Annotated in this window: 31 protein-coding genes; 13 read left to right on the top strand and 18 right to left on the bottom strand. The window is 57.7% G+C overall.

Features of this window, described 5'->3' with window-relative positions:
• Positions 1-284 precede the first annotated feature (284 nt).
• Positions 285-1,055 (top strand): hypothetical protein, encoded by a 771-nt coding sequence (locus AB1772_07910; GenBank protein MEW5796274.1) that lies wholly within the window; start codon positions 285-287, stop codon positions 1,053-1,055.
• A 440-nt stretch (positions 1,056-1,495) separates the two neighbouring features.
• On the opposite strand, the gene pyrF is transcribed toward AB1772_07910, so the two are convergent.
• The 7 genes from pyrF to rsgA form a co-directional block, all read right to left on the bottom strand.
• Positions 1,496-2,503: an orotidine-5'-phosphate decarboxylase gene (gene pyrF, locus AB1772_07905; protein ID MEW5796273.1), complete on the bottom strand. Its 1,008-nt coding sequence runs from the start codon at positions 2,501-2,503 to the stop codon at positions 1,496-1,498.
• Positions 2,503-3,420, bottom strand: coding sequence for a dihydroorotate dehydrogenase (locus tag AB1772_07900; GenBank protein ID MEW5796272.1), 918 nt, complete (start codon positions 3,418-3,420; stop codon positions 2,503-2,505). The genes pyrF and AB1772_07900 overlap by 1 nt, the downstream gene beginning before the upstream one ends.
• Positions 3,417-4,211 (bottom strand): dihydroorotate dehydrogenase electron transfer subunit, encoded by a 795-nt coding sequence (locus AB1772_07895; GenBank protein MEW5796271.1) that lies wholly within the window; start codon positions 4,209-4,211, stop codon positions 3,417-3,419. Before AB1772_07895 ends, AB1772_07900 begins: the two co-directional genes overlap by 4 nt.
• Positions 4,208-6,361: a tetratricopeptide repeat protein gene (locus AB1772_07890; GenBank protein MEW5796270.1), complete on the bottom strand. Its 2,154-nt coding sequence runs from the start codon at positions 6,359-6,361 to the stop codon at positions 4,208-4,210. The genes AB1772_07895 and AB1772_07890 overlap by 4 nt, the downstream gene beginning before the upstream one ends.
• 76 nt (positions 6,362-6,437) lie before the next feature.
• On the bottom strand, positions 6,438-7,190 hold the full coding sequence (locus tag AB1772_07885; GenBank protein MEW5796269.1) for an NAD-dependent deacylase: 753 nt from the start codon (positions 7,188-7,190) through the stop codon (positions 6,438-6,440).
• Positions 7,191-7,261: 71 nt separating this feature from the next.
• Positions 7,262-9,430, bottom strand: coding sequence for an alpha-amylase/4-alpha-glucanotransferase domain-containing protein (locus tag AB1772_07880; GenBank protein ID MEW5796268.1), 2,169 nt, complete (start codon positions 9,428-9,430; stop codon positions 7,262-7,264).
• Positions 9,431-9,536: 106 nt separating this feature from the next.
• Positions 9,537-10,442 carry a ribosome small subunit-dependent GTPase A gene (gene rsgA / locus AB1772_07875; protein ID MEW5796267.1) on the bottom strand — a complete coding sequence of 302 codons (906 nt, stop codon included), beginning with the start codon at positions 10,440-10,442 and terminating at the stop codon, positions 9,537-9,539.
• A gap of 278 nt (positions 10,443-10,720) precedes the next feature.
• Here rsgA and secA point away from each other — a divergent pair, with 278 nt between their 5' ends.
• A complete protein-coding gene (gene secA / locus AB1772_07870; protein ID MEW5796266.1) occupies positions 10,721-13,705 on the top strand; it encodes a preprotein translocase subunit SecA in 2,985 nt (994 codons plus the stop codon).
• A 109-nt stretch (positions 13,706-13,814) separates the two neighbouring features.
• Here the strand turns inward: secA and AB1772_07865 are convergent, their stop codons facing one another.
• The 3 genes from AB1772_07865 to AB1772_07855 form a co-directional block, all read right to left on the bottom strand.
• The gene (locus tag AB1772_07865) at positions 13,815-14,453 is read right to left on the bottom strand and encodes a hypothetical protein (GenBank protein MEW5796265.1); all 639 of its coding nucleotides are present in this window, start codon (positions 14,451-14,453) and stop codon (positions 13,815-13,817) included.
• Between the two features lie 356 nt (positions 14,454-14,809).
• Complete coding sequence (locus AB1772_07860) at positions 14,810-15,853, bottom strand: alpha/beta hydrolase (GenBank protein MEW5796264.1); 1,044 nt, start codon at positions 15,851-15,853, stop codon at positions 14,810-14,812.
• Between the two features lie 420 nt (positions 15,854-16,273).
• A complete protein-coding gene (locus tag AB1772_07855; GenBank protein MEW5796263.1) occupies positions 16,274-18,928 on the bottom strand; it encodes a patatin-like phospholipase family protein in 2,655 nt (884 codons plus the stop codon).
• Between the two features lie 33 nt (positions 18,929-18,961).
• On the opposite strand from AB1772_07855, the gene AB1772_07850 reads away from it, so the two are divergent.
• The 3 genes from AB1772_07850 to sppA are packed head-to-tail and all read left to right on the top strand — an operon-like array spanning position 18,962 to position 23,233.
• Complete coding sequence (locus tag AB1772_07850) at positions 18,962-19,759, top strand: RNA methyltransferase (protein ID MEW5796262.1); 798 nt, start codon at positions 18,962-18,964, stop codon at positions 19,757-19,759.
• A 2-nt stretch (positions 19,760-19,761) separates the two neighbouring features.
• On the top strand, positions 19,762-20,814 hold the full coding sequence (locus AB1772_07845) for a hypothetical protein (GenBank protein ID MEW5796261.1): 1,053 nt from the start codon (positions 19,762-19,764) through the stop codon (positions 20,812-20,814).
• Between the two features lies 1 nt (position 20,815).
• Positions 20,816-23,233: a signal peptide peptidase SppA gene (gene sppA / locus AB1772_07840; protein MEW5796260.1), complete on the top strand. Its 2,418-nt coding sequence runs from the start codon at positions 20,816-20,818 to the stop codon at positions 23,231-23,233.
• Between the two features lie 58 nt (positions 23,234-23,291).
• Here sppA and AB1772_07835 read toward each other — a convergent pair whose 3' ends face one another.
• The 4 genes from AB1772_07835 to AB1772_07820 form a co-directional block, all read right to left on the bottom strand.
• Positions 23,292-24,932: a hypothetical protein gene (locus AB1772_07835; GenBank protein MEW5796259.1), complete on the bottom strand. Its 1,641-nt coding sequence runs from the start codon at positions 24,930-24,932 to the stop codon at positions 23,292-23,294.
• 14 nt (positions 24,933-24,946) lie between these two features.
• Complete coding sequence (locus AB1772_07830; protein MEW5796258.1) at positions 24,947-25,768, bottom strand: prepilin-type N-terminal cleavage/methylation domain-containing protein; 822 nt, start codon at positions 25,766-25,768, stop codon at positions 24,947-24,949.
• 8 nt (positions 25,769-25,776) lie between these two features.
• The gene (locus AB1772_07825) at positions 25,777-26,148 is read right to left on the bottom strand and encodes a hypothetical protein (GenBank protein MEW5796257.1); all 372 of its coding nucleotides are present in this window, start codon (positions 26,146-26,148) and stop codon (positions 25,777-25,779) included.
• 282 nt (positions 26,149-26,430) lie between these two features.
• Positions 26,431-26,847 carry a DUF433 domain-containing protein gene (locus AB1772_07820; protein ID MEW5796256.1) on the bottom strand — a complete coding sequence of 139 codons (417 nt, stop codon included), beginning with the start codon at positions 26,845-26,847 and terminating at the stop codon, positions 26,431-26,433.
• Positions 26,848-26,990: 143 nt separating this feature from the next.
• On the opposite strand from AB1772_07820, the gene AB1772_07815 reads away from it, so the two are divergent.
• The 6 genes from AB1772_07815 to AB1772_07790 all read left to right on the top strand — a co-directional run bounded on the left by AB1772_07815 (position 26,991) and on the right by AB1772_07790 (position 35,614).
• The gene (locus tag AB1772_07815) at positions 26,991-27,836 is read left to right on the top strand and encodes a deoxyribonuclease IV (protein ID MEW5796255.1); all 846 of its coding nucleotides are present in this window, start codon (positions 26,991-26,993) and stop codon (positions 27,834-27,836) included.
• Positions 27,837-27,874: 38 nt separating this feature from the next.
• A complete protein-coding gene (locus tag AB1772_07810; GenBank protein MEW5796254.1) occupies positions 27,875-29,083 on the top strand; it encodes a geranylgeranyl reductase family protein in 1,209 nt (402 codons plus the stop codon).
• A 201-nt stretch (positions 29,084-29,284) separates the two neighbouring features.
• Positions 29,285-30,337, top strand: a complete 1,053-nt coding sequence (locus AB1772_07805; protein ID MEW5796253.1) for a DUF933 domain-containing protein — start codon at positions 29,285-29,287, stop codon at positions 30,335-30,337.
• A 162-nt stretch (positions 30,338-30,499) separates the two neighbouring features.
• The gene (lon, locus tag AB1772_07800; GenBank protein ID MEW5796252.1) at positions 30,500-32,866 is read left to right on the top strand and encodes an endopeptidase La; all 2,367 of its coding nucleotides are present in this window, start codon (positions 30,500-30,502) and stop codon (positions 32,864-32,866) included.
• Between the two features lie 34 nt (positions 32,867-32,900).
• Positions 32,901-34,448 (top strand): NAD(P)H-hydrate dehydratase, encoded by a 1,548-nt coding sequence (locus tag AB1772_07795; protein ID MEW5796251.1) that lies wholly within the window; start codon positions 32,901-32,903, stop codon positions 34,446-34,448.
• A gap of 314 nt (positions 34,449-34,762) precedes the next feature.
• Positions 34,763-35,614: an SWIM zinc finger family protein gene (locus AB1772_07790; protein MEW5796250.1), complete on the top strand. Its 852-nt coding sequence runs from the start codon at positions 34,763-34,765 to the stop codon at positions 35,612-35,614.
• Positions 35,615-35,624: 10 nt separating this feature from the next.
• Here AB1772_07790 and AB1772_07785 read toward each other — a convergent pair whose 3' ends face one another.
• Together AB1772_07785 and AB1772_07780 are read right to left on the bottom strand one after the other, a co-directional pair.
• Positions 35,625-36,005 (bottom strand): CoA-binding protein, encoded by a 381-nt coding sequence (locus tag AB1772_07785; GenBank protein MEW5796249.1) that lies wholly within the window; start codon positions 36,003-36,005, stop codon positions 35,625-35,627.
• 138 nt (positions 36,006-36,143) lie between these two features.
• Positions 36,144-36,896, bottom strand: coding sequence for an FAD-binding oxidoreductase (locus AB1772_07780; protein ID MEW5796248.1), 753 nt, complete (start codon positions 36,894-36,896; stop codon positions 36,144-36,146).
• Positions 36,897-37,063: 167 nt separating this feature from the next.
• On the opposite strand from AB1772_07780, the gene AB1772_07775 reads away from it, so the two are divergent.
• Complete coding sequence (locus AB1772_07775; GenBank protein ID MEW5796247.1) at positions 37,064-37,459, top strand: hypothetical protein; 396 nt, start codon at positions 37,064-37,066, stop codon at positions 37,457-37,459.
• 296 nt (positions 37,460-37,755) lie between these two features.
• On the opposite strand, the gene groL is transcribed toward AB1772_07775, so the two are convergent.
• Entirely contained in the window at positions 37,756-39,384 is a 1,629-nt protein-coding gene (gene groL, locus AB1772_07770) for a chaperonin GroEL (GenBank protein MEW5796246.1), read from the bottom strand.
• Positions 39,385-39,407: 23 nt separating this feature from the next.
• A complete protein-coding gene (locus AB1772_07765; GenBank protein MEW5796245.1) occupies positions 39,408-39,701 on the bottom strand; it encodes a co-chaperone GroES in 294 nt (97 codons plus the stop codon).
• A 460-nt stretch (positions 39,702-40,161) separates the two neighbouring features.
• On the opposite strand from AB1772_07765, the gene AB1772_07760 reads away from it, so the two are divergent.
• The gene (locus tag AB1772_07760; GenBank protein MEW5796244.1) at positions 40,162-42,720 is read left to right on the top strand and encodes a M6 family metalloprotease domain-containing protein; all 2,559 of its coding nucleotides are present in this window, start codon (positions 40,162-40,164) and stop codon (positions 42,718-42,720) included.
• Positions 42,721-42,973: the final 253 nt, after the last annotated feature.

The raw sequence follows: 42,973 nt of genomic DNA, 5'->3' as shown, positions 1-42,973 counted from the left end.
TGGCGGTGGTCGAGTTACAATTGCTATTGTGGTCGAGACGATGTAGCTTTGCGGATAGACAAGATTGAGCTATGAGGGATCTGCCCGTGAATGGAACGACCCACAGCAAGCTGTGGGCTACCTTGCTTCTTGGGGAATATGGAGCTGTTGTCGAGGAGAGGGTGGATGAGCATGGCCAATGGTTTATGACAATTGAGAGCCGCGACTCACTGGAGGTTGGCGATCTGGTTCCACTGCTGTAGAGTTGTTAGCAACTCGATCTGTGATTGGAAACGGAGGTTAGCATGTTTCAGGTTTTTGCTGAAAGACCTGCGCTTGGCGCATTCCTTGCTAGTTTGCTGGTCTTGGCGACATTGGAGGCGGCCGAGACCCCACGTAGCGTGGTGATCGAGAACCAGGAGCAGGCGTTAAACAGGGCACTTAAGTACGCAGGATTTGCGAATTCCAAGGGTTTTGTTCGTCCCTCTGCAGCGTCTTGCGTTACTGAAACCGCCTTTGCTGATTCCACGACACCGTTTCTGTCTGATAGTATCGCCGGTCCAAAGCGGTGGATCGTCACATTCGATAGCGTGTTCTTGGACTTTGGCGGATGGAGTTCAGAAACCGTTTCAAATCAGATCAGAAAGACTTACAACTTTGTTCTCGATCCGCCGACCGGCCGCTTACTGAAAGTGTACTCAACCTATGAAGGACCTGACTCAGCATTGCTTCCAGAACCGCCAACCGATTCCTCCACGGTCCGCCTCAGTAGGAATGAACGTCACGTATCTCTAGTGGAGTCGGTACCTTTTGTTAGTTTCTATCAAGCTCTCGACGCAGCAGTGCCAACGAACCCACTTCAAGCAAAAGAAATCCAAGCCTGGCTTGTTATGTTCTCCCACCACGGTGCGCAGCCAGTACCATGCTGGATTATTCTGGCCAGAGGGACAATTCCCTTCCCAAAACCCTCGGCACCATCGTTGAGCCCAGCAACTCAGGAGTCGAGATTGTCTAGCACGAGCATACGGTGTATTATAAACGCGACTAGCGGTAAGTGGCTCTTCTGCGAAGGATGAGATTGTTCCTGGGGCGCAGCGTAAGCTTCCCTGTCATCTGAACAATTCATATGTAGAGCCTTTGACGATTTGTTGTTGGCGGCTTCTTCTCCGTCCCAGCGACTCTAACGACCAGTATATTCGCCTTGTTACTCCACCTTACCACCGCCATTCACCAAAAACTGTATCTTCCCGTGCCCGAAATTTTCTAACAATTTTCTAACCGCGAACTACGCTGAACTTCAAGATACTTCACCGAACTTCACGATACTACACGATAGTTAACCTTCGAAATGCCACTCAATTACAGCCAATTTGTTGAAAATCAAAGAGTTAACGTTTTCCGCAGCCGGAGAATCCCTGCCTCTCCGCCAGAATGGGGTGACTTCGATTATCGATGAGTATTGGCAGATTCTGAACCCGCCCTCCGGCATGGGTGGTGGGGGCATCGGACGCCAGGGCTACGATTGGTTCGTAATCTCAGTTGGCCCACTCTTAGGTGAGGTATTGCCAGAATCTTCGCCCACCCCAGGCGGTGGGGCACCGGACGCTCTCTCCCCTGTGTCCTTCTGATTGTTGGGTGCGGACTGCGGATTGTTCGAAACGGTCTGCTGACTGTTCGACACCACCGGCTGGCCCTTCGGCTCGGCGGGTTTGTCACCGTAGCGGAGACGAGTGACCGCGGCGTTCAGTTTCGCTATTTCCTGGCGGGCTCGCTGATCGAAATCAGTTGCGTTCGACGCGTACAGCACCGAGCGGGAGACGTTCACCACGGCCGGTTTGAGGAAATTATCGGTGCCGGCGATTATCGAATCATCCAACGATCCCCCCTGTGCGCCGACTCCCGGAATCAACAGCGGCATGTCCCCGGCGATTTCGCGAATCTCGCGGAGCTGATCAAGGTGAGTTGCACCTACTACCAGGCCGCAATTGTTGTCCTTGTTCCAGAATCTGACTCGTTCGGCCACGACTTTGTAGAGCGCGCGGCCTTCAACCTCCAGCATCTGGAAATCACGAGCGCCTGCGTTCGAGGTTAAACAGAGCACGAACACGCCCTTGTCCTTGCGTTCCATGAACGGGCGCATCGAGTCGTAGCCCATATACGGGTTGACCGTCACCCAGTCGGCCCTGAACCTGTCATAGAGCGCCGACGCGTACTGGGCGGCGGTGTTGCCGATATCGTTGCGCTTGCCGTCGAGAATGATCGGGATACGCTCCGGTATTCGCTGTACGAGCAGGTTCAGAAGCGACCAGCCGTCGGCGCCGAGCGCCTCGTAAAACGCGAGATTCGGTTTGTAAGCGCAGACCTGGTCGGCGGTGGCCTCGACAATGCGCCTCGCGAATTCGAACATCCCCCGCGTGCTGTTGCCGAAATCCTGCGGCATCTTTTTGGGATCGAGGTCCAGCCCCAGACAGATAAAGGAGCGATTGGCCTGCTGGGCTTTCTGCAGTTTCTCCAAAGCGAACATCAGTATTTCCTTACCTTGCCGATCAATTCTGTGACCGAGTGCAGCTTCTTCTCGCGAAGATAGGCGGTCAGATCTTTGGCGATTCGCACGGGGGCATCGGGCTGCACGAACAGCGCGGTCCCGATCTGCACCGCGGTCGCACCGACCAGCATAAACTCGACAACGTCGTCGGCCGTAGTGATACCGCCAATTCCAATAAGCGGGAGCCTGGTGCAGTTGTATACTCTGTCGACCATGGCCAGCGCCACCGGTTTGATCGCCGGCCCGGAGAGTCCGCCTCGATTGTAAGTCAAGCGTGGTCGCCAGGTATTGACATCGATAGATGTCCCTGTCAGGGTGTTGATCAGCGAGATCGCATCCGCACCGCCGGCTTCGGCCGCCCTGGCCACGATGCCAACATCGGTTACGTTGGGGGTCATCTTGGCGATGATTGGCCGCTTGAATACCTTACGTACGTCGGCGACGATCTTCTCGGTCTGCAGTGGATCAGTGCCGATCTCGATACCGCCCTCGTCGACATTCGGACAGGAGACGTTAAGCTCGACCATATCGACTCTCGGGCAGTCGTTCAGACGGCGGCAGACTTCAATATACTCCGACGCTGATGAACCGGCGACATTCACGATCACCCTGGTCTTCTGCTTTTCCAGAAACGGCAGCTTGTCGGTAATGAACGCATCAATCCCGACATTAGCCAGGCCGATTGCGTTGAGCATACCGGAAGCTGTCTCGGCGGTGCGCGGCGGTGGATGTCCCAGCCTCGGCTTGAGCGTGATCGACTTGGTGACCAGTGCGCCCAAACGGGAGAGCGGAAAGACCTCGGCGAGTTCTTCGCCGTATCCGCAGCAACCAGATGCGGTCATGAGCGGGTTGGCAAATTCCATCCCGGCGATTGTGACGCGCAGGTCGGGCTTCACAGCAGCACCTCCCCGATTTGGAACACCGGCCCTTCCTTGCAGACGCGGGCGTGGCCTCCGGCGCGGAGCGGCACCACACAGCCCAGGCAGACTCCGAATCCGCACGGCATCGGCGCTTCGAGCGACACCTCTCCCGGTATTCCGAGCTTTCGGGCGAGGTCATCGGCCGCCTTCAGCATGCCGTCAGGTCCACAGGCGTACATGCGAGGACGCTTGACGGGATGGCCGTCCAGATACTTCTCCACCGCTTCGGTCACGAGCCCTTTTGAGCCGAAACTGCCGTCATCGGTCACGGGGTGGAAGCGTACTCCAAGTTGGCGGATCCGCTGCCGCTCCACTACCTCGCCCGATGTACGGCCGCCGTAAAAGAATTCGATTGTTTCCGGATCCCGCCCTCTTGCCACCAGCCGACTGGCCAAGTAAAACAGCGGCGGGAAACCGACCCCGCCCGCCACGAAAAGGCAGGTTTCGTTTTGCCGGGGTGGCGTAAACGGAACCCCGAGCGGGCCGAGCACGTCGACAACGTCCCCCTTGTGGTAGCCGGACAAAATCCGCGTACCCCGGCCGAAAACTTTGAAAATGATCTCGATTTGACCCGAGCCGGTGTCTACCGCGGCGATTGACATCGCCCGGCGAAAGTATATCTCTGAATCGGGCAGCCCGAGATGGACAAATTGTCCGGGGCGGCACTCGTTGATCCGACTCCAGGGACCCAGTTTGAGGGAGTGATAATTAGGGGAAAGGTGACGAACCCGGCTTACAGGTACGCGCTCAGAGGAGTACTTGCTCATCTGAGATATTCCGGTTTTGTCACGACGTACATATATACAAACCAGTAACCTTCTTCGGTTCGTTTATCGGTCTGGCCGGCGTCAACCACCCGGTTGGATACCTCCATGGCGTCGAAAGTCATGGAACCCACCGTTTCACGGGCCCGCTTGTCGATCTCCTCGATACCGGAGGGGATCTTCAGGTTATAATCCACAACTTTCCCGGAAAAATCAATCAGCAACTGGAAATAGAGTTTCCAGTCGTTTTGGGTGCCCGTGGAGAATTCGGGCGGGAACTCAAAGGGAATCTGGGTTTCAATGGGTTGCAGTCTCAGGTCTACCAGGGTATCCCCCTTGGGAGTGCGGTAGAGCGCAATCATCGGGTCGATATAGCCCACCGCCGTATCCGGCGGCCGCTCGATATCGTCCCGTGTATCCCCGTGCCGGATGGAATCTTTCTCCAAGTCGGTGAGTTGCTCCTCCTGCGTGCTCGTCGGCTGGCCGACAGGCTGCACTGCCCCCCCTATCATCCGGGAGGCCGTCCGGGACCACTCGCTGTCGGGGAAAGAGTCGATAAACTCCTTGTAGGCGTAGTAGATCGACGAATCCCCCGGCGCTTCGTAATTGTCTCTGAGCCAGATCAGGGCAAAGCGAGCCGGAAGGTAGTGGTCCGATTCGGGGAAGTTGTCCACTACGTACTGATAGTAAGTGCGGGCCGAGTCAATCTCTTCGCCGTTAATGAGAAAGTCCTCAGCCCTGTCGATGTAGAGGGCCGCGTAACCGGAGTCCGCTTCGGTCCCCTCAAGTCCCAGCGCCTCCAATGCCTCGGGTACGAAATCGGAGTGGGGATATTTCTGAAGTACGGTCTGCAGCATGCTGTCGGCCGCCTGGTTGTCCCCGGTATGCTCGCGGATCATCTGGGAGAGCATGATAATCGCCTGGGGCGTATGGTATGAGGTCTCAATCGAGTCAACCAGGTAGTGCATTTCGGCTATGGCCGAATCGGGCTTGTTCAATTTCGACCAGTACAGTTCCGCGAGGAGAAGCTGCGTATTGGCGGCCGTTTCGATCGCCGCCGGGGTGGCGGTAGAATCCAGATGGGTGCGGGCGAAGGTCTTCAGTTTACCGATGTCGGACGACCGCACAATGGCGTCGCTCCGCACCGGCGAGGTTTTGTCGATCTCGACTGACTTGTCATAATACTCCTGAGCTTTGCTAAGCTGGTCGTAGTCTATCTGGTAGATCAGCCCGAGCCGATAGGCGGCAATCGCCTGCCAGCTTTTCTTCTCACTGGTGGACATTACATCTTCATATAGAGCTTCAGCCTGGGCCAGGTCGCCGTCGTACTCGTACCCCTCCGCCATGGTCAATTTCAGTATGCCGAGCGAATCAAAATAGAGCTCATCTTTGGCGAGTTGATTGAGATAGGCCAGTCCGGCGTCTATTCGCTGGAGTCGTATGGAGCATAGGCCGGCCTGGTAGAGCGCGTGGTACTTTTCGCCCTTGTCAGGCTTCATCCCCAACACCTGCAGATACCCACTCAAGGCGTCTTGAAATTGGAAGGCCTCAAAGTAGCCGTCGGCAATAAACATCTGCGCGTTGCGCGCAGCGGCCCCATCACCCAGCGAGTCTCGAAGCGCGACAAAATACCGCCGGGCATCCGAGTATTCCTTCTCCTTGTGATGATGCTCGCCGAGCGCCCGCGCGGCCTCGGCTTTGTATTCCTTGTCGTAGCCGGAATCAAACACCGCCGCGAACGCCGCCAGGGCGTCATCCATATCGCCTAGTGCGAGCTTGGACTTTGCCAGGTAGATCGTGGCATCCCTGGTATACTTGGAGTTCGGGTAGTTCGCCAACAGCTCGCGGAAACGACGCTCGGCTTTGGCGTACTGGGCCGTGTGGTAGTAAGACACTCCAAGAACGTAGATGGCGTCATCATAGTATTTCGAGTTGGGGTGGTTCTCGGCTACTTTGAGCGCTTTCTCGATGGCCTTCTGGTACTCGTTTCTCCCGGCTCCCTCACGCTTGCTTTCCTTGCGGGCCTTTTCCGCCGAATTGAAGGCCTTCTTCGCATTGAAGAACGTATTGAAGTAGACACTGCAACCTGAGGTAAGGACAACAAGCGCTATTACCCCCATAATCAGCAGGACGAATCTTGTCGTGTACCTCATAGTATAGAGCCGAACGCGCCGGGCCCTGCTTCTTCTACAGTCATGGAACGGGTACGTTCACGGTTTGCCATTGCAGTCATTTCATCGTCCCCGGCAGCCTTGCCGCCATGAGCCTGGTAACCAGTTCCGGCAGCAGTTCTCCTGATTTGGCCTGGAAGCTAAAATCAGCATATTCGCTCAAGGGGGTACGTTCGGGATTGACCTCGATTAGGGCGGCTCCATGCCGCTTACCCACAAGCGGCAGTGATGCCGCCGGGTGGACTATTGCCGATGTTCCCACGGCAAAGAAGACCTCGACCTGCTCTGCCTTGCGGAAGGCTTCCTCGATTACCTGCTGCGGCAGCATTTCCCCGAACCAGACCACGTCGGGGCGAATCTTGCCGCCGCACTGGGGACACGTTGGGATAGCGGCGGGGTCAATGTCCGTTTCGGCGCCGAACTGGCGACTACAATCGGCGCATTTGTTTCGATAGATGTTGCCGTGCAATTCAAGAATGCGGGTGGACCCGGCCAGCCGGTGGAGGTTATCGACGTTTTGAGTGATCACGGTGAAATCGTCGAAACACGCCTCCAGATCCCGTAGGGCATAATGACCGGGGTTGGGCCGGGCATCGGCAATGAGGCGGCGACGCCAGTTGTACCACTCCCAGACGATCCCCGGATTGGCCAGGAAGGCGTCCATAGTGGCCAGCTCCTCGGGGCGAAACTTCTTCCAGAGTCCTTCCTGAGCACGAAAAGTAGGTACGCCGGACTCCGCCGAGATGCCGGCGCCGGTCAATACGGCCGCGCTGGAACAGTTCGCGACGACCTTGATTACTTGATCGAGCATCGCCTCGCAAGATATTGCCGCTCGGGTCAAAAGCAAAGATCAATTGCGTGGCGGGTGGGTTATCGGGCTACTCATCCCGGCAGCGCTGCGGTGGCATAAGCAGATGGCAGGACGCGGCTCATCTCGCCCGCGCGGACAGAAAAGCTCAGCCGAATTGGGGCAGCGCTGAGGCGAAGGGCGAACCTGTGAACTGTAGTTGTCCCCTGGTAAACCTTCTCGAAACCGCCCTCAGACAGAGACACCGTGAATATCGGCAGGCGCCAGAGTTCCGACGGTTGGTCCGAGGTCACCGCCACCGCGATTGACCGATATTCATCCACTAGGGCGATTGACTGCGCGGACGGCGAAGCACCGACCGAATCGAGGAAACCCTCGACCGGGCGACGGCCGTCGACCACGACAAACCGATCCTCCGCGTGTCCTGCCTGGAAGTTGAAGTTGTTTTCAACCCCGAAGGATACCCCCAGACCCGCCGAATGCGGGGCTGTTAATTCGTATGAAACCTCGAAGGCCTCGGAGTCCGCACGAAAACGCAATTGTTTGATCACTGTAACGGCAAACTCGCCATCGGTCCGGCGAACAAACCCGTCGCGGCGCATAGACACACTCAGGCTATGCTCATCGACACGCCAGGTGTACGGCTCGAGGATAAAATCCCCCTCCTCACCGAACCGCCCGGTTCGGAAGCGGGCCAGATCGGTATCGGCAGCGAAGAAATGGTCGACAAAACAGCGTTTGAGATACCAATCGTCGACCAGGTAGTTTTTCAGTCCCTCTTCTTTCGCGAGCACCAAGTCATGAATCGATGCCTGCCCGGCGGCCTTATTCGGGTGGACAGCTCTGTCAAGCCTGAGGTGATACCCTTCGCGCCGCCGGGTCAGCGTATCGGTCAGGTTAAAACCGTGGGCGTTTAGACATAACTCAATCAACATGCCGCCGCGACGCGGTTTGATTATAGCGCCGAGAGATCGACTCTCAAACAGAATCTCATCGTGGCCATCGCGATCGTAGTCTTCAACCGTCAGCGTAGCTGCCGACGGCGACTGTTCCTGCAACGCAGCTGTCGCTTTGACCATATGACTATACACGCCTTGTCTGATATGCGGCAGGTACAAGCCGCCGAATACGCCGTGCCAGTAGGGGCAGTTACACTGCGATGCGTACAAGTGTTCGCGAATGGCCGACAAATCGGCATGACTGGGATGCGGTTGCTTTTCGAGCGCGGCGAGACGATCCGAAATGCGCAGCATCTTTTTGTGCATCAGGTTTGATTCCTCGTACTTAGCCAGGAACCCCCGCCAGTGGCCGCCGCGAACAAACCGGCCGAACTGCTCCTTCTTGCCGCAGCTCTTGAGCCACTGCTCGAAATGCTCATAGTCAACAAACGCCACCGGCGGCAAAGCCCAGTGGAGCATTTCTTCGTAGGATGCGGTCGGCAAATACGCCCGACCGGCCGGCCCGGTTGACGCCGCCTCGCCCAGCGGAACAACCTCAAGCCAGTCCGATTCGCGTGCGAGCGCTTCGAAAAACCGCCTCAGCCAGCCGTCGCGATAACAATGCTCATAGGTCTTGGGCCAGACCCCGAACTTCTCGCCGTCATCGGCATATACAGCCATCCCCGATTGATCCAACGAGGCCCTGGAACGAAGATCGGACATTACCTCTTCTACATCTCCAAAGGGGATCAGGTAACGCAGGCGTTTTTGAATTGGCAACAGGGTGACGGCGCGGCCTTCATCCTCGGTGAGGAACGGCCCGGTCAGTTGGGCCTGTTCGAAACCGGCGTATATGAAGTGCGTATCGTCGACAGGAAGATAGCGAATCCCCGCCTCGGCGAGGAGTTTCGGTAGGTGCGGCTCCCAGATTCGCTCGGTCAGCCAGAGTCCGTCGGGGTTGCAGCCAAAATGCGAGCCCAGGTAGTCGGTGAGCTTTCTGATCTGGCCAAGCGCGTCACGCTGGGGGATCGACGTGAGTATCGGTTCGTAGAAGCCGCCAGTCATCAATTCGATCTGGCCGCGATCGACGAGTCTACCGATCTGCTGAAAGTATTCGGAGTGCACCGCCTTCTGCCAATCCCAGAGGATGCCCGACTGATGCAGCGATAGCCTAATCGCGGGAAACTCGCTCAGCAACTGGACAAAGGGCGAGTAGGCTTTTTGATGGGCCTCTTCGAATATGGCGGTAAAGTTTCCGACCGGCTGGTGGTTATGTATGCCAAAGGCGAGTTTGAATCTGGCCATGCTCTGAATTCTCCGGTTTCAGTTAGTCACAACCGCCGGACTGACTCCGGGGTTTCCTGTTGTGTCAATTATCGGCAGATGGCGCCGCAGCCTGACCTGCCGTCGGCTACAAACTCTCTTTTATGATGAGGTAGTTGTCGTAGCGGAAACGCGCGATCTCGCCGGTTTCCACCGCGGTCTTCACCGCACATCCCGGCTCATGCGAATGTGAGCAGGGGTTGAAGCGGCACTGGCCCAGATACTTTTCAAAGTCGGGGTAGAAATCGGCCAGGTCATCCGCGGTTAGCTCCCATAGACCCATCACTTTGAGACCGGGCGAGTCAACGGCGAAGCCGCCGGTCGGTAGCTCATAAAGCTCGATCGTGCTAGTGGTGTGTCTGCCGCGATCAGAATAATCGGAGACTTCTCGCGTGCGAATGTCCACTCCCGGAATCAACCGGTTTAAGAGCGCGGACTTGCCCACACCCGAATGCCCGGTAAATAGAGTGCGATGATTAGCCAGCGCTGGTATAAGTGTGTCCAGACCGGCACCTGTGAGAGCGGACACCACGAACACGGGATAACCAATCGCGCGATAACCCCGCAAGATGCTCTCGAAATCCGGCTCGGCGCCGAGATCGATCTTATTGAAGATGATCAGCGGATCCAGGCGACCGTATTGTGCCGCTACCAGGCACCTATCCACCAACCCGGTTCGGAGAACCGGCGAGCGCACCGATGCCACCACCGCCAGTTGGTCGAGGTTGGCAGCAATGACCTGCTGTATAGTGGAGCTTCGTTTCAGCGGCCTGACGAAGACCGTGCGGCGGGGCAGGACTTGATCTATCGCGCCGGTGCCTTCAAGTGCGCGGGTAAACAGCACGTCGTCGCCGACCGCAACCGGGGTCGTCTGCTCGGCATCCTTCTTGACTTTCTGCCTGACCTCGCACTGCCAGCGAGAGTGATCCTCGGCCAGAACCTCAAACCGCTTACCTCGGCTGGATACCACCACACCACGTACAGAATCTGACATGGGGAGAAAATAACCAATACTAACTGGGGAAACAACTTGTTGGAGTGTGTTGATTGTATGGTGCGCGGCGGGCCAGTTAAGCCCGTCTCACAAGCGAGGTGTGTTGCGTCGGGTCCTAGTCCGGACCCGCTCGCCACGGCGGACCCTCGTCTGCAGCCTTGCAGCACTGTGGCAAATGTCGGGACCACGAGGGCCCCGACCTACTATTGTCGCACCAATTGCCTTGACTGCGTTGTTTTCGTATTCTTCCCTGACCGGTATAAGAAAACGGGTGACTAATGAAAAACCTGCTGACCAAGATTTTCGGCACCAAGCACGATCGCGAGGTCAAACGCCTCACCCCCACCGCGCTTGAAGTAAACGAGCACTTCGCCCAGCTCGCGGACCTCTCCGAGGAACAGCTCCGGTCGAAAACCGATGAGTTCCGCAAGCGCCTTGCTGACGGCGAACCGCTCGATGCGCTTTTGCCCGAGGCATTTGCGGTGGTCAAAGAGGCCTGTCGTCGTCATGTCGGGCAGACCTGGAGTGTGGCCGGTATTTCCACCGAATGGAACATGGTCCATTTCGACTGCCAGTTGCTGGGCGGTGTCGTCCTGCACGAGGGCAAGATCGCCGAGATGGCCACCGGCGAGGGGAAAACGCTGGTCGCCACACTGGCGACCTATCTGAACGCCCTGACCGGAAGGGGCGTGCACGTCGTCACCGTCAACGACTACCTCGCCCTGCGCGACAGCGAGTGGATGGGCCAGATCTACAAGTATCTCGGCCTGACGGTCGGTGTCATCCAGAACCAGATGACCAACGCCGAGCGCCGCCAGATGTACCAGTGCGATATAACCTTCGGAACCGCCAACGAGTTCGGTTTCGACTACCTCCGCGACAACATGGCCCAGCGCGCCGAAGACCGGGTACATCGCGGCTACAATTACGCCATCATCGACGAGGTCGATTCAATTCTGATCGACGAGGCCCGCACGCCGCTGATTATCTCCGGTATTGTCGAGGCCTCCACGGTACATGACCGCTACCGCGAGATGAAACCGACCGTCTCGGAGCTCGCCCGCAAGCAACTGGCGCTGATCAACGAGATGATGACTAAGGCCGAGCAGTTGGCGGAATCCGGCAAGGCCGATGACGAATTCGAGCTGGGGACACTGCTCCTGACGGTCGGTCGCGGCTCGCCGAAGAATAAACGGCTTCTCAAGCTCCTCAAAGAAACCGGCATGCAGAAGCTCAAGACCGAGGTGGAATCGTCGTACATGCGCGAGAAAAAGCTGCATGAAATCGACGACCGCCTCTATTACTACATGGACGAGCGCGAACACGCCATAGTCATCACCGATCTCGGCACCGCCCAGCTTCCCCGCGCCGAGCAGCTTCTGTTCGAGATTCCCGACCTGTCGACCATGCTCTCGGAAATAGATGGGGACATGTCGTTATCGGAGGAAGAGCGCAAGAAGAAGACCGACGAGGCGTACCGACTTCACGCCGAGCGCTCGGAGAAAGTTCACGCCATCAATCAACTACTCCGTGCCTACACCCTATATGAGAAAGATGTCGAGTATGTGATTCAGGAAGGGCGGGTGATGATTGTCGACGAATTCACCGGCCGCATTCTCCCCGGCCGGCGCTACTCCGACGGTCTGCACCAGGCGATAGAGGCCAAAGAAGGCGTTAAGATCGAAGCCGAGAGCCAGACGCTCGCTACCATCACCCTCCAAAACTATTTCCGCATGTACGAAAAGCTGGCCGGCATGACCGGCACCGCCGAGACTGAAGCGGGTGAGTTCTGGGACATTTACAAACTCGACGTTGTCGTTATCCCGACCAACCTGCCGGTCATCCGCGAGGACCTCGACGACGAGATCTACCGCACGCGACGCGAGAAGTACAATGCCATTATCGATGAGATTGTCGAGAAGCACAACCAGGGCCGTCCGGTGCTGGTGGGGACGGTCTCGGTCGAGGTATCGGAAACGCTTTCCCGCATGCTCAAGCGCACCGGAATCGACCACAACGTGCTCAACGCCAAACAGCACCAGCGCGAGGCGGAGATTGTCGCCTATGCCGGCCAGCCGGGCGCGGTGACTATCGCCACCAACATGGCCGGGCGCGGCACTGATATCAAGCTCGGACCGGGTGTAGTCGACAAAGGCGGGCTGCACATTGTCGGCACGGAGAGGCATGAATCACGGCGTATTGACCGTCAGTTGCGCGGCCGCGCCGGACGCCAGGGCGACCCCGGATCATCGAAGTTCTTCCTCTCGCTCGAAGATGACCTGATGCGCCTCTTCGGCGGCGACCGCCTCGGCTCGATCATGGACCGTCTCGGCGTGCAGGAAGGTGAGGTCATCAAGCACCCGATGGTCACCCGGGCTATCGAACGAGCGCAGAAAAAAGTCGAGGCGCAGAACTTCGCTATCCGCAAGCATACGCTTGAGTACGACGACGTTATGAATGTCCAGCGCAAGTGGATCTACGAGCGCCGTCTCGCCGCTCTGGAGCGGCCGTCGATCAAGGACGAAGTGGTGGAGCTGATTGACACTGTGCTCGATGACCTGATCGAACCGCATTGCCCCGAAAAAGAATATCCTGAGAACTGGAATTTAGCGGGGTTGCGCGAGGAACTTCGCAACGTCTACCTGTTCGACCTTCGCCTAAAGGATGAGGAGATACCGGCGCTTACCCGCGAGTCGCTGCGCGAGAAGATTCATAGCGCGGTAACTGCGTTCTACAGGCAAAAAGAAGCGGCCTACGGCGAAGACATCATGCGCCAGTTGGAGCGGTATGCGGTGCTGTCCACAATCGACCGCCACTGGCGGGATCATCTCTCCGAGATCGAGGAACTTCGTGCCGGTATCGGCCTTCGGGCGTATCACGGCCAGATCGGTAAGCCGATTGATATTTACAAGCGCGAGGCGTTTGGCATGTTCGAGAAGATGATCGGCGCAATTGATCGCGAGATCGTCAATTTGGTCTACAAACTGCAAGTGCGAATCCCCGAGCAGGCGCGTGCGCCGCAAAGGCAGCCGCATCTGGTGGCGTCGCACCAGGAATCGACCAACCTGGGGTATCGCGGCTCGGCGGTCGCAGCTCCTGCCGGTCCGACCGGCGCGGGTGAATCAAATCCGATGGCAGCGGCCTCACAGGCAGGTACCCGCGCTGCGACTGTGCGCCGCGAGATGCCCAAGGTCAGCCCGAACGCCCCGTGTCCGTGCGGCTCCGGCAAGAAGTACAAGAAGTGCCACGGCACGAGGGGGTAGGCCAATGCAACGACCGACAGCAAGCTGTGGTGGACGGTAGTCGCGGTGAGAACAGCCACAAGTGCTTAACGTGTACGAAGCGCTGAATGCCGCCTTCGCTGTCTAAACATCAGTCTGTACGCCCCGGAGGGTTTATTAGATGCATTGGAATCGTAGCGATCTCGAGTCGCTTTGTCAGAGATGACAACGTGATCCTTCCCGCAACATATTCATCGAACACCGCCTGAGCATGTGGTCTCAGGTCTACTATGCTCATTCGCGGGTAGATATATGATTTGAGATCAACCAAGGTGTCCTTAACGAACTCGCCGAATCTGATAAGTTCTTCCTGGGTCGGAGGCTCCCTGTATGCATGAAGATAGTCTCCGAGCTTTCCGTGTGTCTTCTCAAGCCAACTAGTGTCTGGACACTTCATCCTTTCACAGCTCCCATTTACTTCAAGGAGGGCATTGAGAAAGTCCATTCTCTTCTTGAAATCGGGACTCTCATTGTTGACGCGCTTCAAGATGTCCTTTGGTTTGTAGAGCTTAAGCTCAGACTTGCTCAGCTTCCTGCGTCGATAGGTAAGTAATGCCAAGTACTCGAAACATAAGCGCTCAATGCACAGGCGAAGTTCCAGTGCTGCATAGAAAAAGGAACGTACGCCTGCATGGGCGTTCACTATTTGTTCACAGTAACTCCAATGCCCCGTCGCGGTTGCATCATATCCAGAGATGACCCTGATAATCCGCGGTTCTTCATGTGACATTGTATCATTCCTGTCTTGTTTTAGTCCCGGTAATACTTGGCATGGAGAGTCTGATTGACACCTGTATCCCTTTCCGTTTGACCTAGTCGTTGCTAAATATACAATTTTCCCACTGATCAGCAATTCCGATTTCGCTGAACATGTGTCAATACAACCGGCTGCTGTGGGTCGGGTGGCCCACCTTCCAGGTGGGTTTCTATTGAAGTAGCCTTGGAAAGTAGCATTGAATTCACGTCATAAGAGCCATCACCCATGTCCCCGGATCAATCTGATACCTATGTCCCCGGTTTGTACCAAACAGGAAACACACCCAGAGGGTGGGCCACCTATCAGCACTGGTCTGAGCAACAGATCGTTCAATCGAGTACATTGACGAATGCTTCGATCAAGCTGTCATATGTAGACGGCTGATCGTACCAGAGGCAAACACGCGAATTCGGTACCGTCACCATCTGAAACTTACCGCCGGTCACCACAGGCAGTTCCCAGCTTTTGTGACAATATCCTTCGAGGTATTTGCTCCCCGATTCTTCCGCCGCACCCTCCAGTCCCGGCCTTATCAAGAGAGTCGGAACAGCAAGACTGTCCAGACTTAGTCCGATGTCCTGGGCGTTGAACTCGCAGAGATAACGTACCCACACATGCAACGGCGGCGTCGCGGCTTGTCGCCACAACCTCAGGCCGCGAACCGGGTTGACTGCGTAGTCTCCGGGCAGGAAGTTGTTGTCGTCCCAGGTTTCCCTGGTCACGGTCTTGAACCATAGCGGGGCCATATACAGGTCAGTTGCTTTGGTTCGCTGATCGAGAGACAGGCGTGTGGGGAACCTGGCAGTATCGGTGGGAACCATACAGGCGCTCCCTGAGACCAGAATCACCGCTTTGACTCTTTCGGGATGACTCAGCGCCAGGCGCAAGGCGATCTGAGTACCGCCAATCCAGTGTCCCAGTACGATCGGCCGGTCCAGTCCCTTGTCCTGAATCAGCTTTTCGATAGCAGACAGGGCACCGGTTGTCCAGGTTTGTTCCCCAAAGCTGACAGTTTCAGGCGGCGACGGCGGGGCTGGGGTTCCTCCCATGCCCGGCAGGGTGACCGCGTACATGGTGTATTGAGTCAGATGAGACGTCATAAAGTCGCGAAAGATATCGCCGCCAAAGCCCAATCCCGGAATCAGAACCATTGGTTGCGGCCCGGTACCTGCCTTCTCGACACCACCCAGAGTCCCCAACGGACATGTCTTGTAGCCGGGCGGGTCGATGAGGTTATTGAGAGTGCTGTCCTGCTGCATTATCCGTTCACACTGATCCTGACAGCGAACCGATCCAACCGTCGTAAACAACAGACAAAGGGCAAGAGCGATCACAGCTTTAGCTTCGTTGTAGTTTGACCATGCAGCTTTCACGCTGCCTCCGATTCGAAGTGTTTTCTGGTTAAGGCATTATCGATCAATTGCCGGAGATTCTGCATTCTATGACGAACTTGGTTGGTTGTTCCGACCACCCGCGGGCCACGCTTGATATTACGGCCAGCCCGTTCAACGCGGTTGACCTTGTGGACCGTGCGTCCATTCACCCTGTTTTGTCTAAACGTTACAAAGAGACGAGTGTTGCGTGCAAATTCACCGGCATCCCACAGAACTGCTGTGAATTGTCAGCGTTGCCTGCGGTAGACATGGCCCGCAATAGAGTCTTCTCCCACCTGCAAGCAGGTGGGCCACCGGACAGCCACCGGGAAAGGGTTGGGCGAGGAACTTTCCAATCCCACCCCGCCGCCGGCGGATTGGGCCACCGGATACCACCGCGTACCTGTCATCCCCCGTCCGCTAGAACCTGAACCCCGCGGAAAAGTAGTATTGATCCTTGGGCGAATCGCCACCGCCGAAGCCGAACTCGAACGGGCCGATAGGCGAGTCAAACGATAGAGACACCCCAAACCCCTGACGAAACTCCTCCGGCTTGATATCCTCGGCGCCGGCCTGTATGTCGCCAAAGTCAAACCGCCCGGTCAGGTAGAATCGAAACGGCAGCTTGAACCGCAGCTCCTGATTGAGCAAGAACATCTTCTCGCCCGAGAGTTCGTTCACCCGATATCCCGAAAACGAACCAAGCCCGCCGAGGTAGAATTTCTCCGACGGCGGCAGGCCTCGCCTCGACAAGCCCATCGAGATTTTTGGATGGTAATTGAGCCATGAAGTCAGTGTGTAGTACGCTTCGAGCGAGGTATTGAATCGCGTAAACTCCACGTCGCCACCGAGGAGTTTGCCGGCAAACCGGAGATCGAACCGATGTTTGCTTCCGGAATTCGGAAATGGATAACGGTCAAACGATTCCACCTCGGACTCAAAGTGCAGAGTGCGAAGGCTCAGCTGTCCGACGGTGTTGAAGCGGTGATCGGCGGTCTTGATCTCCTCTACCCGCAAACCAGCCTGCACCTGGCCCAGACGGGCGATCTGCTGCCCCAGATAAAACGCGCCGCCCCAACGGTCCTCGTCGCGATAGCCGTTGACATCACCCTGACTGTCGAAAAGATCCCGATCGAGCAGATTGTAGAAGAACCCAAGGCGCGCCGTCAAATACGTGAAGAAAATCCGGTCGAGGCGAAGGCCGGTGTGATAATCCTGGCGGTCGGGCCCGTACTGCAGGTGAGTCAGGAACTCGAGACCCACCCCGTTGACGTTGTCATCGACCAGCTCGATAAACTGCTCGGACTGGTACTCATCATGCCAGTGCCAGCCCAATCTTACCTGCGAGTATTTGCGTTCCTTGACCCGGATGGTCATGGTTGCCAGGCTGTCGCCCGGCTCAAGATCAAGCATCACCCGCTCAAACAGTTCGGTGCCGTAAAGGGCCGAAAGGCCACGCGCCGCCTTATCGGATGAAAACGCCCCTCCCCTGGCTACGGGCAGGTACGATCGCACCAGCCAGTCGCGAGTACGCTTGTTCTCGGCCACGTTGATTCTGCCCACCCGCGCCTCGTCGATTGTAAACGTCACCAACATTCTGTCAAAATCAACCGCGATATCCCGCACCTCGGCCATGTCGTAGCCGTCGTCGTGGTACCGCTCGACAATTCGGTCGGCAGCGCGGCGAAGCGCGGTTGGCGAGAGCAGGCTGTCGGAAAAGTCACACAGGCGCGCGAGCGAGAGATCGTCGTTAAGGATGTCCCCTTCGAAGCGCAACGTGATATCCACCATGCGGGGTTGCGGCTGAAGATAAAGACGCAGGATTACAGTGTTTTCCGGCGCCCCTGATGATTGATCAGGCACCACACATTCGGCGAAAAGCTCGGCTTTGATACTGAACACCGGCTCGGTTCGGGCAAGAGTTTTCAGATCTTCGATCAGTTGAGGCAGAGTGAACGGACGGTCCAATCTCGACTCCCGGAACCTATTGGCGAGCGACGAATCGCTGCAAACGACTTGCAGGTCACACACATCGTAGACAGTCAACGCCGACCGCGACGCCTGTAGCGCCAGTATGGTGTCGGCTGCCATAAGCGCCGCCCGATAACCAAGCGCGATCAGGCTATCGGCGTCCTCGAAATCAGTCGACGAGAGCTGTTCCCCCACCGGTGTCAGCACAACGTCGGCCAGGCTTAGCTGGTAGCGCAGCTTGTCCGCGGTCATTATACTCGTAACCTGGTTGGCAATATCTACGGGTGTGTTTAGGTCGTCCAAGTCCAGCAGCGGGCTTGCGGTATTTACGGCGACAATGGTGGTGCCCGAATCAACCATCGGGCGGAGCACTTCGACCGGCACCGGCATCAACATGCCGCCGTCCATCAGAAGGCCATTGCCTTTCTCGACACCGGTAAACGCGAGCGGAAACGCCATAGTGGCCCGCATGGCATCGGCCAGCGAACCCTGCTCAAGTACGACAAGCTGTCCGGTCACGATATCAGTGCCGACCGTCTTGAACGGGATCGGGAACCTGGTGAACTCGCGGTCGGCGAGATAATTGGCCTTGAGCGTGAGCCGGGTGAGCAGCGAAGTGATTTCCTGGCCGCCGGTAAAGGCGCGCGGAATCTCAGGCCGCCAGCCGTTGAACCGCACCGAAAATAAATACTTCTCTCGTTCCTGACGACGCGTTAGAAACATCGATGTCCGCGCCGGTCGCGTGGCGATGAGCGTGTTGATGTCGAGGTCTTTCACGATCTCGCGCAGTTCATCAACCGTATATCCGCACGCATACAAACCGCCGATCACTCCGCCTATCGACGTGCCGGTAATCGCGATTGGCTCGATCCCTTTTTCTTCGAACGCCTGGAGCACGCCCACCGCGCTCAGCCCACGCGCTCCGCCTCCGGAAAGCGCGAGGCCGATTTGTGCTTTCGGCGTGGGCTGCCATGGATCGATCCCGTCCAGGCCGCCGACTTGGATGCCTAATTCTCCCGCGGTGGCACCGTAGAACAGCAGACCGACCGCCGCAAACACCGCCGCCAGAGTTTTCACTTGCCAATGAGGAGCTAACTGGTTCATTCTCTCAGTCATTGTCGAATGAGGTAATAAAGCTTGCCCCTTAGCCGATCGGAAACAAAAAATCTCCGCGCGCTGCAGACCAGGAAGGGTCGACGCACGTCGCGCCGATTTCTGGCTGAGGGCGTTCGCCTGATGGAGGAAACACTCCGCTTCAAACGATATCCTGCGCGGCTGTATTTTGCGCCGTCGGTACTCTCCTCCCGAGGCGGACAGGTGGTGGAGCGTTTTCGCAAGGCGGGTGTGGCCACTCAACAGGTGAGCGCCGGCGAGCTGACCCGGATCGCCGACACCGAAACATCCCAGGGAATCCTGGCCGTTTTCGAGCTTCCAAATCAGCGGCTGGGCGAACTTATCCTCCCGACTATGCGTAATGTACTACTGTGCGAGAACATCTCCGATCCCGGCAATGTCGGCACGCTGATCCGGACGGCGCTGGCGTTCGATTTCGATCTGGTGGTGCTGGTCGGAAGGTGCGCGGAAGCGTTTTCGCCGAAGGTGGTGCGCGCGTCGGTTGGGGCGGTTTTCGGCATGCCGGTGGCGTCGGCCGATATGGCGGAGACACTGGCCGCCGCAGGACGAGAGCGCTTTCACATCATCGCTGCCGCCCTGCAGGGATCGGACAAAATGGATGCAGTTCTGGCCTCCATGAAGAATAACCGCATTATGCTCGCGATAGGTTCGGAGGCGGACGGCCTCTCGCCTGAGATGATCCAGGCTGCTGACAGATTGGTACGGATCGAGCACAGCGCTCAGGTCGAATCGCTCAATTCCGCCATAGCCGGAGCGATTCTCATGAAGGAATGTTATGACATCCGGTCGCGGAGGAAATGAAGATGACGAGGTACTCTTTGCTGATGGTTCTCTACCTGGCCGTGGTGGCTTCACCCTTGCTCGGCCAGGAAGTAATCGAGCGCGAGTCCGGCACCTATGCCACCGAGACGATCCGTATCGCCCGGCCGGTTGCGCCGAAGGCGAAGATTGAGGTCGCGTCGGCGGTTCACCTTTCCGGCAGCATCAAAATCGTTACGCACACCGCAGATAGCCTGGTGGTGGAGTATCGCAAGGTGGCCAAAGCGTCCAGCCGGTCGGAGGCAATTGACTTCATCGATCTGATCTCGGTCGTTTCAGAGGGGCGTGCCGAGACCCCGGTAGTGAAAATGCGCGCGCCCAACCCAGCGCCGTGGAGCGGCACCGACTACGCCGGCATGGTAGAATTGGAGTTAATCGTACCGAGCGGCGCGGAATTGGAGATCGAGGCGCCGATTTACGACCTAACCGCGCGTGGTCCGCTGCGGGCGCTCGATATCCCCGAGTCTCTGGGAAAGATGGAGATTTCCGGGATTACCGAACGGCTCAACGTGAGCACAGCCAATCGGCGCGTCACCCTGTCCGATATCAAGGGACAGGTCTCCGCCGTGACTTCCAATTCGTCACTCCTCGTTGAAAATCTATCGTGCCCGGATGAGCAGGCACGCTTTCGTAATGACGGCGGCGATATCGACATTGTCGGTGTGGTGGGCACGCTAAACGTGAGGAACAGCTACGGCCGGATCAGTATCGAGAAGTGGACGGCCAAAGGCTCCAGCAGCTATATCCGGGGGACGTCGGGGCCGGTGGCGGTTGAGATCACTTCGATGGACGAGGGCCAACTGGTCATCAGCAATCGTCAGGAGGATATCGAAATCTCGGTGCCCGACACGCTCTCCGCGTTTTACACTTTGTCGGTCGATGACGACGGGATCATCGAGGCTTCCAACTTTTCCTTCACCCCCGATCTGGTAGAGCACAACCGGCTGAACCTCGTAGCTGGAGACGGACGAGTGGATATCCGCGGCTCGGTGAAAGGCAAAGGGAACATCTTCATACGCGGAAAGGCGGGAGAGTAACATGAATCCGTGGCGCTGGTGTCGACCGGTTCTTTCATTCCTTCTCATTACGTCCGCATACGGCTCCGATGATAGCCGGCGGATCCCCCTGCCTGAGGGTGTGTTCTATTACCGTCCTGCCGCTACCACTTATGGGCTCGAATCGGCTTGGAATAACCCGGCCGGCCTGGGGCGTACCGGCATGACCGGCTTCGAGATCATGGCCGACTATTACGCGGGTGATTACTTCAAGAGTTGGGGGACGGTGTTCTATCGCGACGGCGCCGCGACAGCCGTGCGGCATGTCGACAATCCCGCCGGTGAAGATTACGATGAATGGCTAGCATCATTGGGTTTGAAACTGGGGCAGACTCTCAATGTCGGCACCTCGTATCGGTATTTTCGCAAAGGCCCCGGTATCTATAACAACCGTCATCTGTGGAATCTGGGTTTCGCCACGCAAGGAATGGGCTCATTCGCAGTCGGGGCAGTTTTTTCCAACCTGAACCGGGGCCGGGTAGACGGCGAGAGAACCGCTACCGAACAGCGCTACTCACTGGGCTACCGGCCGCTGGGCCAGGTTCTGACGGTCGCTGCCGATGTGTTTCTCTCGTCGCGACAGAACCTGAGCGAGGCGGAATTCGTCTATCATGCCGAGCTAATTCCCACACCGGGACTGTATGTCAACAGTTGGGTGGATTCCGACGGCAACTTCCAGATCGGTCTCCGGGCGAACCTGCTCAAGTACTTTGTGGGTTCGCACAGCCGCTTCGACAAAGCGGGCCACAACGGGCGTACGACAATGTTTGTCGGCGCCACGAATATGCGGCAGGCGTCGCTGATCCCGGAGAACCCGCGGCGGCTCGACCTGACAATCAGCGGAACCGTTGCCGAGAATCCGCCGCAGCCGATTTTCGGACCGCGATCCGTGCCGTTTCTGTCCCTGATTACGGATATCTACCGTGCGGCTGATGACCGCTCAATCGGTGCGATGAAACTCAATCTCGACCGTCTCGCTCTCGGCATGGGGCAGGCCCAGGAACTGCGCGACGCACTTCAGAACTTTCGCTCGCGCGGCAAGCGAATCATCTGCCATCTCGGCGCGCCGAACAATCTCGGCTATTACGTGGCGAGTGCCGCCGATTCGATACTTATCCCTCCAGTGAGCCAGTTGCAACTAGTCGGCTTGCGCGCCGAACTGACGTTCTGGGCGGGCACGCTGGAAAAGGTCGGGGCCAGGATTGAGCTGCTTCGAGTGGGTGAGTACAAGAGTGCGCCCGAGGCGTATACGAGGGAGTCGTCCAGCGACGAAAACCGCGAACAGATCAACGCGCTGCTCGACGATCTGTTCGAGCAGTTCGTGGCGGCCATTGCGGACGGGCGCGGGCTATCCGCCGACTCCGTGCGCCACATGATAGATCGCGGCCCGTTCACGTCGGACGAGGCTCTAAGGTACGGCCTGGTGGACGGCTTGTGCTATCGGGACCTGGTCGCCAGGAACTACTTCGCAGGGCTGCCATCGATTTCGTTTCGCCGCTACCAGTCCGATACCCTCGTCAACGACTCCTGGCAACCGACGCCGGTGATCGCCGTGGTGGTGGCCGACGGTGAAATCACACAGGACAGCGGCAATGATGGCTGGCCGGAACCGTCATCAAGCGTCAGACCGAGGCCTATGGCGCAGGCTTTCGAAAGAGCCTGGCGCAATCCCGAGGTGGCCGGAATCGTACTTAGAGTAAATTCACCCGGCGGCTGGGCGCTGGCGGGCGAGGAAATCCACCGCGCCGCGGCCAAAGCTGCGGAAACGAAACCGCTCATGGTGTCGATGGCCAACGTGGCCGCGTCGGGGGGGTACTATATCGCCACCCCGAGCCGGCGTTTGTTTGTAAACCCGGCAACCGTGACCGGCTCGATAGGTATCTACGGCGGTAAGCTCGATCTGAGCGGACTGTACGAGAAGATCAAGCTGGGCAAGGAACTGTACACGCGCGGGCAGTACGCCGGTATGCTCTCCACCATGCGTCCGTTTCTTCCGGAGGAGCGCGAAAAGTATCAGTCCCACCTGCAGGCGTTCTACGATCACTTTGTGTCGCTGGTGTCGACCAGTCGGCGACTCACCGAGGACTCGGTTGACCAGCTTGCTCGCGGTCGTGTGTGGACCGGCCGCCAGGCAGTGGCGTGCGGTCTCGCCGACCAGACCGGCGGCATCAAACCGGCGCTCGATCATCTCGCCGCCGAGATTGGTCTCGAGAGGTACCGAGTCGAAATCTACCCTCAAAAACGTCCATTGTTTCTGCTGCCGGGCGCTTCGCTCTGGAAACAGGTGATGGCGATGCTAAGCGGAAAGGGCAACTCGCCCGAAGGCGAGCTGCCGTTGCTTCCTGTATCCACCGAAGGTGCAATCCTGGCCCGCATGCCCTTTGATCTAAGCATCGAGTAGTGGCGACCCGCACCGGCCCTGCCCAAGTTGCGTCGGGTGCCTGGCTTGAACCGGTGGTTTACGACCCGGCGTAACCCACGTATCTCTGCGTCCAGCCGGTGCGCTGGAAGACCCGTATCATGGGCGTTTCCGGCGGCAGTTTGTTGGGGTCATTGAGGTCGGTGTCATACTGCCACACCCGGTTCGGCGGACTGTAATAGGTTCCGTTCCAGGTGCCGTCGGCCTGTTGTGAATTCCACAGATTAACCGCCGAACCTTTCCAGTTGAAATTGACACCGGTCCAGGTTTCAAGAAATCTTGGCAAGTTCTCAAATCCGCCGTTGTAATCCGAGGCGGTGGTTTCCACGTTGCCGGTAAGGTACGAGGCGTTTACGGTGGTCTGGCGGGCCAGGCGCACCGCTTTGTTCCGGTTGCTCAGACTGTCGACCCAGGAGTTGGACAGAAACGTGATGGCGTCAGCCATCAGCGCGGCCGGCTTCTTATTGTTCGAATTGAAATCACCCAGCGTGTAGAGCGGGTTTTCCGAAGCCACGGTCAGGCCGTCGTCGAGCACATCACCGTTAACCAGCCGCAGGGCAGGCCAATCGGCCGATGAGGTCGGCTCGTCCGAGAAATAGACCACGCCGTTCAGCGGTGCGTAGCCGCCGGCGTACATCTTCTCAACATCCAGTTCGGTGACATCGACAGCAGCGCCCTCGCGCTGGTCCGTGAACCCGTCGGATCGATACGCCAGCGCGCCGTCGGCGATCATCGCCCCGGTCACATCCTGCCACGAGCCGTTCTCCATCTTCCGCCACGCGACACCGTCGATGAGCTTCAGCGTCGCCTTATTCTCGTACGAATCCGGGTTGCCGGCGGCCCGTTCGATTAGCGCATGGGGATTGCCGCTATTGGAGAGGGGCAGATTCAATCGTTGCTGGCCGTGCGCCTGGTCCTTGACCCGGCCGTTCCAGCGGCCGAGCGAGGAATCATACCAGTTGCTGTAGTCGGCATCGAGCCAGTTCCCGCCCATGCGCATCGAAACGAGATTTCCGGCGGCGTCCCTGATCTGCACGTCACCGGCGCCTGCGCCGCCCGGCCCCTTGCGGCCGTGATGAATCTCGCCCGCCGCCGAGATGTAGCTGTCCATCTGCAGATTCACGTTGGACTGCAGGTAGAGGTTGCTGTTGGTGTGAACGCGCCCGGTCAGCGTCATCATCGGCCCCGGGGCGATTTCGAGATCATTATCATAAAAGACGGCGAACTGGAAGATTGGCACGAGCGCCACTTCGAAAGATTCCGCCAGGTCCACGCGGGAGTTGTCCGCCTGGCTTACCGCGCTGGCATCGACACTGAATGACTTGACCAGCGCATGCAATCCGGCCAGGCTTCCGCTCGAGAGCGGCCGCATCACCGCCGGGCCATTGTCGCTTGAGCCATAGTTTGTCACGCAGCCGTTGAGCGTGACCTGACCCGACGGCAGCACGAGCGGCGGCACACCGGTGCTGTCGTATTCGGTCTGAAGCGCCGACATGGCCACCTGCAGGCCGGCCTCGGCTGCGTAAAACGCCTTGGTTTCGTGCCACTCGTTGCCGGCTATCTGGACTTCATCATCGCTCGTGGACAGCGCCGCCAGACCGATCAGCAAGAGCATCCCGATCATCAGCAAAGCCAGCAACGCCGCCACACCGCGTTCCTGTGATAGCATATTCCTGAGCATAACAGATTCTCCTGCTAAACTCCGATATTTCTGAGACTGACCGACGACGTATACGTTCGGTCTTTCGCCGGGTCACCGCCCAGAGGCGGCAGACCCGAACCGGCCGATATCGCAATGAGCACCTCGCGGATGTCAGTAATCAGCACCGGCTCATCAACTATTGATCCGTTGGCCAACCGATACCGGAACTGTAAATCAGTTATCCGGTCGGCGTAGATCACCGGCGGCTCAAAACCGATCTGAAGCATGAGCTTGGGGTTGTCCGGGGCGGTAGTGTTGTCCACGAAGAACTTCACACGGTTGAGCGACAGAATTATCGAGTTGGCGCCGTATCTCCGACTGAGTTCCTTGGGGTCATAGCGGTGCTGAAGGTGACCAGCAGCCGTCTGAACCTCGGATATCTTAAACCACTCGCCTGCTGCTGAATCCGGCTCGTAGATGTATACCCACTGATCCGGCCGGAAACACGAGATGTCACTGCCGCATTTCAGCTCGGCCGACGGCTGCGGCATGGGGTCCGATAGATAAGTCTCGCAGTCATTGCCGTGATAAGTGATCGTAATGGTATCCGGATTAGTGTTGCTGGCCACGATTGCGGCAAGCCCGTTGGGCAAATGATGCCCGGCCATCCGTATCTGTCGAGTCAACTCATCAATACTGGCCCGCGAGCTTTGCTGCATGGTGGTGACATCGTCCTGCACGATGTAATTCTCATGTTGCGTCACATACGTGTTCATGATAGCCACTGTCACCAGTCCGGTCAGGATCAGGGCGATCAGGACCTCGATCAGCGTGAAGCCGCGAGCGTTTCGAACGGAAGCTGATTGCGTTTTCATGACGACTCCTATAACGAGTCGGTTGAGATGTAGGCGGTAAGTGCGTTCGAGTGTGAGCCGGCCTTGATGTCGTCCCAGTCGACGCGGATATCTACACGCCGAAGATGGCTGCCCTGGTCGGTCACGGTCCAGGTGCGGATCATCCCGTGGGTGGTATCGCTGCCGCTGACCAGAGCGGCCGTGCCGCCCCCACGCAAATGTTCCAGCTTTTCCTGAAGCACCTGGGTGGCGACTGTGGTCCTGTGGGACCAGTCGTTGCCGTCGAGCGCGGTCATGGCCATGTGCAGGAGTATCAGTAGAGAGCAACTGATGAGAATCATGGCGGTCATGACTTCGAGCAGCGTGATCCCGAACTGATCGGCAAAGTTTTTGATCTTCATATACTTGGTCCTTTGCTCTGCCGAAACGTATGTAAGCTGCTTGCCGAACGGGCAGGAACGGGCAACCGGCGACTGCAGACCCGGCCAACCTTTGACCTGGCATGTAATTAGCCGCTCCGCCCGGAGACCGCCGATTCGAAGGGACGTAAACAGGTGGGATGCCCGCCAGACATTTGCGAACGAATTCGTGGGCAAACTTCCCCACCTATAGCCGTAGTCCAACAGGTGGCGAACCACGCCAAAACGTCCGAATGACGCGGTTTTTCAGCCGGTACGGCCCGGTCACTGTATCAGGTTGAGCCGGCGCAACCTGACTTGGATAGCCCCCGGCTGGCGGCCAAGCTGACGCGTCATATCGGCCATCTTGACCCCTTTCTGGAACATGTCGGTCAGGTTCTGATCTTCGCGTTCAGTCCACGAAACATACGCCCGGGGATATTTCTGCCGCAGCTGGTTGAGCGAGATAAACTCACCCCGGGTGAACGCAAACCTGATCTCGGCGTGGATTTCGACCTGCTCGTGGTCGTCCTGAAATGCCTCGATCACCTGCCGGGCCAGATCGGCGGCGGCCATGATGTCGCTCATGATCAGGCCCGGATTGGCCTTGAGAATCTGATCGTACGAGTACCCCTGGCTGATTGAGCGAAGTACGCTAACAATCGAGATTCCGGTGTCGCGAATGGTTACGCTCGTTTTCATACTTTACCTCCGCCGCAAAACTTTTATAAGCCACTGACAGGGGCTGTCAGTGAAAATGCAAATTGGAAAGGGCGTTGTTTTTGCTCCCCGGAGTTTCTATCTTGCGGCGTATCAAGAGAGTACGTCAAAAGCAGTGAGGCCGCATGTTTTTTGGAGCGCACGAATCTATCGCCGGAGGCGTATTTAACGCCGTCATCCTGGGCCAGAAAGCGACTTGTGACACCATCCAGATGTTCAATAAATCGAGCAACCAGTGGCGGGCTAAGAAACTCGAAACCAAAGAAATCGACGAGTTCTTCCGTCAGATCGAGCTCACCGGTGTCACGGTCTCGGTCTCACACACCAGCTATTTGATAAACATCGCCTCGCCCGATCCAGCCCTGAACAAGAAGTCATTCGAAGCGCTAAAAGAAGAGCTCGAGCGGTGCGAGACACTGAAGATTCCAAATCTCGTGTTTCATCCCGGCTCGCATGTCGGCTCCGGCGAAGAGCCCGGCATGAACCTGATCGCCGAGAATGTCAACAAGCTCTTTGACACCGTCCCATTCGGCCAAACCTGCCTGCTCCTTGAAACAACCGCCGGGCAGGGGAGCAATCTCGGCTGCACCTTCGAACAGTTGGCCTATATGATTGACAAAGTCGAGGCTAAGGCGCGTATCGGCGTCTGCATGGATACGTGTCACATCTTTGCCGCGGGGTATCCGATAACTGACCCGAAGGACTACAAGAAGACCATGAAGAGATTCGATGACGTGATCGGTTTGGACCGCCTGAAAATCATCCATGTCAACGACAGCCTCAAAGAGTTCGGATCGCGCAAGGACCGCCACGAGCACATCGGCAAGGGGCATATCGGGCTGGACGGGTTCCGCAACTTCGTGAATGACAGACGCCTGAAGAAGATTCCGATGATTCTGGAGACGCCCAAGGACGAGGAACTGACCGAGGATATCGAGAACCTGAGGGTACTCAGGTCGCTGGTGAAGTAGTCCTCTAACCATACCTTTCGTCAAAAGCATATCAGCGTATGACTCGCCTGCCGCAGTCGTCAACAGAGGACGCTGGAAACGATACGTGGCCGGTCATTGTCGTCGGCGCCGGTCCGGCCGGCGCGATCTGCGCGCTGACACTGGCCCGCGCCGGTCATAAAGTACTGCTGCTCGATAAGGCCGCGTTTCCACGCGATAAGGTCTGCGGCGATCTGCTTATCCCGGACGCTGTTGACCTGCTTCAAAGTATCGACCTGCTCGAAAACGTGAAAGAGCGTGCGGTCGCCCATCGAGCGGTGCGAATCTTCAGCCCAGGTCGGACTGACTTCGTTGTTCCCGGCCGTTTCTATGGGTTGCGTCGTCTCGAATTCGATCACATACTCGCTCAGGCTGCAGTCTCCGCCGGCGCGGTACTTGTTCAGGGCAAAGTCGTTCATATAAGAAACGGCGAACTCACTTGCGACGTTAATGTTGACGGATCTGACCATTCCCTTCATGCTGAAGTTGTTGTTCTGGCCACCGGAGCATCGGTTAATCTTGCTGATAAACTCGGGCTTATCGAGCGGCGCTCACCAAGCGCGGTTGCCATCCGCGCCTATTTTGAGTCCGACTGCCCGCTCGACGAGATAATCCTGGCCTATGAGCGTTCACTCCTGCCCGGGTATGCGTGGGTATACCGGGTCGGCGAGCAACGCTATAACATAGGCTGCGGGATAATCACTCGCGATGGAGCGCTCAGAACCGACAATCTTCAAACCTGCGCCGATTTGTTCATCAAGGAATTCCCGATAGCACGAGAGGTCGTTGCTAGAGGCACACAGGTCAGCCAGTTTCGCGGCGCGCCGCTTCGGTGTGGACTTACCGGATACCACAGCCTTGTCCACAAGAACGTCCTGTGTATCGGCGAGGTCATCGGCACGACATTCCCGTTCACGGGCGAGGGAATCGGCAAGGCGATGCATTCCGGACGGATCGCCGGTGAAGTGATTGACCACGCGTTGCGAGAGCATAAAATCTCTGTATTGCAAGAATACGCCAGTCGCATCGACCGGGAACAGCGGCCGCTGTATTACGGGTATGCGATCGCCGAGAAGTGGCTGGCCCATCCCTGGCTGAGCGATCTCCTGGCCGGACGGGTTCGTCGAAGCAGGTACCTTCAGCAGCAAGTCACTTCATTCGTTGACGAGACCGGCGATCCACGCAGGCTTTTTTCCCTCGCCAGCTTGATCAAGTCACTGTGGAAGTAACATCGGTCCGGATCGAGCATGAACCACTCATATTCTGTGCGCAGCAGACCTCCTGGTCTGCCCGGAGAGTTGTGACGCGGGAAGCGAGGACAGACAAGGATCCGCCGGCGGCGGACCGCTCACCAAACAAGAACGCCCGCCGATCTACCAACTTCCAATCCAGCTTGAAAACAGCCACTAAATGCAGTACCATGCCCGCCTATGAGACTGGCGATTATCGGCAAACCGCAGTCGGGCAAGACCACGATCTTCAACGCGGTCGCGGGCCAACACGCCGCGGTGGGCGATTTCAGCAAAGCAGTCCACCGAGCGCTTGTAAAAGTGCCGGATTCGCGTCTCGATCGCCTGGCGCAACTTGCAGGCCCGCGCAAAGTAACGTACGCCACTATAGAGTTCCTTGATGCTCCCGGTCTTACCGGGCGTGGCAAAGAGTGCGGCGCATTCGAGGTGAGCGAAGACTTCCGCCAGGCCGACGCATTCCTGATGGTGGTCGACGCGTTCACACCAGGGTCGCGCCCCGAAAGTGATATCGGGGCGCTGGTTGACGAGATAATCCTTCTGGACCACGTCCTGATAGAGGGGATAATCGAAAAGCGAGAGCGCAAAACCAAGCTGACCGGTGACAAGTCCGGCGCCAAAGAGCTCGACGTCTTACGGCGCTGCCTCGAAACCCTCGACCAGGAGAAGCCGCTGCTCGACTGCGAGTTGAGCGACGAGGACACCAAGCACCTTAGGGCCTACCAGTTTCTATCCCAGAAGCCGATGTTGATCGTGCTGAACCTGGCCGAGAACGCCCTGGCCGAAAGTGATTCTGTTGTCGCTCAGTATTCGAGTATTATGTCTACGGGTAAGCGGGACGTAATCGCGGTGTGCGGCAAGATTGAAGCCGAATTGGTCGGGTTAGAGGCTGATGAACGCAAGCAGTTCATGGCGGAACTGGGTATTGCCACACCGGCGACCGAGCAGGTCATTCAGAGAGCGTATAGATTGCTCGGCTTAATATCGTTCCTGACGGTCGGAGATCCGGAAGCCCGCGCCTGGTCGATACCTCGCGGCACGCCGGCGCAAAAAGCGGCCGGGGCAATCCATACCGATTTCGAGCGCGGTTTTATTCGCGCCGAGGTTGTTGCGTTCGAGGATTATGACCGGTATGAAACCCTGCCCGCCATCAAAGCCGCCGGCAAACAGCGGCTCGAGGGGAAAGAGTACGTGGTGCAGGACGGCGATGTCATTCTCTTTCGGTTCAATATCTGAAAATGGAACTTTCTGTCGTGGAAGACGTTACACCAGAGCCACGGGAATTCCTGTGGCCGGACGCGTTTGCGCCCTGGGGTGCTGTTCAGAAATTGCGCAATGCGACCGATATTCGGGTTATGCTACAGCGGTAAGTAAGACGAGGACGTTTTGACCAATATCATGGATAAGATAGATACCGATCCGCATGTCGGCACCGACGTGCTTCCCATATTGCCGCTGCGCGGCACCGTAGTGTATCCGTTTCTGGTGGTGCCGCTCATGATCCAGCAGCCGGAGCAAACCCGACTGGTGGATGAGGCGCTGATGCGCGGTTCGCGGGTGGGCATGTTCCTGCAGAAAGATCCCAACGAGGAGCGGCCGAAACCCGACGGCCTCCATCACATCGGCACTGCCGGCAACATCCTCAAGATGCTGCGCTTCCCCGACGGCACGGTGCGGTTTCTGATCCAGGGGCTGGCACGAATTCGAATAAAACGGTTTATCACGGAATCACCGCATCTGACCGCCGAGATCGAGGAACTGGAGGAGCGCATTGGCGACCCGGTCAAGATGGAAGCTCTCCAGCGCAGCCTGATGGAACGACTCAAGAAGCTGGTCGAACTGGCGCCGTATCTCAATGAGGAATTCCATGTCTCGGCGATGAACCAGGATACGCCGTCGAAACTGACCGACTTTATCGCCTCGAATCTCAACATGTCCCCCGAGCAGCGGCAGCGGATACTGGCCGAGGTGGATATCGCTCGTCGGGCGCAGATTCTGTTTCAAATGGTTAATAAAGAGATCGAGGTGCTCGAACTTTCGCAGAAGATCCAGGCATCGGCCGCAAACGAACTAGGCAAGTCGCAGCGCCATTACATCCTGCGCGAACAACTCAAGGCGATCAAGAAAGAGCTCGGCGACGCTGACGACCAGAGCGAACTGACCGAGTTTGAGGAAAAGATCAAAACCGCCGGCATGTCGGAGCTGGCCGAGAAAGCGGCCCGGAAGGAACTGGAGCGGCTCACTCACATGCAGCCGTCATCAGCGGAGTACACGGTCTCGCGAACGTATCTTGACTGGCTGGTCACGCTGCCGTGGAGCAAGTCCACCGAGGACCGGCTCGATCTGAAAAAGGCCAAGAAAGTTCTCGACGAAGACCATTACAACTTAGTCGAAGTGAAAGACCGCATTCTCGAGTATCTGGCGGTGCGCAAATTGAAATCCGATGTTAAGGGTCCCATACTGTGTTTCCTCGGCCCTCCCGGAGTGGGCAAAACATCGTTGGGCCAGTCGATAGCCCGTGCAATGGGGCGGCAGTTCGCGCGCGTATCGCTAGGTGGAATGCGCGACGAAGCCGAAATCCGCGGCCACCGGCGCACCTATATCGGTTCTATGCCGGGGCGGATCATTCAGTCCATCAAACGGTGCGGTTCCAACAACCCGATTATCATGCTTGACGAGATCGACAAGCTCGGCTCCGATTTCCGCGGCGACCCGGCCTCGGCCCTGCTCGAAGTGCTCGATCCTGAGCAGAATGACACCTTTTCTGATCACTACCTCGACGTACCTTTTGATCTTTCGCGGGTGATGTTCATCACCACCGCGAACTGGGCTGACCCGATCCCGCCGGTGCTCCAGGACCGAATGGAGTTCATCAGCCTTCCCGGCTACACCGACATGGAAAAGCTGGAGATTGCGCGCCGCCACCTGATTCCCAAGCAACTGGCCAATCACGGCCTCTCCAGGAGCCAGCTCACACTCACGGACGCCGCCATTCGGACGCTCATCGATGGTTACACTCGCGAGGCCGGCTTGCGAAACCTCGAGCGATCTATCGCCGCCGTGACTCGCAAGGTCGCGCGCCGCGTCGCTGCCGGTTCCAAAGCCAGGCAGACTGTCGACGAGAAAGAAATTGCCAAGCATCTGGGCCCGCGCAGATTCACGCGCGAGGCGCTCAGCCGTCGCGGTCATATCGGCGTAGTACCGGCCCTGGCGTACACCGCCGTGGGCGGCGACATTTTATTTGTCGAGGCTACGGCCATGCCGGGCAAGCACAGCCTGACCCTGACCGGACATCTCGGCGACATCATGAAAGAGTCAGCCCAGGCGGCGCTGTCGTTCATTCGCTCCAATTCCGCGGCGCTCGGCCTGCCGGAAAACCCTCTCGACAATCGCGAGATTCACATCCATGTGCCGTCGGGCGCCGTTCCTAAAGACGGCCCCTCCGCCGGAATAACCATGGCCGTAGCGCTGGCATCGCTCTTAACCCAGACACCGGTGAAGTCATGCCTGGCTATGACCGGCGAGATCACCCTCCGCGGCGAGCTGTTGCCGATCGGCGGCCTCAAAATGAAGCTTCTCACCGCGGCCCGCGCCGGGGTCGAGACGGTTATCCTGCCGGAAGAAAACCGCAAAGACATTTCCGAGATCGCCCCGGAAATAAGAAAGAAACTGAAGTTTAAGTTCTTTTCTGACGTCCTGTCGGCTATTAAATTCGCGCTGGATAAGCCCGGGCGAAAGTCGTCAGCCGGACCGGGCCTGCCGTAATAACGCGTGATTTCAAGCCCCCCGGAGCGGCGATGTGAAACTGGTAACATCGGCCACCATGCGCCAGATCGATCGCGAGGCGATCGACAATCGCGGTATCCCCTCTGACAAGCTCATGGAAAATGCCGGCAGCGGCATCGCCCTGCGCATCCTCACCGATCTGCTGCCTCGTCCGGAATCAGCCCATGTATGCGTTTTCTGCGGTAAAGGAAACAACGGTGGCGACGGTTTCGTGATTGCGCGCCATCTGGCCCAGTCCGGTGTGGACGTACAAATCTTCTTCATCGGTCCAGCGAGGGAGTTATCAGCAGATGCCCGGCTCAACTTCGACCGGGCCGAGGATCTTAAGCTGACGATGACTGAAGTCAAATCGACTGCAGATCTCCCGGAGATGCTGGAATGCGATCTGGCAGTCGACGCGGTCTTCGGAACCGGCTTTTCCGGCGCACCACGAGGTATCGCCGCCGACATAATCGGGTATATCAATGATCTGGGGACGATAATCGTGGCAGTTGACTTGCCGTCCGGTTTGAATTCCGACACGGGCGATTGCGAGGGTGCGGTGATCGAGGCCGATTACACATACACGCTCGCGCTTCCCAAATTCGGGCTATTTCTCTCGCCGGGGCGGGAGGCAAGCGGCGATGTTGAGATCATCCCGATAGGCATCCCGGATGATGTTATCGCAAAGTTCAATCTCAGAATCAGCCTGGCGACAATTGAATGGGTGTCGTCGATTTTGCCGCCTCGCAAACCTGACGGACACAAAGGGGATTTCGGTCGCGTGCTCACAGTCGCCGGATCGACCGGCATGACCGGCGCGGCCGCCATGGTGGCCCTATCGAGCTTGCGGGCCGGGTGCGGACTGGCTAAGCTCGCCTGCCCAAAGTCGACTCAACCGGTTCTGGCTGCAAAGCTGACCGAGGTGATGACCCGCCCGATGCCCGATGTGCGCAACAAGGGCGTGTTCGCCTTGCGCGGACTCGGCGAGATTCGGCAACTGATCGCCGAGCACGACTCCGTGATTCTCGGTCCCGGTATCGGGAGGCACCATGAGACATCGGAGCTGATGCGGCGGCTCGTTGCCGGGTTGGACAAGCCTGCGATTATCGATGCTGATGGCCTGAACGCTTTCGAGGGGCATGTCGATATCTTGTGCGAGTGCAAGGCGCCGCTCGTGCTTACACCTCACCCGGGAGAATTCACGCGCCTGTGCGGAAGCACACCGCCGACAGAGCGGGAAATCGAAGCCCGCGCCGAAGCCGCAATCCGGTTTGCGATAGACCACAGTGTCGTTGTCGTTCTCAAAGGTTCGCCGACAGTGACGGCCGCTCCCGATGGCCGCTGCTGTTTGAATCCCACCGGGAACCACGGTATGGCGACCGGCGGTTCCGGCGACGTGCTTTCGGGCATTATCGGAACACTGCTGGCTCAATGTGACGACCCGTTCGAAGCCGCAGGCGCGGGCGTGTTCATCCATGGCCTTGCGGGAGATCTCGCGGCCGATAAGTTTACACCGAGGGCGATGATCGCCGGCGACATGATCGACTTCCTGCCCGAAGTGTTCGAAGTGCTCGAATAATAGTAGGGCAGGTTAGTTTCGGGGCACAGGCCGGATCGAGGTGGGTGGCCTACCGCCTCGGTACCCCACCGTATTCTGTGCGTGGTGCAGCCTGTCCCCGACTCGATCGGGGGGCCTCGTCCACCCCGATTCCTTGCGCAGCAGAATATCCGGTTCGCTCCCAGGGCCCGGGTGCACCGGGAGGTACGCCAGGCGCCATGTCGAATGTTCAGGTATCGCCTCCGGGTTCCATCCCGGAACCGACAACTACAGCCTCTGGGACAGCCACCATTGGGGTTTTGCCGAATCCGCAACGTCAGTATATTGCCCTCAGTATGAAGCCTGCTACTGCAATGCTGCTGACGCAGACTGATCGCGACGTCTGGATGCGCGGCGAGCAGTATGCCCGCACCGGGCGTGTTGAAATCGAAAGCCACGACGATCGCCGGGTACAGGCCACGGTTCTGGGCACAGAAAGCTACGACGTTACTCTAAAATATGTCGCTAACGGAATCAGCCGCACGTGCGAGTGCGCGTATTTCAATCGAACCGGCTATGTTTGCAAACACATTGTAGCGGCCGCGATCTGCTGGGACCAGTTAAGAGGGCTCGCCGTCCCGGATAAGGCCCTCGTCGACAAAGCCGCGCCAAAGACAACGACCATACCCAGGCGGGCGATCAACTCACTCTTTGAGAGGCCGCTCGACGCCGACCTGCTTTTGCTCAGGGATGTTCCCGACATCACCGCCCTGGGCGGCCGCGGCAGGCCGCACAGCGATCTTCCCGAGGCTCCCCGGGCGCTGTCCGTGTTTGGCGAGCGGTTGGTGAGGGCCGAGGTAAAGAAGTGTTTTACGGAAATCAAGAGTTGGTCGCGCAGGAGAGCTTACGATCCTTACTTCTGCGCCGGGGAGATGATCGCCGCCTTCTGCGAGGTGATGCGAACAGTCAGGGCGGATGTCGGTACTGCTCCACCGCTCGTTGTCGCGCAGATACTCCTGGACGCCCAGGAATTTCACAGAACTCTCGTAATGGAGCTTATCGACGACAGCCTGGGGCTCCGCTCGATTTCGACGGCGTACCTGGAGGACACTTTCGAGTCGCTGAGCCAAGTCGCCGTCGGGGATAAGGACGCCGGACAGATGAAGAAGCTTCTGCGCGATTTCGAGCGGGCGCGGGAGTACGAGTGAGAGTTGTCGCTCAGAACTGCCCGGTGCGAAGCATAACCAGCGTGCACTCCCGGACCACCTCGATCCCCTCGCGCTCCAGCCGCGCGGCCAGGCTCTCGTTCTCCGCACCCGGATTGAAAACCACCCGCCTGGGTTTAAGGGCGGTGATGTTATCGAATTCGCCATCGGAGATCTTCGCGTTCACATAGCAGGTTACCGTATGAACCGGCTCCTTTATGTCGGTCAGAGACTTCAACCCCGGGACGCCGTCGACCGTGTGCCCCGCCGGGTGAACCGGGATCGGCCGATGTTTATACTCCTTGAGCATCCGCACCGCCTTGAATGAAAACCGCTCCTCGTTGGTGGACGCGCCCAGGACGGCGACGGTCGAGTTTTCTGGTGCTTTGGTCATGTCAACCTCACTATAGCTGTCATTCCCCGATCCAACCGGGGCATCCATTTGTGCACGGCAGGAGCGCCGGCCATGTCCGGCTCATGCCGTACTGTATCCAACCATAAATCGCTCCGCAAGTTTCCCTCTTTCCCATTCTCACACAATCGGCAGGATACCGTAAGGATCGAACCTCGCCTTCAACTTGCGCGAGTAGACTGCATCCGCATCGTTATTCGATTCGTCAAGCCCTGACAGAAAGTGCCGCCGGTCAACCGGTTTCATTTTCATCGAGGTAAACTCCGCAGCGGCGCTTCCCGGCATCACGCGAAAGGTCACGCTCACCAACAGACCAAGAAGGCCCCACGATGACGCAAAGATCTTCACGATATCGTAACCGGATACTGACTTGAAGCAGACGGATCCTGGTCGAACCACTTCACCCTGAGGCGTGACAACCTCGGCCTGGATGAAGTACTTCTTGAGCGGCAGATCATGTCCATTCAGCTCCGCGGTCAGATTGACCGCGACCGCACCGCCCGACGAGCCCACGTACGGCAGCGTCGCATGCGGCAAAAACAGCTTTTTCGGCCCCAGTTCAACCGGTAATTCCCGCAACGGATACCCCGCGCCGACTCGGACGAACAGGTCGGCGTTGCTGGTTTCCTGGATGTCGTTCAGGCGGTCGGTGCGAACAATGACCATGTCGGCAAACCGTTCACCGACCGGGTCAATATTATTGCCAAATCCAGTGATGTACAGGCGTTGCTTCTCGCGGACGGCCAACCTGAAAAGCGATGCGGCATCAGCAGCAGATTCGGGATGGAAGGTCGGCAGACGCTTCTGCCAGGTTAAGCGGTCAGCCGGGAATTCGCTTGCTATAACCTTGAGAAACTGATCCAGCCGGGACATGGGGCAATTATGGCCGTCATAGGCTCCCTGTCAACCGGTTAGAAAAAATGCCGGCGACCGTCCGGAATCCTACCGTGACCTTCTTACACAAGCTGGGTTTTGTCCTAAACATCTTCCCCAACTCCTCCGATATGATTAACAGAGTGACAACGGGGCTACCAACTCAGATGCACAAGGAATTTTCGATACAATGCCCAAGCTGCCTGCAACGGTTTTCTCTGGCCGATTTCCTGTCCAATCCTGATCTTCGACCTCTCGGACTTACTTTCGAAAGTGCCGATCTTACCACGAACCTGTTCTACTTCCACCACGACGTTGAGGGATGCCGAACAACCTTTGTCATACCGGCTGTGCGCTTCATCCCTATTATGGATGAAACGATTCCGGATGTGAATCTCGCCGGCACGGCGAGCTGCGAGGCTCATTGCGTGAGGCTCGAGGACTGGCTGGAATGCCAGAACGACTGTTTTCACGTGCCGTTTCGGAGGTTACTTCGCACCATGGCCCGCAACCGTGGCCTGCTGGTCGAGCACGACACCGTCCGAGAAGAAACGCAGCCCTGAGTTGGTGATCGAAGGGCAGAACCCTTGGGCCGCTCGCGACAGCCGGGTGCCCCACCGCTTGCGGTGGGTGGAGACTAAGGTGCCCCGCAGTATCGCCGAATGGCTCGATCTACCGGTCGGTTCTAATTAACAAGAAACGCCCGGCCGTTTCCGACCGGGCGTTTCTCTGGCAGAACCCCAAGGGGTTTGCCCTACAGGAATCGCCCATCCAAACGAAACCCGGCAGATGAGGACATCTGCCGGGCACAGTTTGGGGCAGTCCAGGAGGTCTGCCGCCCACGTAACGGTCGGTCGACTTAATACATGTCACCCATACCGCCGCCACCGGGCATCGGAGGCATCGCCTTCTTCTCCTCCGGTTTCTCGACCACCACTGCCTCGGTAGTCAGCAGAAGACCGGCAATCGAAGCCGCATTCTCCAGAGCGGTGCGGGTGACCTTGGTCGGGTCAATCACGCCCGCCTTGAAGAGGTCCTCGTACTTGTCGGTGAGAGCGTTGTAGCCGAACGCGCCCTTCTCAGCGGCCACTTTGTTGATCACGATCGAGCCCTCGACACCCGAGTTCTGCGCGATCCAGCGGATCGGCTCCTCGAGCGCCTTGCGCACGATACGCACGCCCACCATCTCCTCGTCGTCGGTCTTGATGGCGTCAAGCGCCGGGATTGCCCGAAGCATGGCCACGCCGCCACCCGGCACGATCCCTTCCTCGACCGCCGCGCGGGTCGCGTGAAGAGCGTCCTCAACGCGAGCCTTCTTTTCTTTCATCTCGGTCTCGGTCGCGGCGCCCACATTGATAACCGCCACGCCGCCGGCCAGCTTGGCCAGCCGCTCCTGGAGCTTCTCGCGGTCGTAGTCCGAGGTGGTATCCTCGATCTGCTTCTTGATCTGGGCGATCCGGGCCTTGATGTCCTCTTTGTTGCCGGAGCCTTCCACTATGGTGCTGTTGTCCTTGTCGACCGTCACCTTCTTGGCCAAACCGAGATCGCTTAGCACCGCATTCTCGAGCTTGAAACCGATCTCTTCCGAGATCACCTTGCCGCCGGTGAGGGTGGCAATATCCTCGAGCATCGCCTTACGCCGATCACCAAAACCGGGCGCCTTCACCGCGGCGACCTTGAGTGTACCGCGAAGCTTGTTGACCACTAACGTAGCCAGCGCCTCGCCCTCGATATCCTCAGCAATGATCATCAGCGGCCGTCCGGACTGGGCGACTTTCTCCAGCAGCGGGAGCAGGTCCTTCATGCTGGAGATCTTTTTGTCGTGAATGAGGATGTACGGATCCTCGAGAATGGCCTCCATAGAATCCGGATTGGTGACGAAATACGGCGAGACATAGCCGCGGTCGAACTGCATCCCCTCGACCACTTCGAGTTTCGTCTCGGCGGTCTTGGACTCTTCGACCGTGATCACGCCGTCCTTGCCGACTTTCTCCATCGCCTCGGCGATCAGGTCGCCGATCTGGCGATCGTTGTTGGCCGAGATTGTCCCGACCTGTGAGATCTCTTCCTTGTTCTGCACTTCCTTGGACATCTTCTTTATGGCGTCATTCACCGTCACCACCGCCTTGTCGATACCGCGCTTGATCGACATCGGGTTATGACCGGCGGTCACGCTCTTGAGACCCTCGCGGAAAATCGACTGGGCCAGAAGGGTCGCAGTGGTGGTGCCGTCGCCGGCGTCTTCGGAGGTCTTGGACGCCACTTCCTTGACCATCTGGGCGCCCATGTTTTCGAACACGTCTTCGAGTTCGATTTCTTTCGCTACGGTGACGCCGTCCTTGGTGATGGTCGGTGAGCCGAATTTCTTGTCGATAGCGACATTACGGCCACGCGGGCCGAGTGTCACTTTTACTGCGTCGGCCAGCTTGTCCACACCGATTTTCAAGTGCGCGCGAGCCTTGGCATCAAATTCAATCAGTTTAGCCATAGTAATATTCTCCCGTTCTGTCGTTAGCTGTTCATTATGATCGCGAAGATGTCTGACTCGCGCATGATCAGGTACTCGTCGGTGCCGATAGAAACCTCGGTGCCCGAGTACTTACCGTAAAGGACGCGGTCGCCCTTCTTGACCTGCATGGCAATCGTCTTGCCGTCGTCGGTGAGCCGTCCCGGCCCGACTTCGACAATCTCACCCTGCATCGGCTTTTCCTTGGCCGTATCGGGGATGATGATGCCGCCTTTCTTGACTTCAAGTTCTTCGAGCGGCTTGACCACGACTCGGTCAGCAAGCGGTTTCATTTTCATCTTGACTCTCCTTTTATTGAGTTTCTGTAAATCTGTCGATCCTTGCTGCACTTGTTAGCACTCATCTTGAATGAGTGCTAAGCGTCTTCAATGTAGATTTAACTCGGAAGTTGTCAAGTGGTTCCGAGGAAAAAGTTGGGGTTTTTTCTGATATTCTGGCAGTTAACTGCCATTTTGGCAGAGATTGTAGGGCGGGCCTGATTCAAACCCGCAAAGTCTTGTAGGGCGGACTGGCTTCAAGTCCGCCAGACAAATGCCAGCCAAATCGAGGGCCTCAGTTTCACTCTGTCGTCGACGTGAACATAGGCCGAATTCTATCGCGGTAGCGCTCCCCCGACACCAGCGGGTGAACCCGGAACTCGTCACCGCAGTCCATTGGTGCCAAGATCGCTTGCAAAAACGACCTGCAGAGTCTATACTTGAATGGTCATATCAAACTGTCCGGACAGGAGTAAATCACATGCGACGAGCGGTAATCCTCTGGATCGGCCTCGCGATTACTCTCGCTCCGGCGGCGGCTCTTGCCGTAGCCCCGCCCGATGCGACTGTCGAGATGCCGACTCACGTGAGCGACGCACTGCGCGAGATCTCACGTTCCTACGGCGAATCAGGAATTGCCCGCAGGCTTCAGGAGATCAAACGGGCCAGAGTAGACGCGCCGGAAGGCGGGCTGCAGGCAGGTCCCCCACCCCCCACCTGGAACATCCCCGTGATCATGGGCTCCTACTCCAACAATGCCCACATTTTCTCGAGCGCACAGTTCCAGACCAATTTGTTCGGCGCCAATCCGACCGGAAGCATGACAGACTACTACACAGAAGTCTCTTACAACCAGTTCGCCATCACGGGGACCGTCTACGGACCCTATACGGCGGCGCAGACACAGGCGTACTACGTCAACGGCGACAACGGCTTTGGCAGCGACTTCCCCACTAACGTGTCCGGGTTCATCTACTCCATCCTGGGAGTCGGCGACCCGGCAATCAACTTCGCCCAGTATGACAACGACGGACCGGACGGATTTCCCAATTCCGGTGACGACGATGGCTACGTAGACGCTCTGGTGGTGATCTTCCCCGACGGTGACGCATCAGGTGGTGATTCCGACAACTTCTGGGCGCACTTTTGGTACTTGCGATACGGATCCGGTTCGCCTTATACAACCAACGACGCGCGTACGGGCGGCGGCTTTATCCAGATCGACGCCTATACCATTCAGGGCGGCGAGCGCGGCAACGGGTCGACTAATGCTATTAAACCGATCGGCGTTTATTGCCATGAGTTCGGGCATGTCCTCGGTCTGCCTGATTTGTACGATGGCGATAACTCATCATTCGGTGTCGGGACGTACTGCCTGATGGGGCTGGGTAGCTGGGGCGCGGGTTGGAGCTCGTCGACCGAACATCGGCCTACTCACATGTCGCCATGGTGTAAAGAGCAACTCGGGTGGCTCACGCCTATTCAGGTGATAGGCACAATGTCAGTGGAGATTCCGCCGGTGGAGACCAACCCGACGGTGTACAAACTGTGGGACGACCCGTATCGCGGCGGCCGCTACTTCCTGCTGGAAAACAGAACGCAGACCGGTTTCGACGGCGGCATCTATGGCGAGGGGATCCTGATCTGGCACTGCAACAGTGAAACACGCGGGGGCAATTCGGTGGACGACTTCCGGATTGTCGATTTGGAAGAGGCCGACGGGCTCAATCAGATTGACAGTCGGTCTAGCTTCATGGACGCTGGTGACTTTTACCCCGGCTCAACATTCAACACCGCATTTAACGCTTATTCCAATCCTACCTCGCACGATGTTTTCGGCAATCCGACCGGCGTGTCTGTCTTCTACATCGGACTGGGACCTGGAGATAACGCGTCGGCGACGATGACTCAGAGGGAGCTACTCGGGTATACAGTTGCCTATGACAACTTTTCATGGATGGGTGGTTATGGCTATGGTTCGCCCCAAGTCACGTATGGTGCGGTTCGGTTTACGGCACCCGGTGACGGACAACTGGTTGCGGTACAAGCCGGGGTGCGGGCTAATAACCCGGTCGGCTATTCTGTCAGAGTCTTCGATGATATGATTGGTGGTTCGCCTTCCGGACTCAATTTCACCACCAGCGGCTCGTTCCCCTCGTTGCCGGTCAGCCGGTTATACGAGATCGCGCTGTCTTCATCAAAGAACCTCACCATCGGCCAGGCGTTTCTGATCGATGTAGGTTTTGGTCCCGACGTTTACGCGGTGCCGTATTCAGACCGACGGCCCATCTCCGGAAACTCGTACTTCTCCGGCGATGGAGCCTCCTACGATCTGATGACGGACTTCGATTTTCTGATCCGCGCACGGGTCGCGGCCGTAGTGGATTACGACAACGACGGGATCGAGGATCACCAGGATAACTGCGCCCAAACGCCCAACCCGACCCAGGATGACCTCGACGGCGACTACGTGGGCGACGCCTGCGACCCCTGCACCGATACCGATTACGATGGTTACGGCAACCCGGGTTTTGCGGCCAATACCTGCCCTGCGGATAACTGTCCTTCTGTCGGCAATCCCCAGCAGGAAGACGCCGATACTGACGGAGTCGGCGACGCGTGCGACAACTGCCCGGCAGTGGACAATCCTGATCAGATCGACGCGGACTCGGATACCTTCGGCGCCGCCTGTGATTGCGGCGACAATGACCCCTCGCGATATCCCGGCGCCCCGGAGATTCGTGGCGACGGGATCGATCAGGATTGCGACGGATTTGATCCGTGCTGTGTTGGCCGGGTCGGCGACGCCAACTATTCCGGCGACGACGAACCGACTATCGGCGACGTAACTACTTTGATAGACGCCAAGTTTGTGACGGGCAGTTGCGACGGTATCCTGCCCTGCCTTGATGAGGCCGATGTCAACCAATCGGCGGTCGGTTATGCGGTATGTGATGACATCACGATTGGTGACATAACGGATCTGATTGATTACCTGTTTATCACCGGATCGAGCCTCGGGCTGCCGGATTGCTTGTAGTATATCATCAGCAGGGCAGAATCCTCGGTCGCTTCGACCGAGTGATTCTGCCATCGAGTGAAATGACAGATTGATTTGGCAGAACCGCCGCAAGCTCGCTGTCGCGATCTCGCCAAGGGTTCTGCCCTACGGTTATGTGTCGACATTGGGCCTGCCGAGTTGTTTGTAATCTATCATCAGCGGGGTAGAATCCTCGGTCGCTTCGACCGAGTGATTCAGCCGTCGAATGAAATAGCAGATTGATTTGGCAGAA

This window comes from Candidatus Zixiibacteriota bacterium (assembly GCA_040752815.1).
GTDB lineage: Bacteria > Zixibacteria > MSB-5A5 > GN15 > FEB-12 > JAGGTI01.
This window is presented reverse-complemented; position numbering and strand designations above follow the sequence as displayed.

What these genes read in the sequence shown, in the direction of transcription:
- AB1772_07805 (MEW5796253.1), top strand. Translation starts at nt 29,285, where the DNA reads ATGAGACTGGCGATTATCGGCAAACCGCAGTCGGGCAAGACCACGATC.
- AB1772_07815 (MEW5796255.1), top strand. Translation starts at nt 26,991, where the DNA reads ATGTTTTTTGGAGCGCACGAATCTATCGCCGGAGGCGTATTTAACGCC.
- AB1772_07760 (MEW5796244.1), top strand. Translation starts at nt 40,162, where the DNA reads ATGCGACGAGCGGTAATCCTCTGGATCGGCCTCGCGATTACTCTCGCT.
- AB1772_07775 (MEW5796247.1), top strand. Translation starts at nt 37,064, where the DNA reads ATGCACAAGGAATTTTCGATACAATGCCCAAGCTGCCTGCAACGGTTT.
- rsgA (MEW5796267.1), bottom strand. Translation starts at nt 10,442, where the DNA reads ATGTCAGATTCTGTACGTGGTGTGGTGGTATCCAGCCGAGGTAAGCGG.
- AB1772_07780 (MEW5796248.1), bottom strand. Translation starts at nt 36,896, where the DNA reads ATGTCCCGGCTGGATCAGTTTCTCAAGGTTATAGCAAGCGAATTCCCG.
- sppA (MEW5796260.1), top strand. Translation starts at nt 20,816, where the DNA reads ATGAATCCGTGGCGCTGGTGTCGACCGGTTCTTTCATTCCTTCTCATT.
- AB1772_07895 (MEW5796271.1), bottom strand. Translation starts at nt 4,211, where the DNA reads ATGAGCAAGTACTCCTCTGAGCGCGTACCTGTAAGCCGGGTTCGTCAC.
- AB1772_07855 (MEW5796263.1), bottom strand. Translation starts at nt 18,928, where the DNA reads ATGAACCAGTTAGCTCCTCATTGGCAAGTGAAAACTCTGGCGGCGGTG.
- AB1772_07885 (MEW5796269.1), bottom strand. Translation starts at nt 7,190, where the DNA reads ATGCTCGATCAAGTAATCAAGGTCGTCGCGAACTGTTCCAGCGCGGCC.
- secA (MEW5796266.1), top strand. Translation starts at nt 10,721, where the DNA reads ATGAAAAACCTGCTGACCAAGATTTTCGGCACCAAGCACGATCGCGAG.
- AB1772_07810 (MEW5796254.1), top strand. Translation starts at nt 27,875, where the DNA reads ATGACTCGCCTGCCGCAGTCGTCAACAGAGGACGCTGGAAACGATACG.
- AB1772_07845 (MEW5796261.1), top strand. Translation starts at nt 19,762, where the DNA reads ATGACGAGGTACTCTTTGCTGATGGTTCTCTACCTGGCCGTGGTGGCT.
- AB1772_07910 (MEW5796274.1), top strand. Translation starts at nt 285, where the DNA reads ATGTTTCAGGTTTTTGCTGAAAGACCTGCGCTTGGCGCATTCCTTGCT.
- lon (MEW5796252.1), top strand. Translation starts at nt 30,500, where the DNA reads ATGGATAAGATAGATACCGATCCGCATGTCGGCACCGACGTGCTTCCC.
- AB1772_07830 (MEW5796258.1), bottom strand. Translation starts at nt 25,768, where the DNA reads ATGAAAACGCAATCAGCTTCCGTTCGAAACGCTCGCGGCTTCACGCTG.
- AB1772_07765 (MEW5796245.1), bottom strand. Translation starts at nt 39,701, where the DNA reads ATGAAAATGAAACCGCTTGCTGACCGAGTCGTGGTCAAGCCGCTCGAA.
- AB1772_07890 (MEW5796270.1), bottom strand. Translation starts at nt 6,361, where the DNA reads ATGAGGTACACGACAAGATTCGTCCTGCTGATTATGGGGGTAATAGCG.
- AB1772_07825 (MEW5796257.1), bottom strand. Translation starts at nt 26,148, where the DNA reads ATGAAGATCAAAAACTTTGCCGATCAGTTCGGGATCACGCTGCTCGAA.
- AB1772_07880 (MEW5796268.1), bottom strand. Translation starts at nt 9,430, where the DNA reads ATGGCCAGATTCAAACTCGCCTTTGGCATACATAACCACCAGCCGGTC.
- AB1772_07820 (MEW5796256.1), bottom strand. Translation starts at nt 26,847, where the DNA reads ATGAAAACGAGCGTAACCATTCGCGACACCGGAATCTCGATTGTTAGC.
- AB1772_07865 (MEW5796265.1), bottom strand. Translation starts at nt 14,453, where the DNA reads ATGTCACATGAAGAACCGCGGATTATCAGGGTCATCTCTGGATATGAT.
- pyrF (MEW5796273.1), bottom strand. Translation starts at nt 2,503, where the DNA reads ATGTTCGCTTTGGAGAAACTGCAGAAAGCCCAGCAGGCCAATCGCTCC.
- AB1772_07835 (MEW5796259.1), bottom strand. Translation starts at nt 24,932, where the DNA reads ATGCTCAGGAATATGCTATCACAGGAACGCGGTGTGGCGGCGTTGCTG.
- AB1772_07790 (MEW5796250.1), top strand. Translation starts at nt 34,763, where the DNA reads ATGAAGCCTGCTACTGCAATGCTGCTGACGCAGACTGATCGCGACGTC.
- groL (MEW5796246.1), bottom strand. Translation starts at nt 39,384, where the DNA reads ATGGCTAAACTGATTGAATTTGATGCCAAGGCTCGCGCGCACTTGAAA.
- AB1772_07785 (MEW5796249.1), bottom strand. Translation starts at nt 36,005, where the DNA reads ATGACCAAAGCACCAGAAAACTCGACCGTCGCCGTCCTGGGCGCGTCC.